The sequence below is a fragment of the Yunchengibacter salinarum genome (genome assembly GCF_037658235.1).
Taxonomy (GTDB): domain Bacteria; phylum Pseudomonadota; class Alphaproteobacteria; order Sphingomonadales; family Kordiimonadaceae; genus Yunchengibacter; species Yunchengibacter salinarum.
This window is the reverse complement of the sequence record NZ_JBBJLN010000003.1, coordinates 57,672-114,684: the sequence shown is the minus strand read 5'-3', so window position 1 is coordinate 114,684 and position 57,013 is coordinate 57,672. Positions and strand designations below refer to the sequence as shown.

Annotated in this window: 52 protein-coding genes (2 of these 52 only partly in view); 18 read left to right on the top strand and 34 right to left on the bottom strand. The window is 64.2% G+C overall.

What is annotated here, in order from left to right; genetic code table 11:
• Positions 1 to 374 carry the 3' portion of a glycoside hydrolase family 32 protein gene (locus WGH93_RS04110; protein WP_374763590.1) on the top strand. 1,393 nt of this gene lie to the left of the window's left edge, so the window shows 374 of its 1,767 coding nt (coding positions 1,394-1,767); its start codon lies beyond the left edge, outside the window; the stop codon is at positions 372 to 374.
• 195 nt (positions 375 to 569) lie between these two features.
• Entirely contained in the window at positions 570 to 1,370 is an 801-nt protein-coding gene (locus tag WGH93_RS04105) for a glycine betaine ABC transporter substrate-binding protein (protein ID WP_374763589.1), read from the top strand.
• Positions 1,371 to 1,504: 134 nt separating this feature from the next.
• On the opposite strand, the gene ettA is transcribed toward WGH93_RS04105, so the two are convergent.
• The 17 genes from ettA to WGH93_RS04020 form a co-directional block, all read right to left on the bottom strand.
• The gene (gene ettA, locus WGH93_RS04100; RefSeq protein ID WP_374763588.1) at positions 1,505 to 3,175 is read right to left on the bottom strand and encodes an energy-dependent translational throttle protein EttA; all 1,671 of its coding nucleotides are present in this window, start codon (positions 3,173 to 3,175) and stop codon (positions 1,505 to 1,507) included.
• 493 nt (positions 3,176 to 3,668) lie between these two features.
• Positions 3,669 to 4,085, bottom strand: a complete 417-nt coding sequence (locus WGH93_RS04095; RefSeq protein ID WP_374763587.1) for a GFA family protein — start codon at positions 4,083 to 4,085, stop codon at positions 3,669 to 3,671.
• Entirely contained in the window at positions 4,082 to 4,762 is a 681-nt protein-coding gene (locus tag WGH93_RS04090; protein ID WP_374763586.1) for a glutathione S-transferase family protein, read from the bottom strand. The genes WGH93_RS04095 and WGH93_RS04090 overlap by 4 nt, the downstream gene beginning before the upstream one ends.
• A gap of 161 nt (positions 4,763 to 4,923) precedes the next feature.
• Positions 4,924 to 5,910, bottom strand: a complete 987-nt coding sequence (locus WGH93_RS04085) for an alpha/beta fold hydrolase (RefSeq protein ID WP_374763585.1) — start codon at positions 5,908 to 5,910, stop codon at positions 4,924 to 4,926.
• Positions 5,911 to 5,971: 61 nt separating this feature from the next.
• Entirely contained in the window at positions 5,972 to 7,339 is a 1,368-nt protein-coding gene (locus tag WGH93_RS04080; protein ID WP_374763584.1) for a sodium-dependent transporter, read from the bottom strand.
• A 45-nt stretch (positions 7,340 to 7,384) separates the two neighbouring features.
• A complete protein-coding gene (locus WGH93_RS04075) occupies positions 7,385 to 7,867 on the bottom strand; it encodes a glutathione peroxidase (protein WP_374763583.1) in 483 nt (160 codons plus the stop codon).
• Positions 7,868 to 7,922: 55 nt separating this feature from the next.
• Positions 7,923 to 8,747, bottom strand: coding sequence for a PhzF family protein (locus WGH93_RS04070; protein WP_374763582.1), 825 nt, complete (start codon positions 8,745 to 8,747; stop codon positions 7,923 to 7,925).
• A gap of 31 nt (positions 8,748 to 8,778) precedes the next feature.
• On the bottom strand, positions 8,779 to 9,153 hold the full coding sequence (locus WGH93_RS04065; RefSeq protein ID WP_374763581.1) for an ArsC/Spx/MgsR family protein: 375 nt from the start codon (positions 9,151 to 9,153) through the stop codon (positions 8,779 to 8,781).
• Complete coding sequence (locus WGH93_RS04060; protein ID WP_374763580.1) at positions 9,150 to 10,121, bottom strand: cation diffusion facilitator family transporter; 972 nt, start codon at positions 10,119 to 10,121, stop codon at positions 9,150 to 9,152. Before WGH93_RS04060 ends, WGH93_RS04065 begins: the two co-directional genes overlap by 4 nt.
• A 197-nt stretch (positions 10,122 to 10,318) precedes the next feature.
• Positions 10,319 to 10,825: a F0F1 ATP synthase subunit B family protein gene (locus WGH93_RS04055; protein ID WP_374763579.1), complete on the bottom strand. Its 507-nt coding sequence runs from the start codon at positions 10,823 to 10,825 to the stop codon at positions 10,319 to 10,321.
• A 3-nt stretch (positions 10,826 to 10,828) separates the two neighbouring features.
• On the bottom strand, positions 10,829 to 11,395 hold the full coding sequence (locus WGH93_RS04050; protein WP_374763578.1) for a F0F1 ATP synthase subunit B family protein: 567 nt from the start codon (positions 11,393 to 11,395) through the stop codon (positions 10,829 to 10,831).
• Between the two features lie 180 nt (positions 11,396 to 11,575).
• A complete protein-coding gene (locus WGH93_RS04045) occupies positions 11,576 to 11,800 on the bottom strand; it encodes a F0F1 ATP synthase subunit C (protein ID WP_374763577.1) in 225 nt (74 codons plus the stop codon).
• A gap of 57 nt (positions 11,801 to 11,857) precedes the next feature.
• Positions 11,858 to 12,628, bottom strand: a complete 771-nt coding sequence (locus WGH93_RS04040; RefSeq protein WP_374763576.1) for a F0F1 ATP synthase subunit A — start codon at positions 12,626 to 12,628, stop codon at positions 11,858 to 11,860.
• Positions 12,629 to 12,711: 83 nt separating this feature from the next.
• On the bottom strand, positions 12,712 to 13,062 hold the full coding sequence (locus WGH93_RS04035; protein ID WP_374763575.1) for an AtpZ/AtpI family protein: 351 nt from the start codon (positions 13,060 to 13,062) through the stop codon (positions 12,712 to 12,714).
• 185 nt (positions 13,063 to 13,247) lie between these two features.
• Positions 13,248 to 16,715, bottom strand: a complete 3,468-nt coding sequence (locus WGH93_RS04030) for a chromosome segregation SMC family protein (protein WP_374763574.1) — start codon at positions 16,713 to 16,715, stop codon at positions 13,248 to 13,250.
• A 173-nt stretch (positions 16,716 to 16,888) separates the two neighbouring features.
• Positions 16,889 to 17,590, bottom strand: coding sequence for a thioredoxin domain-containing protein (locus WGH93_RS04025; protein ID WP_374763573.1), 702 nt, complete (start codon positions 17,588 to 17,590; stop codon positions 16,889 to 16,891).
• 146 nt (positions 17,591 to 17,736) lie between these two features.
• Positions 17,737 to 18,246, bottom strand: a complete 510-nt coding sequence (locus tag WGH93_RS04020) for a DUF721 domain-containing protein (protein WP_374763572.1) — start codon at positions 18,244 to 18,246, stop codon at positions 17,737 to 17,739.
• 76 nt (positions 18,247 to 18,322) lie between these two features.
• On the opposite strand from WGH93_RS04020, the gene mutY reads away from it, so the two are divergent.
• Positions 18,323 to 19,366, top strand: a complete 1,044-nt coding sequence (gene mutY, locus WGH93_RS04015) for an A/G-specific adenine glycosylase (protein ID WP_374763571.1) — start codon at positions 18,323 to 18,325, stop codon at positions 19,364 to 19,366.
• A gap of 192 nt (positions 19,367 to 19,558) precedes the next feature.
• Positions 19,559 to 20,839 (top strand): metal-dependent hydrolase family protein, encoded by a 1,281-nt coding sequence (locus WGH93_RS04010; protein ID WP_374763761.1) that lies wholly within the window; start codon positions 19,559 to 19,561, stop codon positions 20,837 to 20,839.
• A 93-nt stretch (positions 20,840 to 20,932) separates the two neighbouring features.
• Here WGH93_RS04010 and WGH93_RS04005 read toward each other — a convergent pair whose 3' ends face one another.
• Positions 20,933 to 22,174 (bottom strand): NAD(P)/FAD-dependent oxidoreductase, encoded by a 1,242-nt coding sequence (locus WGH93_RS04005; RefSeq protein ID WP_374763570.1) that lies wholly within the window; start codon positions 22,172 to 22,174, stop codon positions 20,933 to 20,935.
• Positions 22,174 to 23,109: a phytanoyl-CoA dioxygenase family protein gene (locus WGH93_RS04000; RefSeq protein ID WP_374763569.1), complete on the bottom strand. Its 936-nt coding sequence runs from the start codon at positions 23,107 to 23,109 to the stop codon at positions 22,174 to 22,176. Before WGH93_RS04000 ends, WGH93_RS04005 begins: the two co-directional genes overlap by 1 nt.
• A gap of 181 nt (positions 23,110 to 23,290) precedes the next feature.
• On the opposite strand from WGH93_RS04000, the gene WGH93_RS03995 reads away from it, so the two are divergent.
• The 4 genes from WGH93_RS03995 (at position 23,291) to WGH93_RS03980 (ending at position 27,537) form a co-directional block, all read left to right on the top strand.
• Positions 23,291 to 24,574 (top strand): DNA recombination protein RmuC, encoded by a 1,284-nt coding sequence (locus WGH93_RS03995; protein WP_374763568.1) that lies wholly within the window; start codon positions 23,291 to 23,293, stop codon positions 24,572 to 24,574.
• Positions 24,575 to 24,699: 125 nt separating this feature from the next.
• On the top strand, positions 24,700 to 24,942 hold the full coding sequence (locus WGH93_RS03990) for an HP1242/YdcH family protein (RefSeq protein WP_374763567.1): 243 nt from the start codon (positions 24,700 to 24,702) through the stop codon (positions 24,940 to 24,942).
• Positions 24,943 to 25,599: 657 nt separating this feature from the next.
• Entirely contained in the window at positions 25,600 to 26,283 is a 684-nt protein-coding gene (rnhB, locus tag WGH93_RS03985) for a ribonuclease HII (protein ID WP_374763566.1), read from the top strand.
• Between the two features lie 123 nt (positions 26,284 to 26,406).
• Positions 26,407 to 27,537 carry a site-specific DNA-methyltransferase gene (locus WGH93_RS03980; protein ID WP_374763565.1) on the top strand — a complete coding sequence of 377 codons (1,131 nt, stop codon included), beginning with the start codon at positions 26,407 to 26,409 and terminating at the stop codon, positions 27,535 to 27,537.
• Positions 27,538 to 27,788: 251 nt separating this feature from the next.
• On the opposite strand, the gene WGH93_RS03975 is transcribed toward WGH93_RS03980, so the two are convergent.
• Positions 27,789 to 28,790, bottom strand: a complete 1,002-nt coding sequence (locus tag WGH93_RS03975; RefSeq protein WP_374763564.1) for a DUF3108 domain-containing protein — start codon at positions 28,788 to 28,790, stop codon at positions 27,789 to 27,791.
• Positions 28,791 to 28,885: 95 nt separating this feature from the next.
• Here WGH93_RS03975 and WGH93_RS03970 point away from each other — a divergent pair, with 95 nt between their 5' ends.
• On the top strand, positions 28,886 to 29,344 hold the full coding sequence (locus WGH93_RS03970; RefSeq protein WP_374763563.1) for a MaoC family dehydratase: 459 nt from the start codon (positions 28,886 to 28,888) through the stop codon (positions 29,342 to 29,344).
• On the opposite strand, the gene msrQ is transcribed toward WGH93_RS03970, so the two are convergent.
• Entirely contained in the window at positions 29,313 to 29,975 is a 663-nt protein-coding gene (gene msrQ / locus WGH93_RS03965; protein WP_374763562.1) for a protein-methionine-sulfoxide reductase heme-binding subunit MsrQ, read from the bottom strand. The genes WGH93_RS03970 and msrQ overlap by 32 nt on opposite strands.
• Positions 29,975 to 30,925, bottom strand: a complete 951-nt coding sequence (msrP, locus tag WGH93_RS03960; protein ID WP_374763561.1) for a protein-methionine-sulfoxide reductase catalytic subunit MsrP — start codon at positions 30,923 to 30,925, stop codon at positions 29,975 to 29,977. The genes msrQ and msrP overlap by 1 nt, the downstream gene beginning before the upstream one ends.
• Positions 30,926 to 31,083: 158 nt before the next feature.
• Between msrP and WGH93_RS03955 the strand changes: the two genes are divergently transcribed.
• Positions 31,084 to 31,722 (top strand): PAS domain-containing protein, encoded by a 639-nt coding sequence (locus WGH93_RS03955; protein ID WP_374763560.1) that lies wholly within the window; start codon positions 31,084 to 31,086, stop codon positions 31,720 to 31,722.
• Between the two features lie 86 nt (positions 31,723 to 31,808).
• Here the strand turns inward: WGH93_RS03955 and astB are convergent, their stop codons facing one another.
• From astB to WGH93_RS03935, 4 genes are all read right to left on the bottom strand, one after another.
• Positions 31,809 to 33,173, bottom strand: a complete 1,365-nt coding sequence (gene astB / locus WGH93_RS03950) for an N-succinylarginine dihydrolase (RefSeq protein ID WP_374763559.1) — start codon at positions 33,171 to 33,173, stop codon at positions 31,809 to 31,811.
• An 18-nt stretch (positions 33,174 to 33,191) separates the two neighbouring features.
• Positions 33,192 to 34,655, bottom strand: coding sequence for a succinylglutamate-semialdehyde dehydrogenase (gene astD / locus WGH93_RS03945; RefSeq protein WP_374763558.1), 1,464 nt, complete (start codon positions 34,653 to 34,655; stop codon positions 33,192 to 33,194).
• 77 nt (positions 34,656 to 34,732) lie between these two features.
• Entirely contained in the window at positions 34,733 to 35,773 is a 1,041-nt protein-coding gene (gene astA / locus WGH93_RS03940) for an arginine N-succinyltransferase (protein WP_374763557.1), read from the bottom strand.
• 35 nt (positions 35,774 to 35,808) lie between these two features.
• Positions 35,809 to 37,059 (bottom strand): hydrolase, encoded by a 1,251-nt coding sequence (locus tag WGH93_RS03935; RefSeq protein ID WP_374763556.1) that lies wholly within the window; start codon positions 37,057 to 37,059, stop codon positions 35,809 to 35,811.
• 240 nt (positions 37,060 to 37,299) lie between these two features.
• Here WGH93_RS03935 and WGH93_RS03930 point away from each other — a divergent pair, with 240 nt between their 5' ends.
• Positions 37,300 to 37,983 (top strand): response regulator transcription factor, encoded by a 684-nt coding sequence (locus WGH93_RS03930; protein ID WP_374763555.1) that lies wholly within the window; start codon positions 37,300 to 37,302, stop codon positions 37,981 to 37,983.
• Between the two features lie 35 nt (positions 37,984 to 38,018).
• Here WGH93_RS03930 and mmsB read toward each other — a convergent pair whose 3' ends face one another.
• From mmsB to WGH93_RS03900, 6 genes are all read right to left on the bottom strand, one after another.
• Positions 38,019 to 38,915: a 3-hydroxyisobutyrate dehydrogenase gene (gene mmsB, locus WGH93_RS03925; RefSeq protein WP_374763554.1), complete on the bottom strand. Its 897-nt coding sequence runs from the start codon at positions 38,913 to 38,915 to the stop codon at positions 38,019 to 38,021.
• A 56-nt stretch (positions 38,916 to 38,971) separates the two neighbouring features.
• On the bottom strand, positions 38,972 to 40,036 hold the full coding sequence (locus WGH93_RS03920) for an enoyl-CoA hydratase/isomerase family protein (protein WP_374763553.1): 1,065 nt from the start codon (positions 40,034 to 40,036) through the stop codon (positions 38,972 to 38,974).
• A gap of 14 nt (positions 40,037 to 40,050) precedes the next feature.
• Positions 40,051 to 41,223, bottom strand: coding sequence for an acyl-CoA dehydrogenase family protein (locus tag WGH93_RS03915; RefSeq protein ID WP_374763552.1), 1,173 nt, complete (start codon positions 41,221 to 41,223; stop codon positions 40,051 to 40,053).
• Positions 41,224 to 41,685: 462 nt separating this feature from the next.
• Positions 41,686 to 44,409: a M16 family metallopeptidase gene (locus WGH93_RS03910; protein ID WP_374763551.1), complete on the bottom strand. Its 2,724-nt coding sequence runs from the start codon at positions 44,407 to 44,409 to the stop codon at positions 41,686 to 41,688.
• Positions 44,410 to 44,946: 537 nt separating this feature from the next.
• Positions 44,947 to 46,887 carry an SLC13 family permease gene (locus WGH93_RS03905; RefSeq protein WP_374763550.1) on the bottom strand — a complete coding sequence of 647 codons (1,941 nt, stop codon included), beginning with the start codon at positions 46,885 to 46,887 and terminating at the stop codon, positions 44,947 to 44,949.
• Positions 46,888 to 47,008: 121 nt separating this feature from the next.
• A complete protein-coding gene (locus WGH93_RS03900; protein WP_374763549.1) occupies positions 47,009 to 48,514 on the bottom strand; it encodes a CoA-acylating methylmalonate-semialdehyde dehydrogenase in 1,506 nt (501 codons plus the stop codon).
• Between the two features lie 196 nt (positions 48,515 to 48,710).
• Between WGH93_RS03900 and WGH93_RS03895 the strand changes: the two genes are divergently transcribed.
• From WGH93_RS03895 to WGH93_RS03880, 4 genes are all read left to right on the top strand, one after another.
• Positions 48,711 to 49,832 carry a phytanoyl-CoA dioxygenase family protein gene (locus WGH93_RS03895; protein ID WP_374763548.1) on the top strand — a complete coding sequence of 374 codons (1,122 nt, stop codon included), beginning with the start codon at positions 48,711 to 48,713 and terminating at the stop codon, positions 49,830 to 49,832.
• An 85-nt stretch (positions 49,833 to 49,917) separates the two neighbouring features.
• Positions 49,918 to 51,306, top strand: coding sequence for a bifunctional UDP-N-acetylglucosamine diphosphorylase/glucosamine-1-phosphate N-acetyltransferase GlmU (gene glmU / locus WGH93_RS03890; protein ID WP_374763547.1), 1,389 nt, complete (start codon positions 49,918 to 49,920; stop codon positions 51,304 to 51,306).
• A gap of 7 nt (positions 51,307 to 51,313) precedes the next feature.
• Positions 51,314 to 53,137, top strand: a complete 1,824-nt coding sequence (gene glmS / locus WGH93_RS03885; RefSeq protein ID WP_374763546.1) for a glutamine--fructose-6-phosphate transaminase (isomerizing) — start codon at positions 51,314 to 51,316, stop codon at positions 53,135 to 53,137.
• 12 nt (positions 53,138 to 53,149) lie between these two features.
• A complete protein-coding gene (locus WGH93_RS03880; RefSeq protein ID WP_374763545.1) occupies positions 53,150 to 53,767 on the top strand; it encodes a glutathione S-transferase family protein in 618 nt (205 codons plus the stop codon).
• Positions 53,768 to 53,770: 3 nt separating this feature from the next.
• Here the strand turns inward: WGH93_RS03880 and WGH93_RS03875 are convergent, their stop codons facing one another.
• The gene (locus WGH93_RS03875; protein WP_374763544.1) at positions 53,771 to 54,271 is read right to left on the bottom strand and encodes a MarR family winged helix-turn-helix transcriptional regulator; all 501 of its coding nucleotides are present in this window, start codon (positions 54,269 to 54,271) and stop codon (positions 53,771 to 53,773) included.
• Positions 54,272 to 54,325: 54 nt separating this feature from the next.
• Here WGH93_RS03875 and WGH93_RS03870 point away from each other — a divergent pair, with 54 nt between their 5' ends.
• The 3 genes from WGH93_RS03870 (at position 54,326) to WGH93_RS03860 (ending at position 56,707) form a co-directional block, all read left to right on the top strand.
• Positions 54,326 to 54,712: a hypothetical protein gene (locus WGH93_RS03870; protein WP_374763543.1), complete on the top strand. Its 387-nt coding sequence runs from the start codon at positions 54,326 to 54,328 to the stop codon at positions 54,710 to 54,712.
• Between the two features lie 160 nt (positions 54,713 to 54,872).
• Positions 54,873 to 55,862: a ParA family protein gene (locus tag WGH93_RS03865; protein WP_374763542.1), complete on the top strand. Its 990-nt coding sequence runs from the start codon at positions 54,873 to 54,875 to the stop codon at positions 55,860 to 55,862.
• 2 nt (positions 55,863 to 55,864) lie between these two features.
• Positions 55,865 to 56,707, top strand: a complete 843-nt coding sequence (locus WGH93_RS03860) for an SIR2 family protein (RefSeq protein WP_445530150.1) — start codon at positions 55,865 to 55,867, stop codon at positions 56,705 to 56,707.
• A 3-nt stretch (positions 56,708 to 56,710) separates the two neighbouring features.
• On the opposite strand, the gene uvrB is transcribed toward WGH93_RS03860, so the two are convergent.
• Positions 56,711 to 57,013, bottom strand: partial view of an excinuclease ABC subunit UvrB gene (gene uvrB / locus WGH93_RS03855; RefSeq protein ID WP_374763541.1) — the end only. Its footprint extends 1,845 nt past the window's final position; the window shows 303 of its 2,148 coding nt (coding positions 1,846-2,148); the start codon falls outside the window, past its right edge — the gene reads right to left on this strand; the stop codon is at positions 56,711 to 56,713.

Sequence of the window (57,013 nt, the reverse complement as noted above, 5' to 3'; positions counted from 1 at the left end):
CCCTGGCCGGGCTGGCGGATTTGCGCCAGTCCGAGATCACGGGGCTGGAAAGCGGCACGGACATATCGGCTTTCACCGCGATCGAATGTGTCATGACCCTGGCGGAAACGCCCCTTGATGTGCACATCACCGCCAAAGACGGGCATCAGACCCGGCTGAACTGGTCCGGCGAGACCCTCGCCATACTGGAAGACGGCCATGAAACACTGGCCCGCCGCCTGCCCACCGGCTCGGCACGCCTGTTTCTGGACCACAATCTGCTGGAGCTCTTCGCCGGGGACGGCGAGGCCGTTCTCACCCTTCGGCTGGCCACCGAGACCGGCCCCGCCCGTCTGACCGCGCCGGGCGACGTGACCGCTTATCCACTGGCCTGAGCGCGGCGAGTCCCATAGGGTCGAGCGGCCATCCCCGAATGCCGGGCATGGGCGATTCGCATTTTCAGCGCGCATTTACACACGTTAAAAGGGAAATATACCGGCCAAGACTGGTATTTTTGCGGTTTCCGCCTAGTCTGGGCTAGGCTTGCGCACGATCTCGGCACGCCATCCAGCCATGATAAGGGGACACCCATGCCGGTTTTGCGACTTGTGTTCGCCCTCTGTCTTTCATGTATGCCGTTGCAGGCTGCCACGGCGCAGGATACGCCCCAAACCTTCGCCCATGCGGACTGGGCGGAAGCCCGCCTTGTCACCCATATCGCCAAGGCTCTGGTCGAATCAGAAACGGACGAGCGCGTCCGCATACGACAAATGCCCATTGACCGGCAATATGCCGCGCTGGCGGCGGGCGATATAGACCTGATCCTGGATAGCTGGCAACCCACGACCCACAAGGACTATCTGGCGCAATATGCCAACGCCGTCGAGGATCTGGGCCCGGTCTTTACCGGTGGTCGGCTTGGCGTTGCCGTGCCCTATTATGTGCCGCGGGACGAAATCGCCACGGTGGGCGACCTGTCCAAATCCGCCTTTCGGAACCGGATCGACGGGCGCCTTCTGTCCATCGGGGAGACCAGCGGCATCACCCGGCTGGCGCGGGAAGCGGTCACCGCCTATGGCCTGAACGGCCTGAAAGTGCAGCCGGTGAACGAAATCTATTACGAACGCAACCTGACCCAGCGCTTTTTCCGCACCCGCTGGTTCGCTGCCTTCGCCTGGACACCGCATTGGTCCGTCGGGGAATTCGACATGCGCTTTCTGGACGATCCAAAGGGCATTTTCGGCGGCGCCGAGCGGGTCCATGCCCTGGCCCGGAACGGCTTCGAGGCAGAGCATGGGGGCGTGGCTGCCCTGATCCGTGACCTGACCATCCCGCTGGACCGGCTGAACCAGATGTTGAGGCAAGGCCGCAAGGACCCCATGAAGTGGTGAGCGACTTCATGGAAAGCCGCTGAAGATCACTGAAGATCACTGAAAACCGCCAGAGCTGACGATCGCGTCCCCCGTCGAAAAAAGGCCGGGTCACGAACGGCCCGGCCTTTTTCAATGATTGTGGCAAACGCCCGTCAGCGCGAAAACTTGCGGTATTTGATGCGCTTGGGCTGGTCCGCGTCGTGGCCGAGGCGCTTGCGCTTGTCCTCTTCATAGGCCTGGAAATTGCCCTCGAACCATTCCACATGGCTGTCGCCCTCGAACGCCATGATATGGGTGGCGATCCGGTCCAGGAAGAAACGGTCGTGGCTGATCACCACCGCGCAACCGGCGAAGTTTTCCAGCGCCTCTTCCAGGGCGGACAGGGTTTCCACATCCAGATCGTTGGTAGGTTCGTCCAGCAGCAGCACATTGCCGCCGTTTTTCAGCATCCGCGCCAGATGCACCCGGTTGCGTTCCCCGCCGGACAGCAGGCCCACCTTTTTCTGCTGGTCACCGCCCTTGAAATTGAAAGCGCCCACATAGGCCCGCGTGGCCACTTCCTGCTTGCCGAAATAGAAGATGTCCTCGCCGCCGGAGACCTCTTCCCAAACGGTCTTGTTCGGGTCCAGCGCGTCCCGGCTCTGGTCCACATAGCCCAGTTCCACCGTGTCGCCCAGGGTAATGGTGCCCGCATCCGGCGTTTCCTGGCCGGTGATCATGCGGAACAGCGTGGTCTTGCCCGCGCCGTTGGGGCCGATCACACCCACAATACCGCCGGGGGGCAGCGAGAAATCCAGCCCCTCGAACAGCAGCTTGCCGTCAAACGCCTTGGTCAGGCCCTCCGCCTCGATCACCTTGCCGCCAAGCCGCGCGGGCGGTGGAATCTTGATCTGGGCGGTGCCCGCCGCTTTTTCACGGGTTTCATTGACCAGTTCGTCATAGGCCTTGATCCGCGCCTTGGACTTGGCCTGCCGGGCCTTCGGGCTCTGGCGAATCCACTCAAGCTCGGCGTTCAGCGCTTTTTCGCGGGCCTTGTCCGCGCGTTCCTCCTGCGCCATCCGCTTGGTCTTCATTTCCAGCCAGGCGGAGTAATTGCCCTCAAACGGAATGCTGCGGCCCCGGTCCAGCTCCAGCACCCAGCCCACCACATTGTCCAGAAAATAGCGGTCGTGGGTAACCAGAATGACACAGCCCTTGTATTCCTGAAGGAATTTTTCCAGCCAACCCACGGTTTCCGCGTCCAGATGGTTGGTGGGTTCGTCCAGCAGCAGAATTTCCGGCTTTTCCAGCAGCAGGCGGCACAGCGCCACGCGGCGCTTCTCACCGCCTGACAGCCCCTCTACGCCCCAGTCGCTGGGCGGGCAGCGCAGCGCATCCATCGCCACTTCGGCCTGCGATTGCAGGTCCCAGGCGTCCGCCGCGTCGATCTCTTCCTGAAGCTCGGCCATGCGAACGCCGTGATCCGGGTTGTCCGGGTCTTCGGCGAACCGCATCGCCACGTCGTTGAACTCATCCAGCTTGGCCTGCATGTCCTTCAGGCCCTCCATCACATTGCCGAGCACGTCCTTGTTCGGGTCCAGCTCAGGTTCCTGCGGCAGATACCCCACGCGGACGCCCTTTGCCGCCCAGGCTTCGCCGGTATAGTCCGTGTCCTGACCCGCCATGATCCGCATGAGCGTGGATTTCCCCGCCCCGTTATGGCCGATCACGGCGATCTTGGCATCAGGCAGAAAATTCAGCGTAATATCGTTGAGAACCTGCTTGCCCCCCGGATAGGTCTTGGACAGGTTCTGCATGTGAAAAGCATATTGATAGGATGCCATTGGCTCCCTTTCCCATACGGACAGAGTGTGCGATTGGCCCTGTTCCTAGCGCAAGTGCGGTGGGGATACAAGCGCCCCTGCGGGGCGCTTGAATTTGTTTGATTTCACGCCAGCGCGCTTTGCGCGCGGCTCCAAATGGGCGCCGCACTGGCGGCGGGCCACGGTCGTGGCCTCCGCTCATCCCGCGCAGTGGCGGGATGGCGGTAGAGACAACGCCGGGGCGGGTGGGGCGCGGTTTGTTTGATTTCACGCCAGCGCGCTTTGCGCGCGGCTCCAAATGGGCGCCGCACTGGCGGCGGGCCACGGTCGTGGCCTCCGCTCATCCCGCGCAGTGGCGGGATGGCGGTAGAGATTTGTTTCCGCTCACGCTAGCGCGCTGGCGCGCGCGCTCCGCGAGGGCGCGGCACTTGCCGCGGGGCGCGGTCGCGCCCGTCGGATGGGTCCGTGTGTGCGGGGTAGCGGTGGAAGTGGCGCCGGTGCGGGTGGAAAGGTGTCAGGCTTTCATGCCGGGGAAGAGCTGGCAGGATGGGAGGTCGGCGTTCATATCCACCCACGGAAGGCGGGTCTTCACATAGGTATGCTCTTCGGGTACCAGGTCCGCCGCCTGATCCAGAACCCCGATCTGGACATTGATCAGGTTGGGCACGCGCTCATTCTTCAGCGCCACCGGGCTGCCGCACTTGGAGCAGAACAGGCGGGCCGCATCCGGGCTGGGGCGGAACACATCCACCTCCCGGCCTGAAAAGCGCACCATCGCCCGATCGAACCGGGCAAATGTGGTAAAGGCCGCCCCCGTGGCACGGCGACAGGTGGGGCAATGGCAATGCCCCACCCACAGCGGGTCCGCCGCGGCGGAAATCTGAACGGCGCCGCACAGGCAGGCGCCTGTATAAGACACCGGTTCGGTCATGCGGTCTTGGAGACCTCCCCCGCCTTGCGGGCCGCCATCACCTCCTTGATGGACGTGCGGATGCGCTGCATGGACCGCTCGAAGATATCCGTCTCCGACACCCGCTCCATCCAGGCATTCAGCTTTGGCCGGTTGCCCAGATCGGTGATCTCGAACCGGGACAGGAAATTCTGCGCCTGAAACACGAACGGGATAAGCGCACAGTCCGCCACCGTCCATTCATCGCTCACGGCGCGCTTGCCCTCACCCATATAGAATTCCAGACAGTCCAGCCCGCGAGGCAATCTTTCCTCTTTCGCCGTGCGGATGGCATCCTCGTCCGTGATGCCCCAGTTCAATGACTTCAGGAACGGCCACATGGCGGGCATCACCTCGTCATCGAATACCCGGCAGACCACCTTGGCGTCGGCGGCCACTTCGGGGCTGGCGGGCACCAGCTTCGGCCCTTCCAGTTTCTGATCCAGATATTCCAGAATGACCTGGCTTTCCCCCATGGACTTACCGTCCGTGCGGATCAGATAAGGAATCTTGCCGCTGGGATTGGTTTCCAGATGATCCGCCGATTTGAACCCGCCCGGCACGCCGGGATAATCCACATCGTTGATCGCGCCCTTGATGTCGAGCCCGATCATCACCCGTTCAAAAAACGGTGACATGCTGACGCCGCAAAGCTGCATGGGTCCCCTCCTTCGCCTCTGCCACTTTCTGTCTGAAGGCAGCATGGGGGCCTTTGTCGCCCCGATCAAGCCCTCATGGCGGCACGGATTGAATGGCCCCTATTCACGCGGTGCAAGACACGGGGGGCATGACCCCCGGCATGGTAACAGACGAAGGGGCGTCATGCGAAATGGCGGCCCAGCCAGTCCAACAGCAAGCGGTTCACCGCCTCGGGTTGTTCCTGCTGGGTCCAGTGGCCGCACTGCTGAAGCAGATGGTATTCCAGCGGCCCGATCCGGGTTTCCATCCCGTCCGCCAGTTGGGGCGGGCAGGCACGGTCCAGCTCTGTCATGATTTGCAGGGCGGGCAGATTGACAAAAGGCAGCTTGCCGTCCTCATCGGTAAAGCGCATCAGATCCCGCTGATTGGCGCTCATATTGCGATACCAGTGCAGCGGCGCGGTGAAGCCGCCCCGCTCGAAAGCGCGCACATAGATGGCCCGTTCCGCATCGTCCAGCAGCGGTTCACCGCCCCAATGGTCCGACCCCTTTTCCAACTGCCCCAGCAGATCCAGGCTGGCGGCGGCGCCAGCGCCGGGTTGCGGCTCGTCCCGCTCCGCCGACGGCCTGCGCATGAAAAACCGGAAGGTGGCGTCCACGTCCCGCTCCAGCAGGGGTTCGGCGGCGCCCTCTTCCTGAAAGCGGACGATATACATGTCATCCCCGAAGGTCCGGCGGAAGACCGGGATCGGGTCCCGGTCAAAAACGGGCATCAGGGGCACGTTCAGGCCCGCGCACCCCAGCAGCCGTTCCGGCGCGTAAAAAGGCAGCGCCCACAGCACCAGCGCGCCCCAGTCATGGCCCACCACCACGGCCTTTTCCACGCCCGCATGATCCAGCAGGCCGGTCACATCACCCACCAGACGGGACATGGCATAGTCATCCACACCGGCGGGCTTGTCGGAATCGCCATAACCCCGCTGGTCCGGCGCCATCACGGGATAGCCCGCCGCCGCCAGGGCCGCGATCTGGTGGCGCCAGCTATGGGCCAGTTCAGGGAAACCGTGCAGGAACAGCACAAGCGGCTTGTCTGTCTCGTCCACGGCGGGGCCGTCACGGACGACGGCCAGCCGGACATCATCCAGATCGATATGCAGCTTACGGTTCATCGGCGTCTCCTGTCAGGCTGATGGCATGATCCGCGCCGAGGGCGGATGATCAATGGGGCATTCAATGGCCCAGAAAGGCTGTCAGAAACAGGGCGCCCACGGCAACCGGCACCAGCCAGCGCAGGCAAGCATACCACACCCGGAAAAGGCTTCCATCCCGCATTGGCAGCCCCGCCAGCACCCGTGACCGGGACAGGCCGAAGCCCGCCATCAGCGCAAAGGACAGCCCGCCCAGCGGCAACACCACATTGTTCACCCCTTCACGGATCAGCGCGAAGAAGGTCATGCCGTCCAGCCCCAGAAAGGCCAGCGGATACACCCCGCGCCAATCACTGAGCGACAGCGCCGTCAGGCTGGACAGCGCAAAGGTGATGCCGGTCATCAGCCAGGCGGCCCGGCGCCGGGGCCAGCCCGCCTCCTCCAGCCGGGCCACGCTGGGCGCCAGAATCGACATGGCCGAGGTGATGGCGGCAAAGGTCAGCAACAGAAAGAAAACAAAGGCCGCCAGCGATCCCATGGGCAGATCGGCGAAGATCATGGGCAGGGTCTGGAACACCAGCCCCGGCCCGGCTGCCGGGTCCACCGAGCTGGCGAAAACCAGCGGAAAAATAGCCAGCCCCGCCAGCAGCGCCACGCCCACATCCATCAGCACGATCCACAATACGGCGCGGGGCAGCCGCACATCGTCGCCCATATAGGCGCCGTACATCATGATGCCCCCCACTCCGACGGACAGGGAGAAGAAAGCCTGCCCCACCGCTTCCAACAGCAAACGCGGGCTGAAATCCAGCCGGTGGAAGCCGAACAGAAAATCCAGCGCCGCCGGAAAGTCGCCGATCAGGGCGGCATAGATCACCATGGCCAGCAGCATGACGAACAGCACCGGCATGAGCCATTTCCCCGTCCGCTCCAGCCCGGAGCGGATATCGGCGGAGACCACCAGACCGGTGAGCGCCATGAACAGGCCGCCCCACAGCAGCGGCTGGCCCGCGCCGCTCTTGAAATCCCGATCCAGCGCGGCGATGGCCGCGTCGTCCACTCCGGCGAAGGTTCCAAACGGGGCCAGCAGTGTGTAATAGAGCGCCTGTCCCGCGATCACCGTATAAAAGCTCAGGATCAGAATGGTCGCCACCAGCCCGACCCAGCCCGGCAGCCCCCAGGGCAGGCGGCTTCCCGCCCCCCGCCCCAGCCGGGCAAGCGCGGTGGGCGGGCTCGCCTGTCCTAGACGGCCCAACAGCAATTCCGCCATGAAAACCGGCAAGGCCACAAACGCCATGGCCAGCAGATAGATCAGGACAAAGCCGCCGCCGCCGTTCTTTCCCGCCACATAGGTAAAGCCCCACACATTGCCCAGCCCGACGGCGGCCCCGGCTGTAACGAGCATGAACGCCAAACGGGTGGTGAAATGCGGCAGGGGCCGGTTACTCATCACGGTCTCCGGTCAGGCGGGGCGACAGGCGCCGGGTTGGCAGGGTCAGTTCAACAGGGCTTCAATATGGGGGGCGATCCGATCCGGCTTCACACTGGGGCCGAAGCGCTTGACCACGCGCCCGTCCTGATCCACCAGGAATTTGGTGAAGTTCCACTTTATGCGTTTGCTGCCCAGCACGCCGGGCTTTTCACTGGTCAGATGCCGGAACAGCGGGTCCGCCCCCGGCCCTTTCACGTCCACCTTGGCAAACATGGGAAAGCTGACCCCGTAATTCACCTGGCAGAAGCTGGCGATATCGTCGCTGGCACCCGGTTCCTGATTGCGGAACTGGTTGCACGGAAAACCCAGCACCGTGAACCCCCTGTCCCCATAGCGCTGATACAGCGCTTCCAGCCCTTCATATTGCGGCGTGAACCCGCATTTGGAGGCCGTGTTCACCACCAGCACCACCTTGCCCTTATAGGACGCCAGCGGGCATGTATCGCCGCCAAGGGTGGTGCAGGTGAAATCGTGCAGGCCGGTCATGGTCATTCCCCATCATAACGGGGCCGCCCGGCGGGCCGCCCGGATATCCGCCCAGTCAGATGAACAGGCTGCCGCGCATCACTTCCACATTGACGCCGCCGATCAGCACCCGATCCCCCTTCATCTCAAGCCACAACTCGCCGCCGCGCTGGCTCACCTGAAGGGCGAACAGGCTGTCCTTGCCGAGCCGATCCGCCCAATAAGGCGCACTGACACAGTGGGCGGAGCCGGTCACCGGGTCTTCCGGCACACCGTGATTGGGATAAAAGCAGCGGCTGACGAAATCCACCGTTTTCCCCGGCAGGTCCGGCGCGGTCACCCCCGCCCCCGGCGCGGTAACGATGAAGCCATAGGGGGCCATGGCCTGCAAGCCGGTGATGGATGGCGCCATGGAACGGATGGTCTCCGCATCCTCGAACACCAGCAGATATTCCCGATCGGTCAGATAGCATTCCACGGGCTCGGCGCCCAGAACAGCGGGCAACTCCGGCGGCATGTTCACCGGCGCCGCGCGGTTGACCGGGAAATTCATTTCCAGCCGCCCATCCCTGCGGCACACCGGCAGAGCGCCGGACCTGGTTTCAAAGGTCACGGCGTCCGCGTCCGGTTTCAGATGGGTCAGCACCACATGCGCCGCCGCCAGGGTGGCATGGCCGCAGATCGCCACTTCCAGAGTCGGCGTGAACCAGCGCAGGTCATAATCCGCGCCGGGCGTGCGGGACGGCGTGATAAAGGCCGTCTCGGACAGGTTGTTTTCCCGCGCGATGGCCTGCATCACGCTGTCGTCCAGAAAGGTTTCCAGCGGGCAGACGGCGGCGGGGTTGCCGCCAAAGGCACGACCCGCAAACGCATCCACCTGGTAAATCTGAATTTCCTGCATGGCTGTGCTTACTCCCCCTCAGCGGCAAACATTAGCGGCCCTCGGCGGCCCATGCCAGCATTGTATCGACCTGAGGCGCGGAAAATCCCTGCCAGAGCGCGCCGTCCGCCCGCTCCAGCACCGGGCGGGCCAGAAGAAGCGGATGGGCAACCAGCAGGTCCGCCGCCCGCGCCGGATCGTCGGCCCATGCCCGCGTCGCCTCGTCCAGCGCCCGCCAACTGGTGCTGCGCCGGTTGATGGCGCGCCCGGCCCCGATGGCGGCCAGAATGCGAGCGGCGGTGTCCCGGCTCAGGCCATCTTTGCGCACATCGTGCAGCCGGGCCGGTATGGTCGCCTGACCAAGCCGCTTCAGGGTCGCGCGCACCTTGTCGCAATTGGTAATACCATACACACACAGGCCGGTCATGGCTCGTTCCCTCCCGATGGTCCGGCCCCGCCCGGCTGCAAGGGGCTGTCCGGCGTGTCGTTCAACAGGTCGTTGGCGGTGCGGGCGTCGCTCGCCGCGTCTGCCGGGTCCAGATGGATCAGCACATGGGCGGTGGGAAAGGCTTCCGACAGGGTGGCTTCCACCTCGCCCGCGATCATGTGCCCCTCGGCCACGGTCATGGTTCCGTCCACATCCACATGCATCTGAATGAAACTGTCCCGACCGGCATGGCGGGTTCTCAAATCGTGAAGGCCCCGCACCGCGGGGTTCGCCATGACGATGTTGAAGATGCGCTCCCGCTCGTCATCATCGAATTCCCGGTCCATCAGCATGTCGATGGCGGGCATTCCCACCTGCCGCGCGCCGTTCAGGATATAAAGCGCGATCACGCTGCCGATCACGCCGTCCGCCATCATCACGCCTTCCGCCGACAGCCAGGCGGCGGCAATCACGCCCGCATTCATCAGCAGGTCGCCGCGATAGTGCAGATGGTCCCCCGCAATGGCGATGGAGCCCGTGCGCCGCACCACATGGGCCTGAAAGGTGACCAGCGCCAGCGAAAACACGATCGCCGCGCCGCTCACCGCCATCACCAGGCCGGAAGCCCGCACCGGCACCGGGTCCAGCGCCTGATTCAGGGATTCCAGCAACAGCATCACCGCTAGGCCGGACATCACCGCCGCCTGAAACAGCCCTGCCAGCCCTTCCGCCTTGCCATGGCCAAAGCGGTGGTCCGCATCCGCCGGAATAAGCGCCGCGCGCACGGCAAACAGGGTGACGAGACTGGCGGCCAAATCCAGACTGGAATCCGCCAGTGACCCCAGCATGGCCACCGACCCCGATTGCCACCACACCAACGCTTTCAGAATGATCAATGAAAGGGCCGTGCCGGTGCTGGCAAATGTGGCGAGCCGCATCAGCCGATCCTGCTCCTGACGGTTCATCATGCTGCTATGTCTCCGTCGCCTTTCAGCCGCGCCCACACCGGGTAGACTTTCAATCCATCACCGCCCGATCACGAAAAACCCCCGACCGGCGAACCGGCAGGGGGCACATAAGCATCATCGGGATACGGGCCCCGGCGCAAGCATACAGTCGCAAGCACACAAACACGGGCGCAAGAATGCCGCGCGGATCAGCCCCCTTAGTGCAGGGCCTTTTCTGTCTGCCCGATGGCCGCTTCCACATCGCGGGCCCCGGCATCGCCCTTCATCTGTTCCGCCAGCACGCTGCGGGCCGCTTCCACCGCCACGGTCACGGCACTTGCCCGCACGGCCTTCACGGCGCGCGCCTCGGCCTGTTCGATCTTCTGCTCGGCCATGGCCGTGCGCCGGGCCACCATGGCATCAGCGGCCTGCCGGGCCTCGGCCCGCACCGCTTCGGCATCGTCCCGCGCCTGGGCCAGCATGGCCTCGGCATCCTTTTCGGCCTCGCGCTGCTGGCGCTGATAGTCCGCCAGCAGTTTTTCGCTGTCTTCCCGCAGGCGCCGCGCCTCGTCGATCTGGCGGCCAATCTCCGCCGATCGCGCATCCAGCATGGCCGCCACCTTGCGATGCACACCGGCATAGGCCAGCACGCCCACAAAGACCACAAAAGACCCCGCCACCCAAAAGGTGGGGTCCAGATAAACCGGTTCGCCGCTCACCGCCATGGCTCAGGCCTCCCTGTTGGATTGCTGACGGGCGCTGGCCGCCTTGACGGCCTTGTCCAGCGCCGCGCTGTCCGGCGCGCCCGCGCCCAGCTTGGTCACGATGTCCGCCGCCACGTCGCGGGCCACATCGTCCATTTCCTCAAGGGCGGCCGTCTTGGCCTCCTCGATGCGCTTTTCCGCCGCCTCGGTCTTGGCCTTCAGGCGGCTTTCCAGATCGGCTTGTGTGGCGGCAAGGCTGCTCGCGGCATCCTGTTTCGCTTCCGCCAGAATGGCCTGAGACTGGCTGCGGGCATCATCCAGGCTGGCCTTCAGCCCGCTCTGTACCTGCTCGGCTTCCCGCTTGAGACGCTCGGCGGCATCCAGATCCGCAGCCACCCGCTCCCCGCGATCGTCCAGCACGCGGCTGATACGGGGCAACACCATTCTGGAGACGACCACATAGAAAAGAATGAAGGTGATCGCCAGCCAGAAAAGCTGGCTGGTATAGGTACCGTCCTCGAACACATTGAGCTGCGGCAGGCCGCCCTTGGCGTCCACCTCGACTTGCGTATTGGTCTGGTCCTGGGCCATGTGTCGTCCTCGATCGAGCCGATCCGGGTCGTATCCGAACCAAAGGTCGCCCTCATGGGCAATGTGCAACCGGTATGCCGATGGCGCGAAGGCCACCGGCTCCCATATGAGCACCGGTCCCTGTCAGGCCGGGAAAGGCCGGGCGTGCACCGCCCGGTCACCCGGCATCATGCGCGGTGCTTAACCGAACAGGATCAGGAAAGCGATAACCAGCGCGAACAGGGCTACGGCTTCCGTCAGGGCGAAGCCCAGCAGCAGGTTGCCGAATACCTTGGGCGCGGCAGACGGGTTGCGAAGCGCCCCGCTCAGAAAGCTGCCGAAGATGTTCCCCAGGCCGATGCCCACACCGGCCAGTGCGAGCGTCGCAATACCGGCACCAATCATTTTAGCGGCTTCGAGTTCCATGATGTGTTCCTTTTCCGTTGGATTGGGTGTCTTTAGGTGAAGAAGCCTTCCCGCCCCCTAGTGCGCCGGGTGCAGCGCGTCGTGCAGATAGAGACAGGAAAGAATGGCGAAGACATAGGCCTGAAGGAATGCCACGAGGATTTCCAGGCCGGTCAGAAACAGGTTGAAGGCAAAGGGCAGCACCGCGCCCAGCGCCCCGGCGGCGCCCATGGCGCCAAGGCTGATGACGAAACCGGCGAACACCTTCATCATGATGTGCCCCGCCAGCATATTGGCGAACAGACGCACGGACAGACTGATCGGGCGGGTCAGATAGCTCATCAGTTCGATGGGCACGATCAGCGGCATCAGGGCCATGGGCACGCCCGAAGGCGCGAACAGCTTGAGAAAGCCCGCGCCGTGCTTGAGCAGCCCGATCAGCGTCACACCCACAAACACCACCATGGCCAGCGCGAAGGTGACGGCGATATGGCTGGTTACGGTGAAGCTGTAGGGGATCATGCCCGCCATATTGGCGCCCAGAATGAACATGAACAGGGTGAAGATGAACGGGAAGTAGCGCTTGCCGTCCCTGCCCACATTGTCGCGCACCATGCCGGCGATGAACTCGTAGGCCATCTCCACCATGGTCTGCCAGCGGCCCGGCACCAGCGCATTGCGGCGCATACCGCCAAGCATGAACAGGCTCATGCCCGTCACCACAATCACCATCCAGAGCGCGCTATTGGTGAACGAGACATCAACCCCGGCGATTTCCTGCGGGGCGATGGCGTGGATCTCGAACTGCTCCAGGGGGCCGTGTTCCTTTGCGCCGTCTTGCTGTGCCACGTTCCGCTCTCTCATTATTCAGGGACCGAGGCGACGCCCCGGCCCGTTTTGTCGCCAGCGCCAAATGGCCTGACGGTCAATCCCTAATCGTCGCCCGTGCGGTTCTGGCGATCCTGCATGGCGTTGGCCTGCCGAATGACATTTCTGAGCCCACCGGCAAATCCCAACACGGTCAACACGATAATGCCCACCGCACCCGTGGCGAACCAGCGATCCGCCATCACGCCCAGAAAGGCCCCGACACCCACACCGGCCACCAGATCCAGCCCCATGCGGAAAGCCATCCCCATGGGGGAGCGATCTTCCCCGTCGCCCGCATCCGGGCGGCCATCACGGGCCGCCTTCAGCCGGGCTTCCAGGGCGTCGAAGCGTGCATCTTCATTACCCCCACCAGGGGAAGAGTGCCGCTTCTGCCGCTCCCGATCTTCAGCCAATGCCCAGGCTCCCAATTCGGCTGGAAAAGGGCGGGGTCGCGCCCGCCGCCGTCAATGCCATCCCAGCCCCTTGGCCCCGTGCCAGACCGCCTCGCAAGGCGCGTGCAACATAGTCAAGGCCCCACAGGCTGTCAAGCCGGAAAGGGAGAAAGTTTGACCGTTTTTTATCTTTTAAAAACAGTAACTTATATATCTTCCACAAGGGCTTCGGCACGCTCCAGATCCACCGACACGAGGGTGGAGACACCCCGTTCCGCCATGGTCACGCCGAAAAGCCTGTTCACCCGTGCCATGGTCACCGCATTATGGGTAACGATAAGAAAGCGGGTATTGGTGCGCCGGACCATTTCATCCAGCAGATTACAGAAGCGTTCCACATTGGCATCGTCCAGCGGCGCATCCACCTCGTCCAGCACACAGATCGGCGCCGGATTGGTGATGAAAACGGCAAAGATCAGGGACAGCGCGGTCAGGGCCTGTTCCCCGCCCGACAGCAGCGACAGCACCTGAAGCTTCTTGCCCGGCGGCTGGGCGAAGATTTCAAGCCCGGCTTCCAGCGGATCGTCGGATTCGGTCAGTTCCAGATGCGCCTCGCCGCCGCCGAACAGTTCGCGGAAAAGCTCCCCGAAATGCCGGTTGACCACCTCGAAGGCGGCCAGCAGGCGCTCCCGCCCCTCCCTGTTCAGGCTGCCAATGGCACCGCGCAACCGGTTAATGGCGCTTTCCAGATCGGCCCGCTCCCCCGCCAGATGGTCGCGGTTGGCTTCAAGCTCCGCCAACTCCTCCCCGGCCCGCAGATTGACCGCGCCGAGCCGGTCCCGCTCGCGGCTGAGATCGTCCCGCTGCTGGCGCAACACCGCCGCATCGGGCAGGGAATCGCTGCCGGGCAGGCCCACCGCTTCCAGCACCCGGCTGGGCGGGCAGTCGAACTTTTCATGAATGGCGCGGGACAGGGTCTGGCGCCGTTCCGCCGCGACCTCGGCGGCGGTCTCCGCCCGCGCCCGATCCTCCCGCGCGGTGGCCTCATGCTCCCGCGCGGTGGCCAGCTCCCGCTCCACCGCCTTGAGCGCCGCCTCCCCCGCCTGCAAGCGGTCCCGCGCCTCCGCGCGGGTCTTGCGCGCCGCCTCCAGCCGCTCGGTCAGATCCTTTCGCTTGCGCGCCGTGGCCTCGGGGTCGGTATTCAGCCCCGCCAGCCGCTCTTCCGCCTGCTTTCGGCGACTGTCCAACGCCGCGATCTGCTCCCCCGCGCTTTCGCCCCGGCGGCGCCAGTCCGCCATCTCCCGGTCGATCGCTTTCAGCCGGTCGGCCCGATCCGCCGCCTCACGGTCAAGCCCGTCCCGCGCGGATATCGCCTCCTGCAAGCGGGCGCGGGCGGCGGACACCGCTTCCCGATCCGTTTCCAGCGCCGCATCCGCCGCCGCCATGTCCGGCAGGTCCGACAGGCTGGCCAGAACCGAATCCAGTGCCTCCTTCGCCTGCATGGCGGCGTCAGCGGCGGCGTCATGCTGTTCCTGCAACAATTGAAGCCGCCCGGCCCGGCGCCGCGCCGCCTCTTCCTTTTCCGACAGGGCGCGCGCCGCCGCCGCGCGATCCGCCTCCGCCGCCTTGCGGGCCTTCGTGGCGGCCCGCGCCGCCTCGGCGGCCTTGTCATGGGCGTCGCGGGCGGTTGCCAGCGCGGCTTTTGCAGTTTCGGTTTCACGCTGATGGACTGACCGCGCCTCTGCCAGCGCCGAAAGGCGGTTTTCCTGCTCCAGCCGACGGGCGGCGGCGCCCGGCGCACCGGCCCGGCGCACATAGCCATCGAAGCGGCGCAGGCCACCGGCGCGGTCCACCAGGCATTGCCCCGGCGCCAGCGCTTCCTGCAAGGCGGCGCCGTGGCTGTCCATGTCCAGATGATCGTTCAACACCACCGCATGAGCCAGCAAACGCGCCAGTTCTTTCGGCCCCCGCACATGATCGGCAAGCGGCGTGGTGCCATCGGGCGCGGGTGGAACCGGCCCCGGCGGCAGGGCACGCCAGAAAGCGCCGGCCGCTTCATCCCGCCCCGCATCCGCCGCGGCATGGAGCGCGGCATCCACCGCGCGCTCATAGCCCGGTTCGGCCACCAGATCGCGGGCGACCGGGCGATCCGTGGCGTCCGGTTCCGCCAGCATGGCTTCCAGCCCTTCGATTTCCCCGGTGATGGCGGCCAGGCGGGAAGACGCCTCCCGCGCGGCGGCGGATGCCGCGTTAAAATCCGCCAAAGCGGCCTGCCGGGCGGCCTCACTCGCCTCCTCTCGCGCGGTGGCCGCCTGCACCGCCGTCTCCTGTTCCGCCAGCGCCGCGCGAGCCGCCGCCTCGCCCTGATCTTCCGCCATTTCCGCCTTGAGGGCCGCATGGTCGCGGGCGATCCGGTCTCGTTTTGCCTGTTCGGCCTCAAGCCGTCGGGTCAGGCTGTCCCGATCCCGCAGCAGGGCGGATCGGCGGGCGCGGGTGTCCGCTGCCGCCTGCGCCCGTTCATTGAAACGGGCTTCCAGCTTTTCGGCCTCGGCCTTCAATTCCGCCACCCGCGCCCGCGCCGCTTCAAAGGCGTGGGCATGGTCGGCGGCGCGGGCCTCCAGCGTCTCCCGCTCCGATGCCAGCCGGGCACGCGCGGCCTCGGCTTCCGTGCGGCTTTGTTCTTCCCGCGCCCGGTCGCGGGCGATATCTTCAAGCGTGGCCCGGAGCGCGGCGGCGGATTCCGCCTGCTGGCGGGCCTCCCCCTCCATTTGCTCCAGCGCCAGTTCCAGCCGCTGCGCCGCGGCGGCGGCCTCGCCGTCCCAATCCCGCAGGGCCGGCAGGGCATCCGCCGCTTCCTGGCGCCTGGTCTCCTGGGCGGCGGTTTGGGCGGCGGCAGTGCCCAGCGCGGTAATGGCCGCGCTCAGCCGGGCATTGGCGGCATCGGTTTCCCGCGCACAGGCGGCCCAGTCCAGAAAGCTTACCGCCGCATCCGCCTGGCGCAGCCTGCCGCTCAACTCCCGATACCGCTCCGCCTGGCGGGCCTGCCGTTTCAGGGCGGCGATCTGGTTTTCAAGCTGGGTCAGCACATCCTGAACGCGAGCCAGATTGGATTCCGCCCCGCGCAGACGGTTTTCCGCCTCCCGCCGACGGGTATAAAGCCCGCCAATACCCGCCGCCTCTTCCAGAATGGCGCGGCGATCGCGGGGTTTGGCATTGATCAGATTGCCGATACGCCCCTGGCTGACCAGCGCCGGGGAATGGGCACCGGTGGCGGCATCGGCGAACAGAAGCTGCACGTCTTTCTGGCGCACATCGCGGCCATTGACCCGATAGGCGGACCCGGCCTCCCGCTCTATCCGGCGGGTGACCTCGATCTCGTCCTGCGCGTTCCAACCCTCCGGGGCATCAAAATCCGCATTGTCCAGATACAGGCTCACTTCGGCCATATGGCGGGGCGGGCGGCGGCTGGTACCGGCGAAGATCACGTCGCTCATGCCCGCGCCACGCAGCGACTTGACCCGGCTTTCGCCCATCACCCAGCGTATGGCTTCCAGCAGATTGGATTTGCCGCAGCCATTCGGCCCCACCACACCGGTAAGGCCGGGCTCGATCAGCAGCTCCGTCGGGTCAACGAAGGATTTGAAGCCGGTCAGCCGCAGACGCTTAAAATGCATGGGTCAGGCCCCGATCACGGCTGGCGGGAATGAAAGGGCATCCCCGTATCCACCAACCGCCTGCCTGTAGCCCGCCTGTTCATCGCCCCCCTGTGCGACGACCATTGACCTGCCCCCCACTTTGCCGGTGCCTGCCGGTGTGCTGGCGGCTTTCGCTTTGCCGACAGCGCGCCTCAAAGAGCGTCGCGGATCACGCTTTCCAGATTCTCCCAGCGGAAATCCTCCACCTTTTCACCATTGACCACCAGGGTCGGCGTGCCGGTGATGTTGTATTCCTGCTGACCATCGCGGGACATTTTCACCAGAAAGCGGTGCATCCCCGTATTGGACAGGCAGCGATCGAACTGGGTGCGACTGATCCCCACGCGCCGGGCATAGCCCGCCAGCGCATCCACGGGGCTTTCCGCGCGCGCCCAGTCCTGCTGGCGCTGGAAAAATACCTTGAGCAGCTTTTTCGCCACCGGCTGGCCCTCGCAGCGCATTACGGTGGAGGCGGCCAGATCCAGTTGATTCATGACGAAATGGCGGAAGATGAACTTCACCTGCCCCTGATCCACGAAGGTTTCCTTGATCTTCGGGAAGGTGCCGGTGGAAAAGCGGGCGCAGTGCGGGCAGGTGAGCGAGGCATATTCGATCACCGTTACCGGCGCGTCTTCCGGCCCCCAGACCAGATCGCCGCGATAGCCTTCGCCGCTGTCATTGGCGCTGTCATTGGCGCCGTCCGTGCTGTTGCCCTGGGCGGCGGCACTGTCCGCCACCATGGCGGCATCACTGCCCGCATCGTCCCCGGCCTTGCCGTTTCCGTCCGAATCGGACCCGTTGCCACAGGCGGCGAGCATCAGCGAAAAAGTGGCAATGGCGAGCAATCGAAGCATGATCATCCTCATATTTTTCTGGCCAATCAACTGACCTTTCGGGCCGACCCGGCCATGGTGCCGGGTGCCGGGCTGGCCGCATCCGGCACCCCTGAAACGAAATCCGCCAGAGAGTGCCCCACTCACCCCCTTCGGGCCAACCCTTTTTACGCCTTTTCCCGACGATATACCGCTTCGCCCAACCGCCGCAGGGCCTGACGCACGGGATTGTCCTTCACGCTGTCCGCGCCGCCCAGCAGGGCCTGAAGCCGGGTGTCCGCCTCGGCGCTGAGCGGCGGGTCTTCCACCTTTTGAGCGCCGGCGCGGCGCGGCAGCGGGCCGTGACGAATGCTGATTCCCCGCACCGCGCCATAGCCGAAATAGCGGTTCACCGCCGCCACGATGGCCTCTTCACGGTGTTGCAGAATGGGGGCAAAGGCGGCCTCGGTGCGGATATGCAACAGCGCGCCGGTGCGCTGGCCGCGCGGAAAAACAAGCCTGAGCGGCAATGTGGCCGTGGCCATGTCCGCGCCCACAATGTCCCGCCAGCGGGTGACGATTTCCGTCTGCACGAAGCCGTGGCGGCGCAGGGCCGCGCTCAGCAACGGGCGGCCCGCTTCCGACAGGCTTGTGGCCCGCCGCCTGCGCCCCTTGTCTTTCCCGTGTTTCTGGTCCATGTCCGCTCCTGAAAGGGGGCGCGGCAGGCACCCCCGCGCTATCACGCTTTCTTTATGCAAGGCAGTATCTCACAGCATGGATCAGCCCGGCAAACAGCTTCTGACCTGGTATGACCGCAATGGCCGCACCCTGCCCTGGCGGGCCCCGCCCGGTGCGCGACCGGACCCCTATCATGTGTGGCTGTCGGAAATCATGCTGCAACAGACCACCGTGCAGACGGTGGGCCGCTATTTCACGCGCTTCCTGTCGCTGTGGCCCGATGTGACGGACCTGGCGGCGGCGGATCGGGACAGCGTGCTCGCCGAATGGGCGGGGCTTGGCTATTATGCCCGTGCCCGCAACCTGCACGCCTGCGCCCGCGCCGTGATGGCGGACCATGGCGGGCGCTTCCCGGACACGGAAGACGGCCTGAGAGCCCTGCCCGGCATTGGCGACTATACCGCCGCCGCCATCGCCGCCATCGCCTTCGGGCGGCCCGCCGCGGTGGTGGATGGCAATATCGAACGGGTGATCGCCCGGCTTCACCGGGTGGAAACGCCCCTGCCCGCGGCCAAGCCGGAAATCCGCGACCATGTGGCGGCCATCACACCCGCCGACCGGCCCGGCGATTTCGCCCAGGCCATGATGGACCTTGGCGCCATGGTCTGCACGCCGCGGCGGCCCAATTGCCTGCTGTGCCCCTGGCAGGGACGGTGCCTGAGCGCGGGCACCCCGGATGTGGAGCGGTTCCCGGTCAAGACACCGAAGAAAACCAAACCGCTGCGCCGGGGCGTGGTTTTCTGGCCGGTGCGGGGCGGCCATGTGCTGTTGCAGCGCCGCCCGGACGCGGGTTTACTGGGCGGTATGCCGGGCCTTTACGGCACCCCCTGGACGGAACGGGATGACTTCCCCGCCGCCACCGAGTGGGCGCCCCATGCCCCGGTAGCGGCCCAGTGGACGGCCCTGCGCGAAAAGGCCCGCCACAGCTTTACCCATTTTCATCTGGAAACCCGCATCCTCATGGGCGAGGCGGGCGACACCGCGCCCCCGGCGGACAGCTTCTGGCACCCGCTCAGCGATCTGAAGAAAGCGGGCCTGCCCACCGTGTTCAAGAAAATGGCGCGACTGGCGACGGACTGACCGCCACACCATCGTTTGAAACACCACCATTTGACAGGCGCGCCGGAAACGCCAAAGCTGTGGCGGGCCGTGCGGATCGTCGCGGCCAGCATATCAATGGGGGGAGACATCATGATCACATTCACCATGCGCATCGCGGGCCTGATGGCGACACTGGCGCTTCTGGTTCTGGCCATGCCGGGCGTCCCCGGCATGTCCGCGCAAGGGGCACGGGCCGCCACCGCCGAAGAAGGCGACAGCCCGGCCATCACCGTCATCCATGCGGGCACGTTGCTGGCCGTGCCGGGTAAAAAGGCCGAATCCGAGCAGACCCTGATCCTGGAGGGCGAGCGCGTCAAGGCGGTGCGGGACGGCTTTGTCGCGCCGGAAAAGGTATCCGCCGACGCCCGCCTGATCGACCTGTCTGATCGCTTTGTCATGCCCGGCCTGATGGACATGCACGTTCACCTTCAGGGGGAACTGGGGCCGGATCGGGACAAGCGCATCGTTCACATGTCGCCGGAGGACGTGGCGATGGAATCCGCCCTGTTCGCCCGGCGCACCCTGATGGCGGGGTTCACCACCGTGCGCGACGTGGGCAATGATCCGGCATCCATCCATGCGCTGCGCAAGGCGGTGGACAAAGGCTGGGTGCCCGGCCCGCGCATCGTGGCCGCCACCATGATCGCCGCCACCGGCGGGCACGGCGATATTGACGGCATGAACCACCATCTTCTGGACAAGCTCAGCGACAAGAGCCGCCTGTGCGACAGCCCGGACGAATGCCGCAAGGCGGTGCGCCGCGCGATCAAATATGGCGCCGACCTGATCAAGATCACCGCCACGGGCGGCGTGCTGTCGGACACCACCACCGGCACCGGCCAGCAAATGACCGATGCGGAGCTTGAAGCCATCATGGATACCGCCCACAGCCTGGGCAAGAAGGTGGCCGCCCACGCCCACGCCGCCGGGGGCATCAATGCCGCGCTCCGGGCCGGTGTGGACAGCGTGGAGCACGGTTCCTACGCCAATGCGGAAACCCACCGCCTGATGAAACAGGGGGATGCCATGCTGGTTCCCACCCTGCTTGCCGGGCATACGGTGGTGCAAATGGCCAAGACCGGCGATTTCATGTCGCCCCCCATTCGGGACAAGGCGATCCGCGTGGGCGGCGACATGATGGATCACTTCCGGGAGGCCGTGAAAGCCGGTGTCACCATTGCCTATGGCACGGACAGCGGCGTTTCGCGGCATGGCACCAATGCGGAAGAAGCGGTGCTGATGAAGAAAGGCGGCATGGGCGAAATGGCGATCCTGAAGTCGGCCACCGTCACCGCCGCGCGCCTGATCGACCGGGAAGCGGACCTGGGCACGCTGGAAGCGGGCAAGCTGGCGGACATCGTGGCCTATGACACAAGCCCGCTTGAGGACATAGCAACGCTCAAGTCCCCCGCCTTCGTCATGCAGGGCGGCGTGGTCCACCTGAGAAAATAACGCCCGCACCGAATGCCTGCGTTAAACGCGGCCCCGCTGCCCGCCACAAGGGCAGCGGGGCCTTTGTTTCCATGACACCGGCAAAAACGATTTTCAGGCAGCAGCGCCTTTCAGCATTTCGGTGGCGATGTCCTTGAAGGGGCGGTCGTCGTCGGTCAGGGCCTCGGCATCCACCGGTATTCCGGCGCTGATCAGGCGCTTGGCCATCATGAATTCCGCCGCGCGGGCCACGCAGTCCGCCGCGATCAGGCGGCCTTCCTTCAGATAGAAGAACGCCACGGATCGGCTGTCCGGGTCGCCGCGAACCACCAGTTGGTCGGCCCCCTCCCCCAGACCGGCAATTTGCAGCTTCAGCCCGAACTGGTCGGACCAGAACCAGGGCAGCGCATCATACCGGGCGTCTTCCCCAAGGGCGCCGAGGGCCGCCACCCTGGCCTGATCCACCGCGTTCTGCACGCTTTCAAGGCGCATCCAGCGGTCATAAAAGGCGCTGTGATGCCAGGTCACGTCACCGCAGGCGAAAATGGCGGGGTCGCTGGTGCGGCACCTGTCATCCACCTGTATGCCCTGCGGCGTTACGGTCAGCCCCGCACTCGCCGCCAGATCGCTGTTCGGTTCCATGCCGATTCCCACCAGCACCAGATCAGCGGGCACATGATCGCCCGCCGCGGTGGTCACGCCGGTTGCCGACCCGTCGCCAGTGATCTCCGCCACCATGGTGCCGGTGCGGATGGTGACGCCGTGGTCCGCGTGCAGACGCTCGTAAAAGGCCGAGACCGCTGGCGCCACGGCGCGCTTGAGCACGCGATCCTCCGCCTCCAGCACGGTGACGTGCTTGCCCGCCCTGGCCGCCACCGCAGCCGCTTCCAGCCCGATATAGCCGCCCCCCACCAGCACCACATGGCGCGCTTCGGCAAAGGGGGTCTTCAGGCCGTCAATATCGCCCTTGGTGCGGATATAATGCACGCCGCTGAAGTCCGCGCCGGGACAGGTGAGCCGCCGTGCCCGCCCGCCGGTGGCAAGGATCAGCGCATCATAGGCCACGCTTTCGCCGCTGTGCAGCAGCACGCGCTTGTGCGACCGGTCGATGCCGGTGGCGGGCTGGCCCAGCATAACGCGCACACCGCCGCTGTCATAAGCGCTTTGCCGCAGAATGGGCAGGCGCTCCGCATCCAGATCACCGGCCAGATAGCCCTTGGACAGCGGCGGGCGCTGATAAGGCACCACGGTCTCGTCACTGATCAGGGTCAGGCTGTCCGCCGCCTTGCGGCTGCGCAGGGTCGCCGCCACCTGGGCCGCCGCATGGCCCCCGCCCACACAGACAACAGCCACCATCAGGCGCTCTCCGGCACATCCATTTCAGGCGGGGTCTGAAGCCCGTCGGCGTCGAAGCCGCGCAACGGCATGTCCGCTGGCCGCTGCAACCAGTTATCCGCAGGATAGGCGCAGGCACCGTCAATCAGATGCAGGGTATAGGCATGGCGGGAGCGATCCGACCGGTTCGGCCCGGACATGTGCGGAAACAGGCCGTCAAACATCAGCACCGTGCCCTTGGGCGCCTCCAACGGCACGCGGCCCGCTTCGTCGAACGGGCTGTGGTCATAGGTCTCCATCACCGTGCCCGAACCCTTGCGGCGCAGGCGGGATTTGGGGCCGTCCACCTTGTGGCCGCCGGGAATGCCCCACAGGCAGCCATTGTCCACCGTGGCATCTTCCAGCGCGAACCACAGGCCCACCACGCTCATGGGTTCGGTCCACAAAAAGGTGGCATCCTGGTGGCAGACCACCTCGCCGCCAATGCGGGGCTGCTTGAAGATATACATGGATTGCAGCAGAAGCGGATCGGCCAGCGGCAGGCCGTCCGCCAGCCGTTTCAGCATGGGCTGCCGGGAAAAGGCGTGAAAAGCCGGGTCCACATCATGCATGGCGTGGCCCACCTTGTTCACCGCCAGGTCCGGTTCCACGGTCAGATTGCCGTCCGCGTCCAGCGCCTCCTCCTCGAAGAAGAAGCGGATGTCCTGGCCGCTGTCGAGAAAATAGCGGTCCTGGGAATATTTCTGGTCCAGCGTGGAAAAGATCGACCGATGGGCCTGCCAGTCGAACCCGCCGAGCAAATGGGCCATGTGATCGCGCAGCGAATCGCAGGCGGCCGGATCGATCATGTGATCCAGCACAAGCACGCCGTCCCGCTCATAGGCGGCGCGCATGTCCGGCGTCAGCCCCTCGAAGCGGCTGGCATCGAAGCGGGGTGGTTGGGCGGATTCAGCCATGGTCACGACCTTTTTTGCTGTGGGTGATGGTTGCGGGCCGAGGATACGCCCTTCGGCCACCACGGGGCAAGGGTGCCGTCCCCGCGCCGCCCGCCGCACATCGCCAGCCGCGTGAAACCTTTACGCTGCGCGCCCGCAAGGCTAAGCCTGTGATCTGTACTCAATCAGAAGGTTCAGGCCCATGTCCGCTCTCTCTCTCGTTACGCTCGTCCTTTTGGCGCTTGTTCTCGCCGCCGTGGTGATCACCGGCATTCTGGTGCACCGACTGGCCCGGCGGATGGCGGCCCACGCGCAGGAAAACGAAACCCAGCTTGCCATGGCCCGGCTGGACAGTCGGCTCAGTGAAATCAGCCATCAGTCCGGGGAGCGGGAAAAGGCCATACGGGCCGAATTGCGGGAAAACCGGCAGGTCATGGATCAGGCGCTCAACCAGCTTGGCGAACGGGTGCGCAGGCTGGGCGCGGAAAACACCGAGGCCCAGACCCGCTTCCGCGACAAGCTGGACGAAAAGATGAAGGAACTGCGTACGGAAAACAGCCAGAAGCTGGATGAAATGCGCAAAACCGTGGACGAGCGGCTGCAAAGCACGCTGGAGAAACGCATTTCCGAAAGCTTCAAGTCGGTCTCGGAACGGCTGGAACAGGTGCACAAGGGCCTTGGGGAGATGCAATCGCTGGCCACGGGCGTGGGCGACCTGAAACGGGTGCTGACCAATGTGAAATCCCGTGGCAGTTTCGGCGAAGTGCAGCTTGAACTGCTGATCGACGACTTTCTGACCGCCGACCAGTATGTGACCAATCTGGACCCCGGCAAAGCCAGCCGGGAACGGGTGGAATACGGCATCCGCGTTCCCGGCACGGATCGGGACATCTATCTGCCCGTGGATTCCAAATTCCCCACGGAAGATTATGAACGCCTGCTGGCCGCCGTGGAAATCGCCGACAAGGAGGCCACGGAAAAGGCCGGCGCCGCCCTGGAGCGCAGCATTCGCCGCTTCGCCAAGGACATTGCCGACAAATACATCAACCCGCCCACCACCACGGACTGGGCGATCCTGTTCCTGCCCACCGAAGGGCTGTATGCGGAAGTACTGCGCCGCCCCGGCCTGTTTGAAAGCCTGCAACGGGACCTGCGCGTGACCGTGGCGGGGCCGACCAATTTTCAGGTGATCCTGTCCACCTTCCGCATGGGCTTCAGGCAGGTCACCCTGTCGGAGCGGGCGAGCGATGTATGGAATGTTCTGGGCGCCGTCAAGGGCGAGTTCGACAAGTTCGGCGACCAGATCCAGAAAATGGCCAAAAGCCTGGACGCCACCAGCAAGCATGTGGACCATCTCAGCACCCGTCGGCGCCAGATGATCCGGGCGCTGAAATCGGTGGAACGGGTGCCGGAAAACAGCGCCGACCTTCTGGGCCTGACGCTGGACGGCAATGATGACGGCGGGGGCAGTGGGGAAACCTCGTAAACCGGTCTCACCGCCCTTTTCCATTGGCGGTTTTGATCCTGGTCAATGTGCATGACCGGCGGCGGCGATAGGGTGGTCACGAATACAGACCTTATGACCCCACCCCTCAGGAAGGACCGGACCCGATGACCCACACCCCCCACGAACTGGCCGCCGATTTTCCCGAATTCACGGACACACTGCACAAGCTGAAAATGACGGACGCCCATTTCCGGCGGCAGGCGGAGGATTATCACGCCCTCAACCGGGAAATTCACCGGATCGAGTCCGGCGATGAGGCGGCGGACCAGATGCGGGAGGAAACCCTGCGCAAACGGCGCATGGCCCTGAAGGACGAGATATACGCCCGGCTGCGCGACCACGGCTGAAGCCGGGTGCGGGCAACTGTCGCGGCTGCCCCGAAGGCGGGGTTCACGGCGGTTTCCACGCGGATCACCATGCGGTGAAAGCGGTGTGAGACCCTTGAAACAGGAGGGGAACACATCCATATTCCAGATATCGGGGCCTGGCACTGTGATCCGATTGTTCGTCAGGCGCCGTAGCAAATAACGGAACGATCCGGTGCGGGCTGCCATCTCCTCCCTGAGTGGTTGACAGCATTTTTAGAACCGCATCGGGTCCGAAGCCGGGCCGGGTCGCGGCCTATCCCCCCTGACCCAAGCCCCAAGGCCCGCCTGGCCCGGCTTCATCGCCCGCAAGGGCTCGGTGGCATTACCCCAATGTGCCTGCCGGTGCCCGGATCAAGCGGGCGTGGCTTTGGACCCTGTTTCCAAGCCATGGAACCGGCGTCGCCCCCGGCGTATTATGCCCCCTGAACCCCGCGCCGCGGGGCGGCCCGGTCTCCTCTCTCTTCTGCCAGATGGCACATTTTCCCGATCCTCGCGCTTTAGGGCGCCACCTGTGGCTATTCGCGCCATGCTTTGGCAAGCTGCGCGGGCGGAACCCACACGATCAGACCCGCGCGACCGCCCCGCCCGGCGAAACCCGGCTGTGAAGGGCGGCGCGCCAGCACCCCGGATCGCCCCATGAAAAAGCCCACCCTTTTCGACCATGGCCTGAACGCCCCCTCCGGCCCGGATTTTTCCCTGGAACGGGCCATGATGGGCCGCCTTTCCCACAGCGGCGCCATACACATCGCCGGAGTGGACGAAGTGGGCCGTGGCCCGCTGGCCGGGCCGGTCGTGGCCGCGGCGGTCATACTGGACCCCGCGCACATCCCCGACGGCCTGATGGACAGCAAGAAACTCACCGACCGCCGCCGCCGCGACCTGGCGGTTCACATCCGCGAAAACGCACTGGCCACCGCCGTCGCCGAAGCCAGCGTGGCGGAAATCGACCAGTTGAACATCCGCGCTGCCAGCCTGCTGGCCATGCGGCGTGCCGTGGCGGCACTGGACCCCACCCCCCACGGCGCCCTGGTGGATGGCAATGCGGACCCGGCCCTGCCCTGCCCCACCGATTTGGTCATCAAGGGCGATGGCCGCGCCGTTTCCATCGCCGCCGCCAGCATTCTGGCAAAAATTTTTCGGGATGATCTGATGCGCGATCTGGCCACCCGCTGGCCCCACTATGGCTGGGAGCGCAACGCTGGATATGGTGTGCCCGCCCATCTGAACGCACTACGCCTTGTGGGGGTGAGCCCTCATCACCGCCGCTCCTTTGCACCGATTCGACAGATTCTGGATGAAGAAAATCTGCCACTTGACTGATTCAACACATAGAATCCCTTGACGCCGAATCACTCCCGACTCATAGTCAGCGGCAGGTCAGGGGGCGCGCCCCCGGAAAAATGATGGTCGCTCCGGCGGCCCAACACAACGGAGGGCACCCCCATGGCACAGTCCAAGGAAGGTCCGAAAAAAGCCACGCGGTCCAGATCGGCCAAGCGCAACACACTGCCGCTGGACAGCATTCTGGAAGGCGACAGCATCGAGCAGATGAACGCATTGCCGGAAAAATCGGTGGATGTGATCTTCGCCGATCCGCCTTACAATATGCAGCTCAAGGATCAGCTTCACCGGCCCGACAACAGCCGGGTGGCGGGCGTGGACGACGAATGGGACAAGTTCGCCAGCTTTGATGCCTATGACGTGTTCACCTTCAAATGGCTGACCGCCGCGCGCCGCGTGCTGAAGGATACAGGCACCATCTGGGTCATTGGCAGCTATCACAATATCTATCGGGTAGGGAACGCGCTCCAGAACCTGGATTTCTGGATGCTGAACGACATTGTATGGCGCAAATCCAACCCCATGCCCAATTTCCGGGGCACGCGTTTCACCAATGCCCATGAAACCCTGTTATGGGCGGCCAAGTCCGCGGACAAGGGCGGCTATACCTTCAACTATACCGCCATGAAGGCGATGAATGATGACACGCAGATGCGCTCTGATTGGGTTATCCCCATTTGCAGCGGCAAGGAACGGCTGAAAGTGGGGGACAAGAAAGCCCACGCCACGCAGAAGCCCGAAGCCCTGCTCTATCGCGTACTGATGGCCTCCACCCGGCCTGGTGATGTGGTGCTGGACCCCTTCTTCGGCACCGGCACCACCGGCGCCGTGGCCAAGAAACTGGGCCGCCACTTTATCGGCATCGACCGGGAAGCGGACTATATCGCGCTGGCCGGGGAGCGGATCGAAAAAGTGGAACGGCTGGACGATGAAGCCCTCGGCTTCGAGGAAGGCGCCCGCGCCCAACCCCGCGTGCCCTTTGGCTCGCTGGTGGAACGCGGCCTGATCCGGCCCGGCGAAACGCTTTATGATTCCAACCGCCGCTTCGCCGCGCGGGTGCGCTCAGACGGCTCGCTCATCACGGAAAGCGTGCGCGGCTCCATCCATCAGGTGGGCGCCAAGGTACAAAACGCCCCCGCCTGCAATGGCTGGACCTTCTGGCACGTTGAAAAACGCGGCGAACTGCTGCCCATCGACGTTTATCGCCAGAAAGTCCGCGCCGAAATGCAATAAGCGCCCCCGGACCTTGCCCCTACCGCCATCCCGCCACTGCGCGGGATGAGCGGAGGCCACGACCGTGGCCCGCCGCAAGTGCGGCGCCCTCGCGGAGCCGGGCCGCGCAAGCGGCCAAGGCGTGAGCGAAACAAAGCCCCTACCGCCATCCCGCCACTGCGCGGGATGAGCGGAGGCCACGACCGTGGCCCGCCGCAAGTGCGGCGCCCTCGCGGAGCGCGTGCAAAGCACGCTTGCGTGAGCGCGAACAATTACCGCGCCGATTTAACGGCGCGCTCCCCCAGCGGGGTCACGTCAAGGTCGGTCAGATATACGGTGGCCTTGCCCCAGCCGAAAATCTCCATGCGCACGGGTAGCACCAGCCCTGCCTGCGGCACCTGTTGCAGATACAAGATCAGGCGTTGCTCCTCTTCCTTGGGCGGCTTGCCCCTGGCCTTGCGCTTTTCCCGCTTTTCGGCGCGCTTCTTCCGCTCCTTGCGCACTTCGGGCCACTTGCCTTCATCCCAGACCGGCAGTCCGGCCACCACCTCCCCGTCCAGATCGCAGGCCAACGCCTCGCCGTGAAAGTCGGTGCGGCGGCTTTCGGCCAGTTGCACCGGGCTGTCCTCGCAGCTCAGACGGCTTTTCGCCACGGTGCGCCCGTTGAACGCCTGCATGGGCTCCAGCCCCTGACGCGGCAAATCACCCAGAAAAGCGGGCAGTGCCGCCGCCACGGGGTCGGGCGCGGCCTTCATGTCTTCGGGCACGGGCTTGCGGGGCCAATCTTCCAGCCAGTCTTCGGGCAGAGCCAGATGCTCGCTGACCAGCGCGCCATCCGGGCCAAAGGAGAGGGCGATTTCATAGGGGTCGTCGCCGTCCTCCCCCGTCAGGCGATACAGCGCCGGGCGCGCGGCGCCGTTCAGCAATTGCCCGCGCGCTTCCACTTCCGTGCTGTTGTCATAAAACCAGCTCAACACGCCGCGCGTGCGGGTGGTGAAGGCCAGATCATAGCGGGCATCGCCCAGATTCAGGGTGGCATCCAGTTCAAACACCAAAAGGCCGTTCCAATAGGCTTTCCAGACCGCCGCCACCCGGCGCGGCCCGGTTATAACCGTGGCGTCGGCGCCCGCATCCGCGCTGCCCCTACCGCCATCCTGCGGCCATACCGCGCCCAATGGGGCCACCAGCATGGCCGCCGCAACAAACAGGCCAAGGGTCAGATGCCGGGCCGGATGAGCCTTGCGGAGGCCAGCCCTGAAACGGTGCCGGTTCATGCCACTCTCCCTTGTCATTCCCGTTACGGGATTGACGCGCCCCCCTTTTGGCCCAAGCATACAGCCCCAAGGGCAGCAAAGGGGGAGCGAGACCCATGTTCAAGGTTTTTTTCGAAGACATCAATGAAGGCGACAGCGACAGCTTCGGTTCATGCCACGTCACGCGGGATGAAATCATCGACTTCGCCAGCAAATACGATCCGCAACCCTTCCATCTGGATGAGGAAATCGCCAAAAAAAGCGTGTTCGGCGGGCTGTGCGCCAGTGGCTGGCACACATGCGCCATGGTGATGCGCCTGCTGGTGGACCGGCTGATGGAACAGGGGCTGGCCAGCATGGGATCTCCCGGTGTGGATCAGATTCGCTGGAAAAAGCCGGTTTTCGCAGGCGATACGCTCAGCGTGACCACCACCATCACCGAAAAGCGGGACAGTGAAAGCCGCCCCAATCTGGGCCTGCTTAAAAGCGCCTATGAGGTGCGCAACCAGAATGGCGAAGTGGTGATGACCATGATCGCTAATGTCATGGTGCTGAAACGGGCTGCCGCCGGCTGAGCCAGCGCCGGGCCGGGCCGCGCGCCAGGCGCCAGCCCAGCAGCAGCGCGGTGATGGCGGCATAGATCAGCGGTTCAAGCTGAAACCCCTTGCGCATCATGATGAAATGCAGCACGGCGAGCGGCGCGATCAGATAGATCAGCCGGTGAAGGCGCTGCCACCGCCGACCGCCCAGGCGGCGCACCCAGCCCGTGGTGCTGGTCACCGCCAGCGGCACCAGCAGCAACGCGGCGGTGATGCCCACCGTGATATAGAGCCGCTTCAGAATGTCCTTCCACAGTTCAGGCCAGTTAAACAGCATGTCCAGCCACACATAGGATGTGATGTGCACCAGCACATAGAAAAAGGCGAAAAGCCCGATCAGGCGGCGCACCATCATCAGCCCGGATTGCCGCGCAAGCCGGGCAAGCGGCGACACCAGCAGGGACAGCAGCAGGAAGCGCAAGGCCCAGTCGCCGGTGAAGCGGTTGGATGTTTCCTGCGGGTTGAAGCCAAGATCATGCGCACCCCCGGAAAAGGCCAGACCCCACTGCACCACCAGCCAGACAAATGGCGCCGAAAGCCCCAGCCATAACAGCGGCTTCAGGCCGAAACGCACCGCTTTTCGGGACAGCACAAGGCGGCGGGCCATCAGTAATGCCTGCTCAGGTCCATGCCTTTGTAAAGATGGGCCACCTGCTCGCCATAGCCGTTGAACATCAGCGTTTCGCGGCGGCCGAACTCACCGATGCGCCGCTCCCGCGCCTGCGACCAGCGGGGGTGATCCACTTCGGGGTTCACATTGGCATAAAACCCGTATTCATCGGGCGCCGAGTCCATCCAGCTTGATGTGGGCTGGCTGTCCGTAAAGGTGATGCGCACGATGGACTTGATGGACTTGAAGCCATATTTCCACGGCACCACCAGGCGCATGGGCGCCCCGTTCTGGTTGGGCAGTTCCTTGCCATACAGCCCCACCGCCATCAGGGTCAGCGGGTTCATCGCCTCGTCCATGCGCAGGCCCTCCACATAGGGCCAGTCCAGCACGGGCCAGCGGGTGCCGGGCATTTCATCCCTGCGATAGGCGGTCTCGAAGCGCACGAAGCGGGCGCCCGATCGGGGCGCCAGCCGGTCCAGCACGCTTTTCAACGGCACACCGATCCAGGGAATCACCATGGACCAGGCTTCCACACAGCGCAGGCGATAAATCCGCTCCTCCAGCGCGGAGAAGTCCACCAGATCCTCCACGCCATAGGTGCCGGGCTTGTCGATCAGGCCATTCACCTTCACGGACCAGGGGTCCACCGTCAGCCGCCATGCGTTTTCCGCGGGGTCCTGCTTGTCGGTGCCGAATTCATAATAGTTGTTATAGCCGGTCACCGCTGGTTCCGGCGTCTTTTCCAGCTTGCCGCCCCAGCGTGTGGCGGCATGATCCAGAGACTCCAGCGTGCGGCCATCCCGCGCCGCGGCAGGCCCGGCCGTGGCCGCCGCCAATGCGCCCACGCCCGCCCCGACCATGAAGGACCGCCGCGACATCACCAGCTTTTCCGGCGTGACATCACTTTCGTGTGATTGGTAATTCTGACGGACCCGGATCAACATGATTTTTACCTTTTCGCTGGTATCCTGCGGGGGTGTTCAGGTGATGTCACCCGAACCGCTGGAGTCAAGTGTGGGGTCGATCACGGAATTGGCAAGCCCGGCCCGCAAGGGGTGGCCCCGCTGATCGGTTTTTGTTTCGAGGCGTCATGAGTACAATAATGGATGCAATGGGGCGGGATGAATCCGCCCGCCTGGTGGTCCAGCACTGGTCGCGGCTGGTACGCCAGCCCGCTGAACCCGCACCCCGCAAGCGCGCCTTTTCGCCGGGGCAGGTGCGGCTTGGCCTGCCGGATGTGTTCATCCTGCAACGCCACACGCCCGACCGCATCAAGCTCCGCCTGGCGGGTACCCGGCTGACGCTCTTCCTGTCACAGGACATGACGGGCATGGACCTGCTCTCCCATGTGCCGCCGCAGTCGCTGGATGCGGAAAAGGGCTTTTACAATGCCCTGTGCGATTATCCCTGTGGCGGCATCAAATGGCGCATGGTCAGCACCAATGTGGATGAACCCTTTGTCTTTCGCGCTGTCTATCTGCCGCTCACGGATGCGTGTGGCCGGGTGAATTACCTGGTGGGCAGCGGCGCCATGCTCAGTCTCAGGCATTTCCGAAATCTGCCCGGCAACCCGGAATCCGGCAGCAATGACATTCTCGGCAACATGTTCGTGGATCTGGGCCACGGCATTCCCGGCCCGGACCATGCATCGGCGGATACCGTGCGGGATGTGGACCAGCTCACATGGGATACCGGTCTGCCGCCGCAAGAGGGGATCGCCGAAAGATACGCGACCTGTTGAAGCCCCCCTGTTGAAGCCCCCCTGTTGAAACCCCGGCCCGTTATGGCCCCGCCAACGGCTGACCGGCGCCCGAAACGGGCATCGGATCAGCGCTGAAAGTCATAGACGCTGCCAAGGCCCAGCAGGCCGGTCAGCTCATCCAGGGCGGTGAAGCTTTCCTCCATCAGGGCGGGATCGCACAGGTCTTCCGGTGCCAGCCGGTCCCGGTAATGGCGTTTGACCCAGCCTTCCAGCGCGGTGATCCGCGCATCATCCATCAGCGCCGCGCCGCCCATGGCCGCGCGATCCGCCGCGCCAAGCACCACGCGCAGGCGCAGGCAGGCGGGGCCGCCACCATTGCGCATACTCTGGCGCACATCCATCACACGGCAGGCGGTGATCGGCCCGTCGCCCGCCACAAGGCCATCCACATAAGCGCGGGTGCGGGGGTTTTCCATCACCTCGCCCGGCAGGATCAGGGTCATGCCGTCCGCATCCGGCGGGCTCACCAGTTGGCTGTTGAAAAGATAGCTTTCCACCGCATCCTTCAGGCTGACCTGATCGGCGGGCACCTCCACGAAGCGCAGCGTCATGGCATCCCCCGCGGCTGCCTGAAGCGTGCGGCGCATGGCGGCGGGGTCGGCGAAGGCGTGCTGGTGATAAAAGAACACATCACGGTTGCTCACCGCCACCACATCATTATGGAAGGCGCCCGCATTGATCGCTTCCGGGTTCTGTTGCAGGAACACCGCCCGTTCCGGCGCCACGCCGTGCTGCCGGGCAATGGCATGGCTTGCTTCCCGTGTCTGGCGGCCAGGAAAGCGCAGCGCCGCACCCTGATCGAACGCACGCCGACCATATACGAACAGGGCCACGCCCGGCGCGCCATAATCGGCGGCGAAACGGTTGTGATTCGCCGCGCCCTCGTCGCCCAGATACGCACCGCCCGGCAGCGGGTCGTGATGGGCGAAACGGTCACCTTCCGGGAACAGGCGGCGCAGGATGCGGGCGGTGGTCTCCGCCTCGATGGACCGGTGATACATGGCGGTCAGATTGGCGGCGGTGAAATGGGTGCGCCCGTCCACCGTATCCGGGGCGGGGGAGATGGTGGCGGCATTGGCCGTCCACATGGCGCTGGCGGACATCAGATTGCTCATCAATGCGGGCTCGGCCTTCCAGGCGGCGACCATCATGTCCCGGTCGCTGCCGGTAAAGCCCAGGGCGCGCAGGGCCTTCAGATGGGGCCGGTCATGGGGTGGCAGAACGCCCTGTATCAGGCCCATATCGATCAGCGCCCGCATCTTGGCCAGCCCCTGAAGCGCCCCTTCCCGCGGGTTGGATGCCGCGCCCCGATTGCTGGCGGATGCCACATTGCCATAGGACAGGCCCGCATAGTTGTGGGTGGGGCCGACCAGCCCGTCAAAATTCACCTCGGCCCAATCCCGTGCCGCGCCCGTCTGGCGATCATCCATGCCGCATTCCTTTCCCTGTCAAAGTTTTATTCCCTGCGGCATGGCCGCCACGGCCACCCGGTCTTCCGCCTGCTCCAGGCTGGCCACCGGAAAAGCGCTGTAGTCCGCCGCATAATAGGCGCTGGGCCGATGATTACCGGAATGGCCGATGCCACCGAACGGCGCGGTGGATGCGGCGCCGGTAAGCGGCTGATTCCAGTTCACGATCCCCGCTCGAATGCGCGGATGGAAATGATCGTAAAGCGCCGGATCATCGCTGATCAGCCCGGCTGAAAGGCCGAAACGGGTATTGTTGGCCTCCCGGATCGCGGCATCGAAATCCGCCACCCGGATCACCTGAAGCAGCGGGCCGAACACTTCGCCATCACCGCGCGCGCTCACCGGGGTCACATCCAGCAGGCCGGGGCTGACCATGGCCGGGCTGCGGCTGTCCCGCTCGGCGCGCACCAGCGCATCGGCGCCGCGCGCGATCAGATCGTCCTGGGCGCCGATCACCGCGTCTGCCGGCTTTTCGCCGATCAGCGGGCCCATGAAGGGCTCCGGCGTATCGGACCAGAAGCCCACCGATACACCCCGGATCACCGCCGTCAGCCGCTCTATGAAGGCATCTCCCGCCGCGCCCTCCGGCACGATCAGGCGCCGGGCGCAGGTGCAGCGCTGGCCGCTGGTGACAAAGGCGGACTGCACGGTCAGCACCGCCGCCGTGGTCAGATCATCCGCCCCGTGCACGATCAACGGGTTGTTGCCCCCCATTTCAAGAGCCTGAATCACTTCCGGCCGATCCGCGAGCTGCCGGGCGATCAAGCGCCCCGTGCTGGCGCTGCCGGTGAACAAAAGGCCGTCCATGGCATCGCTGGCCACCATGGCCTTGCCCACCTCGGCTTCCCCCTGCACCAGATTCAGCACCCCCCTGGGCAGGCCCGCGGCTTCCCACGCCTTGATCATGGCCACCGCCACGGCGGGGGTCAGTTCACTGGGCTTGAAAACCACCGTATTGCCCGCGATCAGGGCGGGTACAATATGGCCATTGGGCAGATGGCCGGGGAAATTATAGGGCCCGAACACCGCCATGACACCGTGCGGGCGATGGGTCAGGCGGGTGCGCACGGCACCGTTCACCGCCTCCCGCGTGGGGGTGCGTTCGTCATAAGCCTTCAGGGAAATGTCCACCTTGCCCACCATGGCACCCGCTTCGCCGGTGGCATCCCACAGGGCCTTGCCGGTTTCCCGCGCGATCAGGCGGGCCATGTCGGCCTTGCGGTCGCTCAGGATGTCGGCGAAGCGCCGCACCAGCGCCACGCGCTCGTCGAACGGTGTCAGCGCCCACCCCTCAAAGGCATTGGCGGCGGCGGCAAAGGCCGCGTCCACCTGCGCGCTATCCGCCGCGTGGCCCTGATACAGCACCGTTCCGTCCGCCAGATCGCGGGATGTCATGGGCGCCCCCGCGCCGTCGATCCAGGCGCCGTCGATATAAAGTGTCATGGTGTCTCCCCTTGAATAACAATCGCCCTAATGCGTATCAGGGTGGGTGCCGCACATGCCTGGCCCGTCACCGGCGCTCAGCGGGCTTTCAACTGGGCCCGGTCCACCGGCGCGAAGCGCACCGGGTCGCCAGGGGCCAGATCCAGCGCGCGGGCCGCGGCGGTGGGCAGATAAACCCCGCTGTCCGTATCGGCAAGCGATGCCAGCGTCACCCGGAAATTTTCCATGTCCGGGTTGGCCACCAGCATGGGCGCGGCCTTGCCCGGCCCGTCAACCGTGCCGGCCAGGCGGCCCGCACGGCTCTTGCGCGCGGTCCATATGCCCTTGCGGTGCACCTGCATGGTGGGGCCGGCATCGAAAATGTCCACCGCGCCGGAAAAGCGGAACCCTTCCCGCTTCAACAGTGCTATGGCCCCCTTGGCCTGATCGTGCGGCACGCCGATTACATCCTGCGCTTCCTGCGGCAGAAGCGACACATAGATCGGAAATTTGGGCATCAGGTCGGCGATGAACTGGCTGTTGCCAAGGCCGTTGATACGATCCGCCTGCTCGAAATCCATGCTGAAGAAATGCCGCCCGATGGCCTCCCAGAACGGGGAGCGGTGATCGTCGTCATTATAGCCGCGAATCTCTGCGATCAACTGATCCGCCACCCGCTCCGGGTGCGCGGCAACGAACATGTAACGGGCCTTCGACAGTAGGCGCCCATTATTGCCCTGGCGGTAATCGGGGGCCAGAAACAGGGTGCCCACCTCGCTCGCGCCCATGAAATCATTGGACAGGTTCAGCAGGTCCGTATCCACGCGGATGCCCGGTTCCCGGCTTTCCTGGCTGATATGCAGCAGGCGGTAGCTGTAAAAAGGCTTGTTCACGCCCACCCCGGTGACAATACCGCTGGTGCCCACGATCGCCCCCGCCGTCACATCCTCCATCACGAAGAAATGGTTGCCCGGCTGTTCCGGCGCGGGCTCTCCGCGCCGGGTGGTCTCGGCCTCCTCGATCCGGCGCACGATGCTGTCCCGATCCGGCGCCAGCGAGGTGAACCCCGCGCCGGTCTGTTCCGCCAGCCACAGAATGGCATCCGCGTCCGCCTGTGTGGCATGTCTGACGATCATCATGGTACGGCTCTCCCCCAGACAGAGCGTGATACGGTTCAGGCCACCCCGGTTTCCGCCGGATCGATCAGCCCGGCGGCGAAAGCGGCAAGAATGAGCGTGGACAGCTTCGACCGCTCGGTCAGGCTGTCCACCTTGAGATATTCCCCGGCGCTGTGAATCTGGCCACCCAGAACGCCCAGCGTATCCACATTGGGCAGGCCCGCGGCGGCCAGATTATTGCCCTCGCAGCAGCCGCCCGTGGGCACATAGTCAATGGCGATCCCCAGCGCCGCGCCGCAATCCCGGATGGCATCCATCAGCCGCCGGTTGGCGGGGCTGATTTCCTTGGGTGGGCGGTTGATGCCGCCGTGCAGGCTGACCGTGAAGCCCTCCGCCGCGTCATGACGGGCGACGATCTCGTTCAGCCGGTCCAGCACCCAGTCGCCATCCGCCGCCGTGCTCAGCCGCACATTGAACCGGCAGACGGCGGTGTCCGGCACCACATTGGGCGCCACGCCGCCGGTGACCACGGCGGGGTTAAGGGTCAGATCCTTCCGCCCGCCGGTGAGCGCGGCCAGTTCCCCCACGATTTCGGACAGCTTCACCACCGCATTGCGGCCCTTGAAGAATTCACGGCCCGCATGGGCGGACACGCCCTTGACCAGCAGCGAGAAATTGCCGCTGCCCTTGCGCTCCCCCGCCAGCGTGCCATCGGGCAGGCAGGGCTCATAGGTCAGGCCGATATCGGCCTTGCGGGCGTGTTCCATCAGGATCGGCGCGGTGGCGTGGGAACCGGTTTCCTCGTCCGGCGACAGGATCACCTCCCAGCCGATCCGCTCGGCCAGGGGCGTGCGCTCCAGCGCCATCAGCGCGGTGAGCATCACCAGAATGCCGCCCTTCATGTCCGCCACGCCGGGGCCGTTCAGGGTCTCGTCGTCCAGCCAGACGGCCTTCTGGAACGGGCTGTCCTTTGGGAACACCGTATCTGTATGCCCGGTCAGCAACACCCGCCGGTTCACATGGCCGCGCCTGGCAAGCCTGATGGCCCGCCCGTTCTTGCGCGGCATCAGCGTGCCGTCATCGCGCAGTTCCTCACCGTCCGGCAGGTCGATGATCTCCACGTCCGCGCCCAGCGGTTCGGCAAAGGCCAGAACGGCCTTTTCCATGGCCCTCAGACCGTCCAGATTGCGGCTGCCACTATTGATGGCCGACCAGTCCCGAACCGTTTCGATCAGCGGCGCACGCTGCGTATCGATCCAGGAAAATGCAGCCCTGATCGAAGCCTGATCCGGCAGTTGATCCAACATAAACACTCCCTTCCTCTCCCCCATAGCGCGCTTTCCACCCTTGAGCAATGCAGAGCCCGCCCCGTGCTGAACATGTCACGGCTCGGCTTGTCGCAACAGCGGCACGGTCCAGCGAACTTGTGCCCGCCAGCGGCGCCCGGAACGTTAGGATGGCCCCGTCGGCACGGTGACCGGCAACGCAAGAAATGTCGGCACAAAAAAACAGAGCCGATGGCACACAACGACAGCAACAAGACGAGGATGACCATGCAAACCCTGCTGATCGACAGCGAAGACCTGCTGCGCCTTTCCCTGAAAGAGGTGGTGCGTGGCCTGTGCCCCGATGCCCGCTTTCTGGAAGCCCGCAGCGAAAAGCAGCTTCTGCGACTGGCCGCCATGCGCATCCAGCCGGACCTGATTCTGCTGCATCCCGCCAGCCTGCCGGATGTCCCCACACCCTGGCCCCGAATGGTGCGCCGCCTGTTTCCCAGGGCGCGCTGCCTGCACCTTGTGGATGCACGCGGGGCAATGCCCGAACGGCTGGACGGCATGACCGCCCTGTCACGCGCATCGAGCATCGGCGCCGTCAGCGCCACGCTGCACCGCCTGATCGCCAGCCTTCAAATGCCGAACCGCACACATCCCGACACCAAGGCGAAAAAGGCGGACAATACGGTGCTGGAACGATTGTCCCACCGCCAGCGCCAGATTCTGACCATGGCCGCCGACGGCCTGCCCAACAAGGAAATCGGCGCGCGCCTCGGCATCGCGGAGGGGACCGTAAAGGCCCATATGCACGCCATATTCAAGACACTGAAGGTGACCAACCGGACCCAGGCGGTCCTGCGCCTGACGGGCCTGACCCATGGCGGCGACCGCACGGAGCTGCGATCTCCGGCCAGCGGGCACACCCTTCCACCCCGGCCACGGGAAATCGCGCTCTGAGCGAACAGGCCCCTGCTCGGCTCGATCCGGGGGGCTCAGGTGGCCTGATGATCCGCCAGATAGCGAATCACGGCGCTGAAGTCCCTGTCCCCCATGCCGCTGTCCTGCATGGCATCATATAGCTGGCGGGCAGCGGCGCCCAGCGGGGTATCCACACCGTGGCTGGCCACCGCATCCTGCGCCAGCCCCAGGTCCTTGCACATCAGCGCGGTTGCGAAGCCGGGCTCGTAATCCCTGTTGGCGGGCGATCCGGGCACCGGCCCCGGCACCGGGCAATAACTGGTCAGCGACCAGCACTGGCCGCTGGCATTGGCGGCGATGTCGAAAAATGCCTGATCCTTCAATCCCAGCGCACGGGCCAGATTGAAGGCTTCCGACACGCCGATCATGGACACGGCCAGCAGCATATTGTTGCAGATCTTGGCCGCCTGCCCGTTACCGGGCGCCCCGGCATGAACCACCTTGCGCCCCATGGCGGACAGGATGGGTTCGGCGCGGGCAAAGGCGCTATCCGGCCCGCCCACCATGAAGGCGAGCGTGGCGGCCTCCGCCCCGGTCACGCCGCCGGATACCGGGGCGTCCACCATGTCATAGCCCTTTTGGGCGGCTGCTGCCGCCACGGCGCGGGCACTGTCCACATCAATGGTGGAACTGTCGATCAGAAGCGCGCCATCCGGCGCATGGGACAGGATGCCGTCCGCGCCCTCATAGACCTGGCGCACCACCTTGCCGCTGGTGAGCATGGTCACCACCACCTCGGCATCCGCCAGCGCATCCGCCAGGCTCTGCGCCCGCGCGCCGCCGGTTTCGGCAAAGGCGGCAAGGGCCTCGTCCGACAGATCATAACCGGTTACATCGTGCCCGGCCTTCACCAGATTGGTGGCCATGGGCAGGCCCATATGGCCCAGCCCCACAAAAGCGATCCTGCTCATAGTCTCCCCCCGAAATGCACATGACCGGCGCCCCGCCCACGCGGGGGCCGGGCCGATCAGCCCTCCAGCCTGCTCAGGTCCAGTTCCCGGTTGCTGCCAAGCGGCACGAAGAACGCCTCTATGGTGTCGTCCGCCACATCCGCCAGCCGGGCGGGCTTCCAGACCGGCTTTTGGTCCTTGTCGATCAGAATGGCGCGCACGCCCTCGAAGAAATCATGGCCGTCCATCACCCGGTTCACCATGCGATATTCCATCACCATGGCATCCCGGAACCGGTCCAGATTTCTGCCCCGGCGCAACTGCGCCAGCGTCAGCTTGCAGGAGGTGGGCGACTTGGTGGTCAGAATGCCCCACTGCGCCCGGCACCAGTCGTCCCCATCCCGCAGCGACTCCATGATTTCCGCCATGGAATCGAAATCGAAATGGCGGTCCACCGCATCCAGATGGCGGGCCAGGGGCGCCGGTTCCGGCGGGGTGTGCATTTCGTCCAGCACCGCCCGCACATCGTCGTGGCAGGTGATCTCGGCCTTTGCCAGCGCATCCACCACGCCGTCCATGTCCGCACTGGCCATGGTGTGGGTGGCAATGCCCAGCGCGAACAGGTCTTCCCGCTTGATACGGGCGCCGGTAAGCGCCAGCCAGGTACCCGCCTCCCCCGGCAAGCGCGGCAGCATGAAGGAGCCGCCCACATCCGGGAACAGGCCCAGCCCGGTTTCCGGCATGGCGAACAGGGTCTTTTCCGTGGCGATCCAGAAATCCCCCGGCAGGGACACGCCCACGCCGCCGCCCATGGCGATGCCGTCCACCAGCGCCACATAGGGCTTGGGGAACTCGGCGATGGCCACATTCATCAGATATTCGCTGTGGAAAAAGCGCGCCCACTCGTCGCCGCCTTCCTGCCGGGAGCGGGCCACCTTGACCACATCGCCACCGGCGCAGAATGCCTTGTCCCCTGCGCCCATGACCACGACCGCCTGAATGGAAGGCCGGTTGCGCCAGTCCTTCAGCGCCTCCCGGATGGCGGTGCACATGTCCGCCGTCAGGCTGTTCAGCGCCTTTGGCCTGTTCAGGGTGATCAGGCCCAGCCCGTCGCGTTCCTCGATCAGAACCTCGTCACTCATGATACCCCCGCCCGTCAGTCTGCCAGAAGATGGCGGGCGATCACCACCCGCATGATTTCATTGGTGCCTTCAAGAATCTGGTGAACCCTGAGATCGCGCAGCAGGCGCTCGATCGGGTAATCCATCAGATAGCCATAGCCGCCATGCAGTTGCAGCGCCTGATTGACAATATCAAAGCCCCTGTCGGTCACGAAGCGCTTGGCCATGGCCGCCTTTGAGCCCGCATCAGGCGCCTTGTCGCTCACCTTCTGGGCGGCGGAGTACAGCATCAGCCGGGCCGCTTCCAGGTCCGTGGCCATGTCCGCCAGCTTGAACTGGGTGGCCTGAAAATCGGCAATGGCGCGGCCAAACTGCTTGCGGTCCTTCACATAAGCCAGCGCCTCGTCAAACGCCCGCTGGGCACCGCCAAGGGAACAGGCGGCAATGTTCAGCCGTCCGCCGTCCAGCCCCTGCATGGCGATCTTGAAGCCCATGCCCTCGGTGTTCAGGCGATTGGCGGCGGGCACGCGCACGTCATCGAAATTCACCTGCGCCGTGGGCTGGCTGTGCCAGCCGAGCTTGCGTTCATGGGCGCCGAAGGACAGGCCGTCCATGCCCTTTTCCACGATGAAGGTGGAAATGCCGCCCGCGCCCGCATCCCCGGTGCGCGCCATCACCAGATAGATATCGCTTTCCCCGGCGCCGGAAATGAAGGCCTTGGTGCCGGAGATCAGATAATCGTCACCGTCCTTCACCGCCTTTGTGCGCAGCGAGGCGGCATCCGACCCCGCGCCCGGCTCGGTCAAACAGTATGAGGCCATGCGCTCCATGGTGACCATTTGCGGCAGCCAGTGCGTTTTCTGGGCCTCGTCCCCGAAGGCGTCGATCATCCAGGCCACCATGTTGTGAATGGAGATCATGGCCGCCGTGGACGGGCAGCCATAGGAAAGCTGCTCGAAAATCAGCGCGCTGTCCACGCGGCTGAGGCCACAGCCGCCGCCCTCCTCGGACACATAGATGCTGGCAAAGCCAAGCTCCCCCGCCTCCTTGCCGATATGGGCGGGCCACTGGCCCTTTTCATCCCATTCATGGGCAAAAGGCGTGATGCGGTCACGGGTGAAATTGCGCGCCATGTCCTGTATGGCGCGCTGATCTTCGCTCAGGCGGAAATCCACGGGTTCCTCTCTCCCAAATTGCTCCCTGTCCATTTACATGGCGCGGAGCCGGGCATGTTTTCAAGACCGCAGACAGAAGACATGCAAAAGCGACCCGGTTTTGACATTTTCCAAACGAAGCACCCCGCCACCGGGAAATGCAACACCCCACTTGGGATAAACCAACCGCCCCACACCCCCACCAAAGCGACTCACCCGCACCAACACCGCCTCTACCGGTGCTGCCATACGGCAGCGCCGGAGGCCACGACCGTGGCCCGCCGCAAGTGCGGCGCCCCCGCGGAGCGTGTGCGTAGCACACTTGCGTGAGCGAAAACAAAGCCGCGACTCACAGACACCAACGTCGCCTCTACCGCCATCCCGCACACGCGGGATGAGCGGAGGCCACAAGCGTGGCCCGCCGCAAGTGCGGCGCCCTCGCGGAGCGCGCGCGATAGCGCGCTTGCGTGAGCGAAAACAAAGCCTGGCCGCGCAAGCGGCCAGGCTCTCGCCGCTTTAGGGCCCCGTGCTGCTCATTTCCTCGACCGGGCCCAGGTCCAGACCCTCAAGCTCGCTGCGGATGGTGTCCGCGTCACCCACGATCAGCCAGGTGATCCTGTCCGGGTGCAGGTGGGCCCGCGCGGCGGTCATCAGCTTGTCCGGGTCCATGCGGCTCAAACGGTCTTTCAGTGTGGTCACATGGTCCAGCGGGCGGCCAAAGCGGCTGTTGGACATCAGGTTATCCAGGACCGCGCCATTGGATTCGAAGCGGCCCGGCAGGCTGTTGACCCGGTTGCGCACCACCTTGGAAAGCTCCGCTTTCGTGGCGGGCGCATCGCCCAGATAGCTGTTTACCTCCGACAGCAATTCCGTCAGCGATTCCCCGGTCTTGTCGCTCTGCACCGGGGCATAGGCCAGCCACATGCGCTGGCCACGGGCATCAAAGGTGATGGTATAGGCGCCGTAGGCCCAGCCCTTGTCCTCGCGCAGGTTCATATTGACGCGGGCGGTGAAATTGCCGCCCAGAACGCTGTTGGCAATATTCAGCGGCAACTCGTCCGCCGCACCGGTGGGGGGCAGCAAAAGGCCGCCCAGGATCAGGGATTGCGGCGAACCGGGCCGATCCAGAATCACCACGCGGTCGCCGTCCGGCAGGTCCACGGGGGCCAGATTCTTGGTGGGAACCGGGCTTTCCGGCGCGCGCCAGTCCCCAAAGGCACGGTTCAGGGACTCCATGACCGTCCCCATGGCCACATCGCCCACCACGAAAACGGTCATATTGTCCGGGCGCACCCAGTCCCGGTGGAAGGCCACCAGATCCTCCCGCGCGATGGCCTGAATGCTGGCCACCGTGCCGGTGCCGGTCAGCGGATTGGCATAGGCGTGCCCGTCGCCGTACAGCAGCGGCGGCAGCGTGCGCAGACCAAGCTGCACGGGCTGCGCCTTTTCCCGGTTGATGCGGGCGATCCAGCGCTTGCGCAGGCGTTCCAGTTCAGTTGGGTCAAAGGCGGGGTTGCGGATCACATCAGCCGCCAGCCCCACGGACTCCGGCAGGTTTTCCGCCAGCGCGGTCAGCCCCACATGGGATGTGTCCAGCGTGCTATCGGTGTCGATCCGTGCGCCCAGATCGCGGATGGCATCGGACAGTTCCAGCGCCGAACGGCTGGTGGTGCCCTCGCCCATCATGCCCAGCGTAAAGCTGGCCGTGCCAGGCTTGCGCCCCTGATCGGCGGCATAACCCGCGTCCATCTGAAAGCCGAACCGCACCACAGGCACGGATTTGCGCCGGGCCAAAACCACCTTCATGCCATTGTCCAGCGTGGCGGTCTCAAGCGGCGGAAAGGTCAGGTCCGGCATCTCGCCCACGGCGGGCGGCTGGCTGCGATCCGCCCCGCCCCCGGCTGTTTTCAGGTCGCCAAAGGGGGTGACGGTGATCTGGTGAAACCCGCGAGACAGCCAGGACCGCGCCGCCTTCGACACGCCCTGACGGCGGGCATTTTCCAGCCAGTCCAGCTCCGTATTGATGAAGCCCGCATCCCCGGCATACAGCGTGCCACGGGCCAGCACCGCGCCAACGCCGCCAAAGCCGCCCATTTTCTCAAGGCCGCGCAACACATCCGCCCGCATGGTGGTTCTGGCGCGTTTCACCTGCGCGCTGGTGGGGCCTTTTTCCAGAAATTCGGCCATCACCTGATCCAGCAGGGCTTCCGCCTTTTTCGGATCGGCGCCGGGCTTCACATCCACCCGGACTTCAAAAATGCTGGCCAGTTCCTGACGTTGCAGGCTGGCACGTACACCGGTGGCGATCTCAGCGTCATAGACCAGCGCCTTGTAAAGCGGCCCCGTCTTGCCATTGGTCAGCACCTCGGCGGCCACATCCAGCCGCAGGGCATCCCGATCCGTGCGCGGCGCCACCGCCCAACTGCGGTAAATGCGGGATTGGGGCACCCGGTCCTGCATGGTTTCAAAGACGGATTGATCCTTTACCGGCACCCACTGCTTCAGGCGCTGCACCGGCGGGCCGGGCTCGATATCCCCGAAATAATGGCTCACCTTGTCGCGGGCCTCATCCACTGTGATGTCGCCCGCCAGCACCACCACCGTATTGGCGGTGCCATAATATTCCCTGAACCAGTTTTTCACATCGTCCAGCGACGCGGCGGACAGATCCTCCATGGAACCGATGGTGGAATGGCGATAGGGGTGCCCTGCGGGGAACAGCCCCTCGAGCTGGCGGTAGGTCACCAGGCCATAAGGTTCGTTGTCGCCCTGGCGCTTTTCGTTCTGCACCACGCCGATCTGATTTTCCAGCTTCTCCTGCGTGACGGCGCCGAGCAGATGGCCCATGCGATCGGATTCCAGCCACAGCGCCAGGTCCAGCGCCGGCTTCGGCACGGTTTCGAAATAATTGGTGCGGTCGAACCAGGTGGTGCCGTTCAGGTCTGTGGCGCCCACTTTTTCCAGCGGCTCGAAGAACTCCCCATCGAAGTTTTCCGACCCGTTGAACATCAGATGCTCGAACAGATGGGCGAAGCCGGTCTTGCCCTCCGGCTCGTTCTTGGAGCCCACATGATACCAGACTCCCACGGCCACCACGGGCGCCTTGCGATCTTCATGCACCACCACGCGCAGGCCGTTTTCCAGCGTGAAGGTGTCATAAGCGATTTTGAGCTCGCCCTCATCCCCCGCAGCAAAGGCCCCGGCCCCGCCGGTGGCCAGCAACAGCCCCCCGGTCGTCATGCGCCGCGCCCACCGCGCAGCCAGCGTCAACCACATCATCCTGATCAGTCCCCCGAATAAGTCGCGCGTTCCCGGCATGGGTGTGTTCCCGGCATGGATGCAATATCGAAGGGCCGGGCGCCAATCTCGCCATATTAAGCGGCGCCCCGCGCCCCCGGTCAAGCCCCGACGGCCCGACCAAACCAAGGATTAGCCACCCCGCCTGCCCACAGCAGCACCGGAAGCCGCGACCGCGCCACACCGCACCCGCACCAACATGGCCCGGAACACAGACCCATCCGACGGCCACAAGCGTGGCCCGCCGCCAGTGCGGCGCCCTCGCGGAGCGCGTGCGAAGCACGCTTGCATGAGCGGCAAAAAACCAGCCCCAACCCGCACCAACCTTGCCTCTACCGCCATCCCGCCACTGCACGGGATGGCGGAGGGCGCGACCGCGCCCCGCCGCAAGTGCGGCGCCCTCGCGGAGCGCGTGCGAAGCACGCTTGCGTGAGCGCAAACAAAGCCGGGCGCAAGCCGCCCGGCGTGAAATCATAAAACCTAAAACTCCCAGATTTCCGGGATCACCAGCACCGCCACCACCAGCAGGATCAAATTGAGCGGCAGCCCCACACGAACGAAATCGGTGAAGCGGTAATTGCCCGCATTGAACACATAAGTGTTGGTCTGGTAGCCGATCGGCGTGGCAAAGCTGGCGCTGGCGCCGAACATCACCGCCACCAGAAGCGGGCGGGCATCCACGCCCATCTGGTCGGCAATGCCGATGGCCAGCGGCGTCAGCAGTACGGCGGCGGCATTGTTGGACAGCAGTTCCGTCATCACACTGGTCATCAGATAGGTCATCGCCAGCACCGCCAGCGGGCCGAAGGCGGCCGCATGATCCGCCATGGTGGACACGATCAGGTTCGCCACGCCCGTGGTTTCCATCGCTTTTGACAGGCTGAGCATCCCGAAAATCAACAGCAGGATGCGCCATTCAATGGCCCGATAGGCCGCCTCCGGCGTAACGCAGCCACAGGCAACCACCAGTACGGTGGCGATCAGCGCCAGCCCGGCAATGGGCATCACCCCCGCCGCCGCCAGGCCGATGACGCCCAGAATGGCCATCAGCGAGACCCATGCTTTCCGGCGGTGCAGGGGCTTGTCGGCCACCGGGGTCAGGCGCTCCAGATCCTCATTGCGGAACAGTTCGTCCAGTTCATCTTCCGGCCCTTCCACCAGAAGCACATCGCCGTGGCGCAGGGTGAGATCCTCGAAATGACCGATGATGTGGTGGCTGGCCCGGTGAACCGCCAGAATATAAGTGCGATAATAGCGGCGATAGCGCAGGTCCGCCGGGCGTTTGCCGATCAGGTCGGACATATGGCTGACCACGCCTTCCACCACTTCCGTGCGCCGGGTGTCCACCGGCTCGCCCCCCGGCACCGCATCCGGCGCGGGGGTCAGGTGCAACAGGCGGCGAACCGCCATCAGATCGGCGCGACTGGTGCGCAGCACGATGCGGTCACCGGCGCTCAGCGGCACATCCCGAAAGGCGGATTTGCCGGTGCCGGGCACGCCGGTGTCGCCGATGATTTGCCGCGCTTCGCTATCCTCTTCCAGGCGGGCATCCGCCCGGCGGCGCCCCCGGCCGATCACGTCCGCCATGCGGCTGCGAAACCCCCTGGACACGGAGCGGCTGCCCCGCCCCTCACGCACCAGGTCCACCACGTCGCAGCCGATCGAGTCCGGTATATTGACCTGGTTCAGCGTGCGCCCCACCAGCGGCGAGCCCGAAGGCACCAGCATTTCGGCGATGAAATTCTTGCGCCTGTCCTCGTCCACAAGCTGCTGCTGCATCATTTCCCGCTTTGGCAGCAGCTTGCGCCCGATCACCGCCAGATAAACCGCGCCCACCCCCGCCACCACAAGCCCGGCGGGGGCGATCTCGAACATGGTGAAGGGGGTCATCCCCCGATCCGCCGCCATGCCCGCCACCAGAATATTGGTGGAGGTGCCGATCAGCGTGGTGGTGCCCCCCAATATGGCCGCATAAGACAAGGGGATCAGATATTTACTGGAATAATCGCCCAGTTCCTTCGCCACAGCGATGATCACGGGCGCCATCACGATCACAATGGGCGTGTTGTTCATCATGGCCGACGACACCATCACCGCCCCCAGAAGCCCCACCAGCGCCAGAAACTGGTTGCGTGCCGCCACGTTCAGCACCTTGCGGCCAATCAGCGCGATCACGCCGCTGCTTTCCAGCGCCGCCGACAACACGAACATGGCGGCGATGGTGATGGGGGCGGCGCTGGAAAACACGCCGAGCGCCTGTTCGGTGCTGATGATGCCCGTGGCGATCAGCGTTGCCATGGCGCCCAGGGCTACCATGTGGGGCGGATAGGCATCGCGCACGAACAGCACGAACACGCCGACCAGAATGGTCAGGGTAAGGATCATATCCGAATCCATCGGCCCCAGAAGCGTGTCCGGCATCAAGCACCCGTGCCAAGCCAGGTGGATAAAACGGGCCGGATACGCACCGCGCGCACCCGACCATTCCCATTATCACCTTGGCCCGAAAGCCCCCGGCTTCAAGGTTGCCCGCCGGGCCGGGTCAGTTTCCCAGCGTCGGCATGGTGAAATCGGCGCTGGACGGCATCCCCTCAGGCCAGCGGCTGGTCACCGTCTTGGTCTTGGTGTAGAAGCGCACGCCTTCCATGCCGTGCTGGTTGATGTCGCCAAAAGCGCTGTTCTTCCAACCGCCGAAGCTGTGAAAGGCCAGCGGCACCGGGATCGGCACATTGATGCCCACCATGCCCACTTCCACAGCATCGGCATAGGCGCGCGCCGCCCGGCCATTGCGGGTGAAGATGGATGTGCCATTGCCATATTCATGGGCGCTGGGCAGGGCCATGGCCTCATCAAAGGATTCGGCCCGCACGATCTGCAATGTGGGGCCGAAGATTTCATCCTTGTAGGAGCGCATATCGGGCGTCACATGGTCGAACAGGCTGCCGCCCAGATAAAAGCCGCCCTCATAGCCCTGCTGGCTCTGCTGAAAACCGCGGCCGTCCACCACCACGTCGGCGCCCTCACTCTCGGCCAGGTCGATATAGCCTTTCACCTTGTCGCGGTGCTCGGCGGTCACCAGCGGCCCCATGTCGGCGCCCTTGTCGAAACTGTGGGAGACGGACAGTGCCTCCACCCGCGGCGTGAGCATGTCGCGGAGCGTGTCCGCCGTTTCCCGGCCCACGGGCACGGCCACGGAAATCGCCATGCAACGCTCGCCCGCCGAGCCATAGGCGGACCCGATCAGGGCATCCGCCACCTGTTCCATGTCCGCATCCGGCATGATGACCATATGGTTCTTGGCCCCGCCCATGCACTGGGCGCGTTTGCCATGGGCGGTGGCGGTGGCATAGACATGCCCGGCAATGGCGGTGGAGCCCACAAAGCTCACCGCCCTGACCCGCTCGTCGGTGCACAGCGTGTCCACCGCTTCCTTGTCGCCATTGACCACATTGAACACCCCCGGCGGCAGACCCGCTTCCGCCCAGCAGTCCGCGAGCATCATGGGCACGCCGGGGTCCTTTTCCGACGGCTTGAGCACGAAACTGTTGCCGCAGGCTATGGCCACGCTGGACATCCACAAGGGGATCATGGCCGGGAAATTGAACGGCGTGATCCCCGCCACCACGCCCAGCGGCTTGCGCATGGAATACATGTCGATGCCGGCGGAAACATTGTCGCTGTATTCCCCCTTCAGCAGATGGGGGATGCCCTGAGCGAACTCCGCCACTTCCAGGCCGCGCTGCACATCGCCCTGCGCATCGGAAAACACCTTGCCGTGCTCGCTGGCCAGCACCTCGGCCAGCGCATCCTTGCGGTCATACAGGATGCGCACCAGATTTTGCAGCACCCGCGCGCGCTTCACCACGCTGGTGCCCGCCCAGTCGGGAAAGGCGTTTTGGGCGGCGGCGACAGCGTTTTCCACCTCGCCCCGGTCAGCCAGAGCCACCCGGCCCGCCTCGGCGCCGGTGCTGGGATTATAAAGCGGCCCGAACCGGCCACTGGTGCCGCTTACGCGCTGGCCCGCGATATAATGGTCATGCTGGATCATGGTCTCTCTCCCCCTTGGCGTGCGATCGGGCCGCGACGACCCGCTCCTCCATCCCAAGGGGGTAGCGCCCGTTCGGGGGAAAGGCCAAGGCTTTTTTTGTTTGAAGGCGGCCCCCGTCTCTCTGTATTCAGGGGTCTGCCATGCTGGCAGCCAGCCCTTGCGGCGCCGCTGAACACCGCACAAATCGGGAGCCCCCATGCCCAAGCCCGCGCCGCACCCGGCCAAGCTGATCCTGAAGCGCCCCTGGCTGCTGCCTGTGTGGCTGCTATCCCCGTTGACGGGTGCCAAGTCCTTTCGGGACAATCCGGTTCTGGCCAGCCATATCGCCAACCGGCTGGGATTGCATGTGGCGCGGGTGATGCTGGCCCATCTGGTGGCCCGCCTGCGCTGGGCGCTGCTGACCCCGCTGATGGACAGACAGGCCCGTCGGCGCTTCCACCGGGATGGCTTCGTGGTGTTTGAAGATGCGCTCGACCCCGAAACCATCGCCGCCCTGCGCGCGGACCTTGAAATCGCCGACGGTACCGGCCTGGACGTGCGCGCCATGCAGCAGGGCAACACACTGACCGAACGGCTGTTGCTGGACCGGCTCGCCCTGGCCCGGCTGCCCGCCATTGACCGGGCCCTGAAAGCCGCCCGCATGGGCCGCCGCGTGGCCTATGCGGCGGGCAAGGCGCGCGCGCCCCTTCTTTATGTGCAGCGCATCCGCAACGGCGCCGTGGCGGGCGGGTCCGACCCGCAGAAAACCCTGCACAGCGACACCTTTCATCCCAGTGTGAAGGCGTGGCTGTTTCTTCAGGATGTGGCGCCGGAAGACGGGCCGTTCACCTATGTGCCCGGCTCCCACAGGCTGAGCTGGCGGCGACTGGCCTTTGAATACCGCAAAAGCCTGACCGCCCGCACCGCGCCGGACGGCTATTCGGAAAAGGGTTCGCTCAGGCTGCGGGAAGCCGATCGCAAGGCCATGGGGCTGGCCGACCCGATGGGCCTGTCGGTCAAGGCCGGTACGCTGGTGGTGGCCAACACCCATGGCTTCCACGGGCGCGGCGCCGCGCAGGAAGGGCGCGGGCGCCTGGAACTGTGGGCCTATGCCCGGCCCACCCCGTTCAATCCGCTGCCGGTGCCATTGCTGCCATTGGCCGCGCGGCTGGACACATGGGGATTGCGGGCCTATCGCGCCTGGCAGGACCGGCGCGCGGCCCGGCGCGGTGCCCAGCCCAGTTGGCGGACCATTCCGCTGGGCCGCCTGACCGAACCGCCGACCGAACCATCCACCGGCCAGCCCGACCGGCCTGACCGGCCCGCGATCACCCCTTGAGCGACCGGGCGAAATCCAGTACCGAACGGGGTATCTTTCATGTCCCCGACCCCGTCCATCAACCGGAACAGAGCGGAAAAAGCCCATGACCCTGCATGAAATCGCCGTCATCGTTCTGGCCGCCGGCAAGGGCACGCGCATGAAATCCCGCACCCACAAGGTGCTGCACCCCATTGCGGGCAAGCCCATGATCCGCCACCTGACCGACACGGTGGAGCGGCTGTCGCCCGACCGGCGCATTCTGGTGGTCGGCGCGGGTCGGGAGCAGGTGGAGGCCGCCCTGCCCCACTGGCAGATCGCGGTGCAGGAGGAACAGCTCGGCACCGGCGATGCAACACGCGCCGCCCTGCCCCATCTGGAAGGCTTCACCGGCGATGTGGTGGTGCTGTACGGCGATGTGCCCTTTGTGCCGGAAAGCGTGATGACCGCCATGCTGGAGGCCCGCCGCGCCAGCGCCAATACGGGGCTGGTGGTGCTGGGCTTCACACCGCGCGACCCGGCCCGCTATGGGCGCCTTGTCACGGCGCCCGATGGCGGGCTGGAAAGGATCGTGGAATACAAGGATGCCAGCGTCGCCGAAAAGGCCATCAAGCTGTGCAACAGCGGCATGATGGTGGTGGATGGCGCCCGGCTCGAAGGCTGGCTGGGCGAGTTGACCAACGACAATGCCGCCGGGGAATTCTATCTGACCGACCTGGTGGCGCTGGCCCGGCGGGACGGGCGCGACGTGGCCGTGGTGGAAGCCCGCGAGGGCGATGTGCTCGGCATCAACAGCCGGGCGGACCTGGCGCGCGCGGAAGCCTTTTATCAACACCGCCGACGGCATGAGGCCATGGACGCGGGCGTCAGCCTGCAAGACCCGGACAGCGTGATCTTCGCCCATGACACGGTGCTGTCCCCGGATGTGACGGTGGAGCCCCATGTGGTGTTCGGCCCCGGTGTGAGCGTGGCGGACGGCGCCACCATCCGCGCCTTTTCCCACCTGGAAGGGTGCCGGGTGGACAGCGGCGCCACGGTGGGCCCCTATGCCCGGCTGCGACCCGGCACCACGGTTGGCGCGGATGCCCGCATCGGCAATTTCGTGGAAGTGAAAAAGGCCGGCATCGGCGCGGGCGCGAAGGTGAACCATCTGTCCTATATCGGCGATGCCACTGTGGGCGCCGGGGCCAATGTGGGCGCGGGCACCATCACCTGCAATTATGACGGCGTGAACAAGCACCATACGGAGATCGGCGAGCGGGCCTTTATCGGCTCCAACAGCGCGCTGGTGGCGCCGGTGACCATTGGCGCGGGCGCGCTGGTGGGCGCGGGCAGCACCATCACGGCGGACATTGCGCCCGATGCGCTGGGGCTGACCCGCGCGCGGCAGACCGCCCGCCCCGGCGGCGCGGCGCGTATGCGTGAGAAAGCGGCATCGGAAAAGGCCGCCCGGTCCATGGCGGATCACCGGTCCAACACAGATCAAACGGAGTAAAGCGTCCATGTGTGGCATTATCGGGATAGTGGGCAACGCCCCCGTGGCGGATCGGCTGATCGACAGCCTGCGGCGGCTGGAATATCGCGGCTATGACAGTGCGGGCATCGCCACGCTGGATGAAACCGGCCATCTGGACCGGCGCCGCGCGGTGGGCAAGCTGAAGGCGCTGGAAGCCGTGGTGGCGGACCATCCGCTGCCCGGCCTGACCGGCATCGGCCACACCCGCTGGGCCACCCACGGCGCCCCGACGGAGGCCAACGCCCACCCCCACATGACCGACCGGGTGGCGCTGGTTCATAACGGCATCATCGAGAATTTTCGCTCGCTCAGGGATGAACTGAAAGACGCGGGCATCACCTGCGAGGGTGAGAGCGATACGGAGGTGATCACCCGCCTTTACACCCGCCTTCTGGAGGCCGACCCCGACCCGATCAGCGCCTTTCACACCCTGCTGGACCGGCTGGAGGGCGCCTTTGCCCTGGCGGTGGTGGTGCACGGCGCACAAGACCTGTTGCTGGGCGCCCGGCGCGGCAGCCCGCTGGTGGTGGGCGTCGGCGAGGGGGAGCATTATCTGGGCTCGGACGCCCTGGCGCTCGCCACGCTGACCAACCGGCTGATCTATCTGGAAGAAGGCGACCGCGTGGTGCTCAGCCGGGACAGTGCCACCATCACGGACGCGCACGGCAAGGCGATGGAGCGGCCTGTTACCCTGTCCCACGTATCCGGCGCGCTGGTGGACAAGGGCAATCACCGCCACTTCATGCAAAAGGAAATCTACGAGCAGCCCACGGCGGTGGCGCAAACGCTGGGCCGCTATCTGGACCATAACAAGGGCGCCGTGGTGATGCCGGGGCTGGATGTTGATGCCGCCGCCCTGCCACAGGTGACGCTGATCGCCTGCGGCACCAGCTATTATGCGGCGCTGACGGCGCAATACTGGCTGGAAAGGCTGGCCCGCATTCCGGTGCGGGTGGATATCGCATCCGAGTTCCGCTACCGGCACCCGGTGTTCACCGAAGGCGGGCTGGCCATCTTCATCAGCCAGTCCGGCGAAACGGCGGACACGCTGGCCGCCATGCGCCATGCCAAACAGGCGGGGCAGACCACGGCGGCGATCGTGAATGTGCCGGAATCCAGCATGGCACGGGAAGCGGATGTGGTGCTGCCCACCCATGCCGGGCCGGAGATCGGCGTGGCCAGCACCAAGAGCTTCACCTGTCAGCTTGCCGTGCTGGCGGCGCTGTCGGTCTGGCTGGGGCACCGGCGCGGCCATCTGGATGCGGCCATGCAGGCGGACCATGTGGACGCGCTGGGCGAGACGCCGAACAAGATCAGCCGCGCGCTGGCCGCCGCCAAGGCGATCGAGGCCATCGCGGTGAAGATCGCCCATGCGCGGGACATCCTGTTCGTGGGCCGGGGCATTCACTATCCCATGGCGCTGGAAGGGGCGCTGAAGCTGAAGGAGCTGAGCTATATCCACGCCGAGGGCTATGCCGCCGGGGAACTGAAGCACGGCCCCATCGCCCTGATCGACGAGGACGTGCCGGTGATCGGCATAGCCCCCCGCGACCGGCTTCAGGACAAGACCGTCTCCAACCTTCAGGAAATCATCGCCCGCCACGGCAGGGTGATCGTGTTCACGGACGACACAAAGGCGTTGGGCATGGAGGGGCTGACCGCCGCGCTGGACCTGCCGGAAGCCGGGGAGCTGACCGCGCCCTTGATTTATGCCATACCGATCCAGTTACTAGCCTATCACACCGCCGTGGAAAAGGGCACGGACGTGGACCAGCCCCGCAATCTGGCGAAATCCGTCACCGTCGAATAAGGGAGAGGCCTCATGGCCCTGACACTGCACCATCTGAAGCAATCCCGCTCCCGCCGTCTTGTGTGGCTGGTGGCGGAGCTGGGCGCGGACGTGGATGTGGTCTCTTATGATCGCAACCCGGAAACCGGCCTGGCGCCGGAAGACCTGCAAGCGGCGCATCCGCTGGGCAAGGCACCGGTGCTGACCGGCGACGATGGGCTGAAGCTCGCCGAAAGCGGGGCCATCGCGCAATATCTTCTGGCCCGTTTCGATGGCGGCCACCACCTGCACCCGCGGGAGGACGACGCCGACTTTCCCCGCTATCTGGAATGGATGCACGCCGCCGAAGGGTCGCCCTTCCTGCCCGGCCTGATCGCCTTTTATCTGCAAAAGTTCGACCTTTCGGACAGCCCGCTCGCCGCCTATATGGAAAGCGAGCGGGCCAAGGCCGTGGCCCATGTGGAACGCCATCTTGGCCAGCACGCCTATTTCGCGGGGGGCAGCTTCACCGCCGCCGACTGCATGATGGGCTTCATGCTGGACATGGTGGCCGCCAGCGGCGCGCTGGACAGCCTGCCCGCCATCAAGGGCTGGCACGCCCGCATTGCCGACCGGCCCGGCTATCAGGCCATGCTGCAGGTGGGCGGCTGATTCTTATACCTCGTCCGCGCCGCCCGCGTCGCCCTCAAGGCTGGCCATCAGGGCGCCTAGGTCCGTGTTCAGGCGGTCGGACCAGAGGGGGCCGAGTGTGGCATCCAGCCGGGCATCCAGCTCCGCCAGCAGGGCGCGGGCGTCGGACATGACCCGCTCCCCTTCCGCGGTGAACAGGATGATCTTGCGGTTGCGCTTCTCCGGGTCCGGCTGTTGCTCCAGCCAGCCCTTGCGGGCCAGGTCCGTCACCGTCTTGGCCACCATCTGGCGGGACACACCCAGCGCCCGCGCCACGCTTGAGGCATGATTGACCCCGCAATCAAGCTGCCCCAGAAAATCCAGCGCGGACGCCGTGATGCCGCCGTGGCCGCGCCCATGCAGGCCCGCCACCAGCCAATCCATCAGCGCGCCATGCGCCCGGCCCAGCATAAGGGCAAGGGCGAGGCTGCGGCTGTCCGGCATGGGCAGGTCGGTTTTGCGGGATGTTGACAAATCGGTTGACAAGGTAGGCCGCCCTTTCTATGTTGTCACCATAGTTGACAAGATGGAGACTAAGCCATGCCCACCCTGAAAACAATCCTGCGTTTGAATGCGGCAAGCTGCCTGATCTTCGGCGCCCTGTTCCTGGCCCTGCCCGGCGCCGTGGCCACCTTTCTGGGCACACCGCCCGCGCCGGGCTGGGTGATCGCGGCGCTGGGGGCCGTGCTGATCGTCAATGGCGGGCACCTGCTGCACACCAGCACCACCGACCTGCCGCCCAAAGCCCTGATCCTGTATTTCAGCTTCGGCGATTTCGCCTGGGTGCTGGCCACGCTGGCCCTGATCGGCACGGGAATATGGATCACCACCACCCCCGGCCTGGCCGCATCGCTCGCCGTGGCGGCGTTTGTGGGCACCATGGGCGTCATACAAATGTTCGCCCGCAAAGCGCTGGGCCATTGTTAAAGGGGGGGGCACTCCCGTACAGTCCGTGGCGGTGGTGCGGCAGTCCACCAAAACCACTTTCGGGAATGAGCTTAGCGCCAATCAACAACCTAAAAATTTACTCTTGCACCCAAGAGATGATTATGATTTGGTGTCTTAAGCTAAAAATAGAGGTTTCTGAATGAAGTCTGTAGCGTTTTTCAATAACAAAGGGGGAGTTGGAAAAACAACTCTTATATGCAATTTAGCGGCTTTCGCAGCACAGCAAAAAAGCCAAAGAATATTGCTAGTTGACGCGGACCCCCAGTGTAATGCAACTCAATACATGTTTGACGAAAAACACATTAACCATTTATATAATGAAACAAAAACGCACACCTTATATAGCACAGTGAGTCCCTTAGCAAAAGGTAAGGGTTTTTCGAAAGATACAAAAATTCATTATTCTCCTAATTTCGGATTTGACGTGATTGCTGGAGACCCAAGACTTGCACTAACTGAAGACTTATTAGCGAGAGATTGGAGTTCTGCGATTAGCGGTGACATTAGAGGGATACGTACATCAATATTATTTCATGAGTTGATACAGAGATATAAAGAAGATTACGATTTTGTCTTTTTTGATGTAGGGCCTTCTCTCGGGTCGATTAACAGGGCGGTCCTACTCGCTAGCGATTATTTTATAAGCCCTATGTCAACTGACATCTTTAGCCTAAAAGCAATAGAGAATATTGCGGCTTGGTTTGCTGATTGGCTGAAAAAATGGGAAGATATTATACAAAAAACTGATTTTGATGAAGATGATTTACCTGTATCTTTACCTAGCGATTTAATCTTTTCTGGCTATGTCGTACAACAGTATATAGCAAAAACTGACAAAGATGGGAAAAGGCGTGCAGTAAGAGCGTATGATGACATACTGAAGAAAATAGATAAAACTATAAAAAATAATTTCACGGGAGATATGGGAATAAATGTCCAAAGTGAGAATCTTTCATTAGGTGAAATTCAAAACCTACATAGTTTAATTCCTTTATCCCAAACATCACGCAAACCAATATTTAATTTGAGCAGTCGCGACGGGATTGTTGGCGCTCATTTTGGTAGAGTTAAGGAATCTATTGGCATATTCAGTACAATATTTGAGAATTTCGAACGTAATCTGGTGTAATTATGAATCAATTGCCAAATTCATTAATTAGTGATTTAATAAGAAAAAATGTTGTCATTATTATTGGATCAGGTGTGTCAAATAATTCCGTTTCTTTAGACGGAAGCAGAAGACCCCCACTATGGGAGGAATTTCTTGAGAGGGGATTAAACAGGATCGGAACTAGAGGGACACAGCATATTAAAAGAGCCCTGAAATCCAAGGATTACCTCCATGCCTGCGAATGGATAAAGAATCGCATGGACGATGACTGGGTGCCATTTTTAAGGGAAGAGTTTTTGACACCAAATTACAATCCTTCTACTTTACATAAAAAAATATTTGATTTAAATCAAAGAATTGTGATTTCGTTAAACTTTGATGAAATTTACGAAAAATATGCTCGCAATATAACTGATCAAAATATCAGCGTAAAAAAATACAACGAAACTGATTCATATCAGTTTCTTAGAGACGACAACTATTACATAATAAAAGCCCATGGGGACATTAACGAACCCAATAATATCATATTCACTAAAAAAGATTACTCAGAATCTAGAGTGAAATATTCTCACTTTTACGATGTATTGGACGCTTGCTTTTTATCCCATACATTACTTTTTATTGGATGCGGAATTGACGACCCTGACTTTAATTTGATTCTTGAGAATCAAAATTTCAAATATCCGGAAGCTCAGTCACATTATTTATTCGCACCTCAAGCAACCCATCAAGATATGCAAGATTCTTTAAAAAAGAATCGGAATATAAAATGCATAACGTATAAATCTAGAAATAATCATAAAGAATTAGAGTATTTAATTGATGATATGGTTTTTGAAATAGAAAATAAACTCAGTTAATCATTATCCTTTCCCCTTGTATGTCCGCGTTCCCGGTTTGCCGCCCTTGGCGCGGCCTTTGGGGCGGGATGGGGTGGGGGTGCCGGGTTTGGTGGTGGCGCCGATGCCCAGGTCGCCTTCTTCCAGTTTGCGGATTTCGTCGCGCAGGCGGGCGGCTTCTTCGAATTCCAGGTTTTCGGCGGCCTTTTTCATGCGCTCGGTCATGTCGGTGATGTGGGCCTGCACATTGCTGCCGATCAGGGTGCCGTCTTCCACGCCGGTTTCCACGGTCACATAGTCGCCCTCGGCGGCGTGTTCCATGATGTC

Coding starts and splice junctions, on each gene's coding strand:
- WGH93_RS03900 (WP_374763549.1), bottom strand. CDS start 48,514: ATGATCCAGCATGACCATTATATCGCGGGCCAGCGCGTAAGCGGCACC.
- WGH93_RS03935 (WP_374763556.1), bottom strand. CDS start 37,059: ATGTTGGATCAACTGCCGGATCAGGCTTCGATCAGGGCTGCATTTTCC.
- WGH93_RS04050 (WP_374763578.1), bottom strand. CDS start 11,395: ATGGCCCAGGACCAGACCAATACGCAAGTCGAGGTGGACGCCAAGGGC.
- WGH93_RS04010 (WP_374763761.1), top strand. CDS start 19,559: ATGTCCGCGCAAGGGGCACGGGCCGCCACCGCCGAAGAAGGCGACAGC.
- WGH93_RS03910 (WP_374763551.1), bottom strand. CDS start 44,409: ATGACGACCGGGGGGCTGTTGCTGGCCACCGGCGGGGCCGGGGCCTTT.
- WGH93_RS04105 (WP_374763589.1), top strand. CDS start 570: ATGCCGGTTTTGCGACTTGTGTTCGCCCTCTGTCTTTCATGTATGCCG.
- WGH93_RS03865 (WP_374763542.1), top strand. CDS start 54,873: ATGAAGTCTGTAGCGTTTTTCAATAACAAAGGGGGAGTTGGAAAAACA.
- WGH93_RS04055 (WP_374763579.1), bottom strand. CDS start 10,825: ATGGCGGTGAGCGGCGAACCGGTTTATCTGGACCCCACCTTTTGGGTG.
- WGH93_RS03995 (WP_374763568.1), top strand. CDS start 23,291: ATGTCCGCTCTCTCTCTCGTTACGCTCGTCCTTTTGGCGCTTGTTCTC.
- WGH93_RS04095 (WP_374763587.1), bottom strand. CDS start 4,085: ATGACCGAACCGGTGTCTTATACAGGCGCCTGCCTGTGCGGCGCCGTT.
- WGH93_RS04025 (WP_374763573.1), bottom strand. CDS start 17,590: ATGCTTCGATTGCTCGCCATTGCCACTTTTTCGCTGATGCTCGCCGCC.
- WGH93_RS03970 (WP_374763563.1), top strand. CDS start 28,886: ATGTTCAAGGTTTTTTTCGAAGACATCAATGAAGGCGACAGCGACAGC.
- msrP (WP_374763561.1), bottom strand. CDS start 30,925: ATGTTGATCCGGGTCCGTCAGAATTACCAATCACACGAAAGTGATGTC.
- WGH93_RS04085 (WP_374763585.1), bottom strand. CDS start 5,910: ATGAACCGTAAGCTGCATATCGATCTGGATGATGTCCGGCTGGCCGTC.
- WGH93_RS03860 (WP_445530150.1), top strand. CDS start 55,865: ATGAATCAATTGCCAAATTCATTAATTAGTGATTTAATAAGAAAAAAT.
- glmU (WP_374763547.1), top strand. CDS start 49,918: ATGACCCTGCATGAAATCGCCGTCATCGTTCTGGCCGCCGGCAAGGGC.
- mmsB (WP_374763554.1), bottom strand. CDS start 38,915: ATGAGCAGGATCGCTTTTGTGGGGCTGGGCCATATGGGCCTGCCCATG.
- WGH93_RS04060 (WP_374763580.1), bottom strand. CDS start 10,121: ATGATGAACCGTCAGGAGCAGGATCGGCTGATGCGGCTCGCCACATTT.
- WGH93_RS03990 (WP_374763567.1), top strand. CDS start 24,700: ATGACCCACACCCCCCACGAACTGGCCGCCGATTTTCCCGAATTCACG.
- rnhB (WP_374763566.1), top strand. CDS start 25,600: ATGAAAAAGCCCACCCTTTTCGACCATGGCCTGAACGCCCCCTCCGGC.
- WGH93_RS03915 (WP_374763552.1), bottom strand. CDS start 41,223: ATGGACAGGGAGCAATTTGGGAGAGAGGAACCCGTGGATTTCCGCCTG.
- astD (WP_374763558.1), bottom strand. CDS start 34,655: ATGACACTTTATATCGACGGCGCCTGGATCGACGGCGCGGGGGCGCCC.
- WGH93_RS04045 (WP_374763577.1), bottom strand. CDS start 11,800: ATGGAACTCGAAGCCGCTAAAATGATTGGTGCCGGTATTGCGACGCTC.
- astB (WP_374763559.1), bottom strand. CDS start 33,173: ATGGATGATCGCCAGACGGGCGCGGCACGGGATTGGGCCGAGGTGAAT.
- WGH93_RS03975 (WP_374763564.1), bottom strand. CDS start 28,790: ATGAACCGGCACCGTTTCAGGGCTGGCCTCCGCAAGGCTCATCCGGCC.
- WGH93_RS03905 (WP_374763550.1), bottom strand. CDS start 46,887: ATGCCGGACACGCTTCTGGGGCCGATGGATTCGGATATGATCCTTACC.
- WGH93_RS03955 (WP_374763560.1), top strand. CDS start 31,084: ATGGATGCAATGGGGCGGGATGAATCCGCCCGCCTGGTGGTCCAGCAC.
- WGH93_RS04005 (WP_374763570.1), bottom strand. CDS start 22,174: ATGGTGGCTGTTGTCTGTGTGGGCGGGGGCCATGCGGCGGCCCAGGTG.
- WGH93_RS04075 (WP_374763583.1), bottom strand. CDS start 7,867: ATGACCGGCCTGCACGATTTCACCTGCACCACCCTTGGCGGCGATACA.
- astA (WP_374763557.1), bottom strand. CDS start 35,773: ATGATGATCGTCAGACATGCCACACAGGCGGACGCGGATGCCATTCTG.
- msrQ (WP_374763562.1), bottom strand. CDS start 29,975: ATGGCCCGCCGCCTTGTGCTGTCCCGAAAAGCGGTGCGTTTCGGCCTG.
- mutY (WP_374763571.1), top strand. CDS start 18,323: ATGGATCAGCCCGGCAAACAGCTTCTGACCTGGTATGACCGCAATGGC.
- WGH93_RS03895 (WP_374763548.1), top strand. CDS start 48,711: ATGCCCAAGCCCGCGCCGCACCCGGCCAAGCTGATCCTGAAGCGCCCC.
- WGH93_RS04020 (WP_374763572.1), bottom strand. CDS start 18,246: ATGGACCAGAAACACGGGAAAGACAAGGGGCGCAGGCGGCGGGCCACA.
- WGH93_RS03930 (WP_374763555.1), top strand. CDS start 37,300: ATGACCATGCAAACCCTGCTGATCGACAGCGAAGACCTGCTGCGCCTT.
- WGH93_RS04090 (WP_374763586.1), bottom strand. CDS start 4,762: ATGCAGCTTTGCGGCGTCAGCATGTCACCGTTTTTTGAACGGGTGATG.
- WGH93_RS04000 (WP_374763569.1), bottom strand. CDS start 23,109: ATGGCTGAATCCGCCCAACCACCCCGCTTCGATGCCAGCCGCTTCGAG.
- WGH93_RS03880 (WP_374763545.1), top strand. CDS start 53,150: ATGGCCCTGACACTGCACCATCTGAAGCAATCCCGCTCCCGCCGTCTT.
- WGH93_RS04030 (WP_374763574.1), bottom strand. CDS start 16,715: ATGCATTTTAAGCGTCTGCGGCTGACCGGCTTCAAATCCTTCGTTGAC.
- WGH93_RS03870 (WP_374763543.1), top strand. CDS start 54,326: ATGCCCACCCTGAAAACAATCCTGCGTTTGAATGCGGCAAGCTGCCTG.
- WGH93_RS04070 (WP_374763582.1), bottom strand. CDS start 8,747: ATGCAGGAAATTCAGATTTACCAGGTGGATGCGTTTGCGGGTCGTGCC.
- ettA (WP_374763588.1), bottom strand. CDS start 3,175: ATGGCATCCTATCAATATGCTTTTCACATGCAGAACCTGTCCAAGACC.
- glmS (WP_374763546.1), top strand. CDS start 51,314: ATGTGTGGCATTATCGGGATAGTGGGCAACGCCCCCGTGGCGGATCGG.
- WGH93_RS04080 (WP_374763584.1), bottom strand. CDS start 7,339: ATGAGTAACCGGCCCCTGCCGCATTTCACCACCCGTTTGGCGTTCATG.
- WGH93_RS03980 (WP_374763565.1), top strand. CDS start 26,407: ATGGCACAGTCCAAGGAAGGTCCGAAAAAAGCCACGCGGTCCAGATCG.
- WGH93_RS03920 (WP_374763553.1), bottom strand. CDS start 40,036: ATGAGTGACGAGGTTCTGATCGAGGAACGCGACGGGCTGGGCCTGATC.
- WGH93_RS04065 (WP_374763581.1), bottom strand. CDS start 9,153: ATGACCGGCCTGTGTGTGTATGGTATTACCAATTGCGACAAGGTGCGC.